Raw genomic sequence first — 56,619 nt, 5'->3', positions numbered from 1 at the left:
AACTGGGTAACCAGCAGCCAGGGCCGCAAGCTTCAAAAGGCCGTGCAGCTCCGCGCCCAGGGCACCCAGCTACATATCGTCTCCGAGCAGCATTTTCGGCGCTACCTGCCCTAGCCCGAAAAGCCCCGCTTTTACGCTACCTCCTATTTCTGTTCAGTATGCCCACTGCCGTTCTAACCAAAGGCAAAGCCCTCGTTCCATTCCTGGGTGACAAACTATCCTTCATTCGCGGCCTGGACCTACTTGGCCTCCAAATCACGTCCGAAGCCACCTACACTATTCTGCTACCTGGGCTCACCAACGTCACCAACCGTATCCGTTACTATGGCTTCAATTGTTGGTTACTCCAGGAGTACGCCCTGCGGGTTGGTGAAGTCGACCCCGAAAGCCAGCAAGATTTCGTCCGCCGTGCCGAGCTCCTAGTCGCCATCCTCGTTCGGCACATCGACCGTTCGGCCATCAATATTCCCGGCAGCGAGTTTGCCGATAAGCTGATTGACCAGAATACCGGCGCTCCTTACCGCCTTGATGAGGGTGCCGATACCCGGGCTAACGGTAACGCCGGCACCTACTGGAAAGCTCGGCTGGGTGCTTTAGGTCAGTACTACGCCGGCTCCCTGCGCGCCCTGGGTCTGATCGGTACCAGCGCACACCACGAAAAACTCCTGGTGCGCACCTCACGCCAAGTTGGGCGGCTGACGGGCGAAGAATTAGCCAACGAGTTTGCGCACGACATTCCGGCCGATATCCAGGAGCTCTTTCTCTCCAGCGTGAAGCGCGGCCGCCTGAACCCCAACGATATCAAGACCCTGGCCGCGTATTTCGACCTGTCCCGCCTCCGCCGCAACGGGGCCGAGCAAGTCGCTTATCTCAGCATGCTTACGGGGGCCGACTACCCCGCCCTGCACACCGAAACCCCTTCCTACCATCGCCTTACTTCGCTGCGCTTGCTGCTCGCCCATATGCAGCAGCACCAGCCCGAATATCCCTGGGTGAGCTTTCTTATTAATAACTACGACTCGCAAGGAGATGGCACCGACGAGCCTACCCGCCGGGGCTGGTACTACTACCAACTCAACGAGTACTGGCAGTTTGCCAGCAGTTCTGTCCTAGAGGCCCTACTACGCCGCCTCGAAGCTGTACCCGGCGGCTATGCCTACCTACCTAACTTCCTCACGCAATTCACTCAGGAGGTGCTGGAGCAGATGGCCCCCGACCTCCCCTCCCAGCCCACGCTGGACGACTTGCTCACCACTATCCATCAGACGGGATCCGAAGAAGAAGATTTCGTCGACGAGTGTCTTGCAGCTCAAACCGACCAAGACCCTCCTCTGCAGGCCGCCGCGGCCTTCGGGTTGCTGGGTAGCATCTACCAGCGTAATCTTCCCCACTTGCCCCAATTGCGGGAGTATGCCCAGCCCCTCGGGCTACTCCGCGAAGGCAATTTCCTGGCCTATGCCGAGTTACTCACGCAGTACCGAGACTGGCCTTTGGGGCAGTTTATCCAGCACTTCATCTACCACGATGTGATTGTTCGCCACCAGTACGTGGCCATGCGCAAAATGGGCGGCGGGCACCAATCTACGCTCAAATTCGAGATAGAGGGCGAGTGGGTCCGCTGCCTCGACACTATCCAAGCCCGCTTCTCCACCCCCCGCCTAAACATCCTGTTGCAAATGGCCATCGACCTAGGCCTGCTCAACGACGACCACATCCTTACCGCCCGCGGCCGAAACTTCCTAGCCTAAGCTTATTCCGTCATGCGTATTCCCCGGCAGAACTACCTGGAGGCCTTGGGCAAGGGCCACTACCACTCCTGCATCCTCACCTGCTACACCTTCGACTTCCAGTTCTTCGAGCTGCGGGTCATGCGCCAGCTGCGCGCCGCGGGTATCCAGAACATCCTGGTGCTAACCGATGGCCCCCTGCTCGAATACGTATCGGCCAGCGCCTCGGGCCGCGAGTTTCAGGAGTCATCGGGCTTTACCATCTATCCAATCTACCGCCCCCAAGGCGTATTCCACCCCAAACTCGCGCTGTTCTTCGGGGCCAAGGAAGGCCTGCTGGCTTTGGGCTCCGGCAACCTCACCGCGTCGGGCCTGGGCGGCAACGACGAAGCCTGGGGCTGCTTCCACGTGGCCAACCCCACGGCCCCCAATGCCGCCCTTTTTGCCGATGCCTGGCACTACACCCAACAACTGACCGCCACCGTGCAGGGCATGGCCGCCACCAAGCTGGCCTGGATTCGGCAATTCACCCCGTGGCTGGCCCAGCTCCCTCCGGTGGCGCCCGGCACCCTGCGCACGCTCGACCACGACGTTTCCGTGGCCCTGCTCACCAACACCGACTCCGGCATCCTGTCCCAAACCCTTGACCACCTCGCCAGCGCCACCGTGGAGCGCATCGTCACGGTGTCGCCCTACTACGACCAGGCGGGCCAGGTCCTCTCCTACTTGCTCCGGCAGTTTCCCCGCGCCACGGTGCAGTGCGTTGTCGAAGACCGGCTGGGCCTACTACCGACCGATTTTCCCGCCCCCCAGCCCGAGCGCCTGACCTTTCACTACTGGAGCGAGTGCGGTCCGGACGAGGCCGGTACGCCCAGCCGCCTCCACGCCAAGCTCCTGCACTTTACCACCGATGAGGGCGAGTTCCTGCTCCTCGGCAGCGCCAACGTCACCACGGCCGGCATGGGTGCAGGCCCGCAGCTGGCCCGCAATGCCGAGGCCAGCCTTCTGCTTCACCATCCTTCCGCGCGCTACCTGACCGGCTTGGGCATCAAGCCCTCCAAACAAAACGCCGTAAAACTGGCCGCCATCCAACGCCAGACCCGGCCCGCGGGGCTTACCGAGGAAGGGGGCTCCGATGAAGCCCTGTCTCTGCCCGTGCGTATCGTCCTGGCTGAAATGGAGCCCCGTCAACTCACCATCCACCTGGCCTACCAGCCTGCTCCGACCCTTAGCGCCGTCCACATCCGTCTATTTTCCCCGCGGGGTGTGGAGCACGAATCCCCGCTTCGCCCCCTGACGCACCCCCTCGTAACCGAGCTACCCGAGCAGTTGCCCGTGTCCATCAACCGCGTGGAGCTGGTTGCGCCCGACGGTACAGTGGTCGGCCGCCAGTTTGTGCAGCACCCCGCCCGCCAGGAGCAGTACTGCCCCGACCCCACCCGGCGGAAGCTACAGGAAGGTTTTGATGCCCTGCTCCAGTCCGGTTTCGAAGGATTCGCCAATCTGGTGCTCGATTTGGTCGAAATCGACGCCGACGATACGCCCACCCCTGGCAAAGGCACTGCTGCCGCCCAAAAACCCAGTTCGTCGGCTACCACCGTGCTGCACCTCTCCCCCGAAGAGTTCAACCAGCAGAAAGCCGATGACCACCTGCGCCAGCAGGGCCTGCTCAGCTCCAGCAGCGTGCAAATCGGCACCTTCCTCAACGAGGTCAGCAAGCGGCTGTACACGCCGGGTGGGCCAAGCCCTGCCTCGTCTTCCGAATCCGATTTCGCGGTCGGTTCTGAAGAGGAAGAAGACGGCCAAAGCATCGACCTGGAACTGGCGCTCCAACGGGAACGAACCAAGCAGGCCGTACGGGAGCTAAAAAGCCTGGACCGCTTCCTGCGGCGCTACCTCCAGCAGCAGCAACGCGCCCTTGTTTCCGTGGAACAGGCCATTGTCCCGCCTGCTATTAAGCTGCCCCCGCTTTCCGTGCGCGACCTTGCTGTCTTCAATATCGCCCTGCATACCGCCCTGTACTACACCGGCCGGAGCTTCACCACCGAGCACCAGGGCACACCCCAGCAGGAATGGTTTATGTTCAAAGGCGGTGAACTTCACGAGTACGATACCCACAAAGGATTCTGCGCGCAGTTCATCGGCAACTTCTTGCTCCAGTACACCGCCGGCCTCCAACACTACCAGCACCCCCTGCCCCACTTCGAGGCCCGCGTGGCCGAGCTGCGCCAAAGCTGCTTACTCAACGCTTTGCTCCTGGTTCTCACCGCTCCCTGGCGTAAACCAGAATACCTAACTCGCGACCTGCTGCTGGCCAACCTCCTGCACTACCTCCGCCCCACCAGCTGGAATCTGGCCGAGGTTCCCCAACACCTGGAAAGCCACCTAACCGAGCTGGCCGGCAAACTACTGTTCCCCACCGCCACCGCCTTACCCTTGCTCCGGCAACTACTACCCACGCTGGCCCCCCGCCTTCAGGCCCACCACAAAAATCTGAAACGCGCCCCCGCCCACCGCCACACCGTCCCAGCGAACAAGGTAAAAACCGGCGACTGGCTGTTCCTGGGCAAGCTGGGCATCTGCGCCGTTATGCACCAGCGCCCCACTCCCCAGGGCCTCACCTTCACCCTCCACCGCCCCGGCCTGCCTGAGCTCAGCGAGGAATACGGCCCCTGCTTCCGCTACCAGCAGCTCCAACCCAACACAGGCCTACTCACGCTCTAGGCAGCAACTACCACCAGGCTCCCCCCTCCCCGAGGAGAGGGGGCCGGGGGGTGAGGTCCCATTTCCAAACCTCCCCCGCATCCCCTACTTTTGGTAACGTGCCCTTACCGGCCCCTTGCCAAAACCGCTTTCATGGCTCAATTACCGCTTTTTGCCGGTGCCCCCGCGCCGGCTCCGCCATCTTCTACCAAGCCCGTGTCCAAACTCGACCTGCCAACCCTCGAATCCTGGCTCTGGGATTCGGCCAATATCCTGCGGGGCTCTATCGATAGCTCCGATTTCAAAAACTACATCTTCGGCCTGCTCTTCCTCAAGCGCGCCAACGACGTGTTCGACGAGGAAGTGGACGCCATCATGGCCCGCGACGGCCTCAGCCGCGCCGACGCCGAGGAGGAAACCTACTTCCGAGTACCCGCCGAAGCCCGCTGGGCCGAGGTAAAGAAAGCCACCGAGAACATCGGCGTGGTGCTCGATAAAGCCTTTGCCGCCATTGAGCGCGAAAACACCCAGCTAGAGGGCGTGATGACGGCCACCAAGTTCGGCGACAAGGAAAAGCTCTCCGACGACACGCTTCAGCGCCTGCTGCGTCACTTCAACCAGTACTCCCTGCGCAACCAGGACCTCTACACCCCCGACCTGCTCGGCGACGCCTACGAATACCTCATCAAGCAATTTGCCGACGACGCCGGCAAGAAGGGCGGCGAGTTTTACACCCCCCGCGGCGTGGTAAAGCTCATCGTGGGCCTGCTCCGGCCCGAGCCCAAAAACAAGGTGTACGACCCCACCTGCGGCTCGGGCGGTATGCTCATCGAGAGTGCCCGCCACATTGCCCAGCAGCCCGGCGGCCGCGTGGGCAACAACGTCAACGTGTCGCTCTACGGGCAGGAGAAGAACCTGGGCACCTGGGCCATTGCAAAGCTCAATATGCTGCTCCACAACTTCGACAGCGCCGACCTGCGCAAGGGCGACACCCTGGTGAACCCCCAGCACAAAAACGAGCACAACGAGCTCATGCTCTTCGACCGGGTAATTGCCAACCCGCCCTTCTCCCAGGACCGTTGGTGGACGCCTGCCGAAGTCAATCAGGAGAAAAAGCTCGACCGCAAGGGCCAGGAAAAGGAAGTGGCCCCCAACTACGCCAAGGTGGTGGTCGATAAGTTCGGGCGCCTGCACTACGGCATTCCGCCCCGCGGCTACGCCGACCTGGCCTTCTTGCAGCACATGCTGGCCGTGCTCAAGCAGGATGGCCGCATGGGCGTGGTGCTGCCCCACGGCACCCTGTTCCGGGGCGGCGCCGAAGGCACCATCCGGGAGAAGCTGCTCGAAGCCGACTTGGTGGAAGGCATCGTGGGCCTGCCCTCGGCCCTGTTCTACAACACCGGCATTCCGGCCGCCATTTGGGTGCTGGCCAAAACCAAGCCCGAGGTGCTGAAAAAGCGCGTGCTCATCCTCGATGCCAGCCAGGAGTTCAAAGAAGGCAAAAACCAGAATGAACTGGAAGACCGCCACGTGAAGCGCATTCTGGCAGCTTATGCAGCGGCCCAGGACGAGGACAAGTTCATGCGAGCGGTAGAGCTGGCCGAAATCAAAGCCAACGACTACAACCTAAACATCTCCCGCTACATCGACCGCAGCGAAGCCGCCGCCGCTATTGACTTGCCCACTGTGCACGCTGCCTTGCGCGAACTGGAAGCTAAGGAAGCCGAAATTGGTGAGAAACTGGAACGCTTGCTGGAAGAAATCGGGATATGAAGATTGGAATGAAGCAAACAGTAATTGGAGAAATACCAGAAGATTGGTCTGTAGATAAAATAGGCACCCTAGCTTCCTTCCAAAAAGGGAAAAAAGTTGACACTATTAAGGGACCAATTGAAGGTAGTACGCCAGTAATTGGAGCAAGTGGGTTTAGTGGCAAGTATGACACCTTCACAATTTCAGAGGCGGGTATCTCTTGTAATAAAGAAGATATTCTAATGCTCTGGGACGGAGAAAGGTCAGGCCTTTGCTCAATTGGGCACAATGGAATTATCGGCTCCACTGTTTCCAAGATTACTCCCAAACATGGTGTAAATGCGAAATATCTTTTCTATCACCTACAAAAGGATTTCGACTGGATACAACGGAATAGAACAGGCTCTGGAATACCGCATGTTCCAAGTTCACTACCTTCTATGCTCGTTGTTGCTCTCCCCCCGCTTGCCGAGCAGCAGAAGATAGCCGAAATCCTGTCCACGGTGGATGAGAAGATAGCCGTGATTGACGAACAGCTGGTGCAAACCCAGGAGCTGAAAAAGGGCCTGATGCAGCGCCTGCTCACCCGCGGCATCGGCCACACCACGTTCAAGGATTCGTCCCTGGGGCAGATACCGGAGAGTTGGGATACAGTAACAATTGGAGAAGTAGCAGATGTCAAGGGAGGCAAAAGGCTTCCCAAAGGCTACACTCTCACACAAGAAACCACTCCTTACCCTTACATAAGAGTGTCAGATATGTATATGGGCGGAATAGATACTAGCAGTATTCTTTACGTGCCAGTAGAAATTCAACATACCATTGCACGATATACTATTAGCAAGGATGACCTTTTTATTTCGGTAGCGGGAACACTAGGTTTAGTAGGCGAGATTCCACCTATTTTAAATGGGGCTAACTTAACTGAGAATGCGGATAAGTTAACAAAAATTACATGCGAAAAGAAATTCTTACTATATGTAATGAAATCTCCATTAATTCAAGATGCTATTGAACGTGAAAGAACAAACAATGCTCAACCTAAGCTGGCGCTAGCTAAAATTAGAGACTTTGTCATTCCCCTACCAAACAAAAAAGAACAACGTCGAATAGCTGAAATCCTGACCACAGTCGACGACAAGCTGCAAGTCCTCACCGACAAGAAAACCCAATATCAAGAACTCAAGCGCGGGCTGATGCAGCAGCTCCTCACCGGCCAACGCCGGGTGAAGGTGGCGGAGCCGGCTATGGCTTGATTTTCAATCCTATCAGGGCCTATCCGCCTGTTATGAGTTACCCCGATTTCGCTATTGAGGCCCGGTCGTGTACGCTGCTTTCCTCCGGCCAAAAGCCGGGGCTGTTGGACGGCACGCGCTTCGTGATTCCTATCTACCAGCGGCCCTACTCCTGGGGCCACGCGGAAGTCACCCGGCTGTTCAAAACCATGGTGGCGGCATACCAGAACGGCGGGGAACCGTCGTTTCTGGGCACCGCCCAGCTGATGCCCCACCCCGACCAGCCCGCGCCGGCCAAGCACTTCGATATCATCGATGGGCAGCAGCGCCTCACCACCTTGGCCTTGTTCTTCCAGGTACTGGAGCTGTGCTTCCCGATCGTGGCGGTGCCGGCCGCCCTGCGCGGCGGGCAGTGGCTGCGTACCACCGTCAACAACGGCGAGCAGCAGCGCTGGTTTGCCGAGGCCCTGGCTCTTTCCGAGCTGCCCGCCGAGGCCGCCCAGCACCCCAACCCCTACGTGGCCAACGCGGCCCACATCCGCGCCGCCCTGCTGGCCGCCGAGGAAGCCGAGGAAGAAGGCCGCCCGCCCTTCCGCGTCGGCCCGGCGTTTCTGGAGTACGTGCTGCACGGCCTGCACGTGGTCGTCATCGAAACCCGCGCCGGCCTGGCCAAAACCCTCGACATCTTCAACACCATCAACACCGCCGGCCTCGACCTCAACGGCGGCGACGTGTTCAAAATCCAGCTCTACGACTACCTGGCCCGCCGGCCCAACGTCACCGACGCCGAAGCATCCGACCGCATCTTCCGGCAGATAGACGAGCTGTACGGCCGCATCAATGCCAACAAAGACGAAGACGGCAGCCCCATCACTTCCATCGGCGAGGTGCTGGAAGTCTACAAATACATCCTCATCGAGGAAGCCGAAGCCAACCGCGCCCTGCATGGCCTGGCCACCGACACCTTCTTCGAGCAGCTGTTTGCCTACTTGCTCCTGAACGAGAAGCGCCCCGAGTTCGGCAAGCTCAAAGACGCCCTCAACCACAATCCCCTCCAGCAGCTCAACCACATTCTGGATGCCCGCCTGGCCTGGCAGGCGTATTTTCAGGGCAGCTACCACCTGTGGTACACCCTCCAGTGGTGGACGCGCTACGGCGAGTTCTGGCTCCTCGACGTGGTGTACCTCTACCAGTTTGGCCGCCGCCCCGACTACCACCCCGCCCAACTGCGGGAGTGGAAAACCCTGCTGGTGCGGTACTACCTCATCCAGTCGTTCCGCTACTTCCGCAAGGTATACGCGGCCCGCAACTTCACCTTCGACGTTATCCGCCACCTGCTGGCCCCGGATGCCACCCCGGCCAGCGTCAACGCCCTGCTCCGGGAACGAATTGCCGCGGAAGGCCCCGAGTGGCTGCGCGACCAGCTCGTGCGCGAAACCATCTTCGACAACGCCTCCCGCTGCCAGCTCCTGATGCGCGTAAGTGCCCTACTCGAACACCCCGACTGGGACGAGCCGGGCCTCCGGGCCAAGTACTTCGAGCAGGAATACGACGTGGAGCACATCCACCCCTGCAACCCCGACCAGCCCGATGCCGCCGACGAGGACTGGGACGCCGACCAGCACAAGCTGGGCAACCTGGTGCTGCTGGAGCGCAGCCTGAACCGCTCCGGCGCCGTGCGCAACTACGACTTCCACTTCAAGTGTACCAACGGCTACGTCGATAGCGAAGTCAACAGCGTAGCGCGCCTGCTCCAGGAAACCGCCGAACCCACCGACGCCACCCCGCGCACCTGGACGCCCGCCAAGGCCCAGGCCCGTACCGCCCGCGAAGTCGAGCGCCTGGTGCGCTTCCTGTTTGCCGGCAGCGTGCCCCCCGCCACCCTGGACGAGCTGTGGCCCACCCCGGCCGCTTTGGCTGTCTAATTCCCTCCCACTACACTGTATCCCTCGTGTATGTCTGCTAACCCCGAATTCCTGACCTCCGAGCAGCCCGCCATTGCCCTGCTCGAAAAACTGGGCTATACCCACCTCACCGGCAGTGCCCTGGCCGCCGAGCGCCCCGCCATTACCGATGTGGTGCTAGCCCCGCGCCTGCGCGCCGCCATTGCCCGCCTTAACCCTCAGCTCGACGCGGCCAACCAGCAGCGCGCCTTCGACCAGCTCACCGGCCAGGTGGGCACCTCCCTCCTGGAAATCAACCAGCGCATCTGGGAGCTGCTGCGCGGCGACACCGCCACCCTCAAGCAAGTGCTGCCCACCGGCGAGGAAGTATTCCTGCCCGTGCGCTACCTCGATTATCACACCCCCGCCCACAACAACTGGCTGGTGGTGAGCCAGCTCAAGTTCCACGGCCTCACCGGCAACTCCATCCCCGACCTGGTGGTCTTCGTCAACGGCCTGCCCCTGGCTGTGCTCGAGTGCAAAGCCAGCGGCGCCCCCAACGCCTGGGACAGCGCCTTCAGCGACCTGGCCTTCTACCAGAAAAACTCCCCCCGTCTCTTCCACTACAACCAGATTTGCGCCGGCATCTGGGGCGTGGGCGGCCGGTACGGCGCCATTGCCTCCCCCCAGCCGTTCTTCTCCCACTACCGCGTCGGCCCCGAGCCCGCCCTGGTAGCGCTGTTGGACGGGGCCACGCCCACAGCTCAGGACACCCTGCTCTACCACCTGCTCCAGCCCGCGCGCCTGCTCGACATCGTGCGCCACTTCGTGCTGTTCGAGCTCGACGAGGGCCGTGTCATCAAGAAGCTGCCCCGCTACCAGCAGGTGCGCGCCGTCAACAAAACCGTGGCCAAGCTCCAGCAGCACCAGCAGGGCGGCGTGGTGTGGCACACCCAGGGCAGCGGCAAGTCGCTCACCATGGCCTACCTGGCCCGCAAGCTCCGCGCCCCCGAGTACGGCTTCGACAACCCCACCATCCTCGTCCTCACCGACCGCACCGACCTCGACCAGCAAATCACTACCACGTTCCAGAACGTGGGCTTCAAGAACGTGCAACAGGCGTCCTCGGTGCGCCACCTGCGCCGCCTTCTGCTCAACGACTACGGCGGCCTCATCACCACCACCCTCCAGAAGTTCCAGCAGCCCGACGAAGACGCTCCCGCCGACGCGGCCGCTGCCCCCGACGAGGAAGCCACCACTGGCTCCGAGCACGAACAAATCGAAAAGCGCATCGAGCAAAACCTGCTCGTCACCATCACCCGCGCCCTGCGCGAGGGCAAGTGGGAGGAAGCCAGCCGTACCGCCGTGCCCTTGCAGGCCCTCAGCCACAAAAATAACCTCTACGTACTCGTCGATGAAGCCCACCGCAGCCACTACGGTTTCCTGGCGGCGTTCATGCGCACCGTGCTGCCCCACGCCAAGTTCGTAGCCTTCACCGGCACGCCCATTTCCAAGGAAGACAAATCTACCCTGGCCGAGTTCTACGGCGACCAGTACCTGGATATCTATACCATCGTCGAGTCCGTGGCCGACGGCGCCACCGTGCCCCTGCTCTACGATGCCGGCATTGCCCGCCTCGACGTGAAGAAGGCCGAGCTCGATGCCGAGTTCGAGGAGAAGTTCGGCCACGAGTCGGAGGAGAAAAAGAGCAAGCTCAAGGACACCGCCCTGCTCAAATACCAGCTGTCCACCGAGCGGCTTACCGAAATAGCCAAGCACCTGCTCACCCACTACCGCACCAAAATTTACCCCGACGGCCACAAGGCCCTGCTGGTGTGCTCCGGCCGCCGCGCCGCCATCGAGTACCAGCAAATCATCGAGCAGCTCCGCCAGGCCGGCTTCCACGACTTCACCACCAGAGTGGTGGTCAGCCTGGGTTCCCCCAAGTCCGACGCACTGGCCGCCGAGCAGCAAGAACATATCAACTGGAACAAGGCCAACCCTCACGCTCCCAAGCCCCTACTGGCCACCCCGTCCGACGACATCAAAACCGTCACCGAAGATTTCAAACTCCCCTTCGGCGATGAGTCGGAGCTCGACCAGTCGGGCACCCGCAAGAAGTACGACAACACGGCCATCCTCATCGTGTCCGATATGTTGCTCACCGGCTACGACGCCCCCATTGCCGGTTGTCTCTACCTCGACAAGCCCCTTAAGGAGCACAACCTGCTCCAGGCCATTGCCCGCGTCAACCGTACCTACAAAAGCAAGGCCGCCGGCTACATCGTAGACTACAACGGCATCACCCGCCACCTCATCCAGGCCCTGGAAATCTTCAGCGGCGACGTGCGCCCCGACGACCTGCTGCGCAACCTCAGCGAGGAAATTCCCCAGCTTGAGCTCAACCACGCCAAGCTCCTGGCTTTCTGCAAGCCCTTGAAAGCCGACCGCCATTACCAGCGCGAGGCCTTTATCGAGGAGTGCATCCGCTATATCGAGCCCCACTTCCAGCGCGACGAGTTCAAGACCATGCTCAAAGCCTTCAACAAGTCCATCAACATCGTGCTGCCCAACCAGGCCGCCCTCAAGTACCAGCCCGATTTCAAGCTCTTCAACGAAATCAAAGTCCGGGCCCGCAACACCTACCCCGACGACGACGAGCTAAAAATCAGCCCCGACGAAAGCCGCATGCTCCAGCAGCTCATCAATGAGCACCTCACCGCCCAGGGCGTGCAGAACCTGCTGGCCGAGCCTGTCAGCATCATCGACCGGGAGAAGTTCAAGCAGGAAATCCTGAACGCCTCGCCCGCTACCAAGATGCTCAAGATGCGCAACCAGCTCAAGCACGTCATCAAGCTGGGCATGGAACGCAACCCCGACTTCTATAAACCCCTGGCCCAGCGCCTCGAGGAACTGCTCAAGGAGTACGAAGCCCAGCGCCTCGACCAAACCCAGCTGCTGCTGGCCTTTGCCGAGCTGGCCGAAGAAGTACGCAACGAAAACCAGGAAGGCCACGCCGAAGGCTTCCTCTCCAAGGGCCAGATTGCCGTTTTCAATTCTATGAAGACTATTTTTGCCCAGGAAGCCGCCCAGGCCACCGTCCAGCTCTTTGAGTTGGTGGCTGGCGAGCTGGAAATTATTGGCTGGCGTGAGAAAGGCGAAGTGAAGAAGGATATGGAGAACAAGATTCACCGCCTGCTCAAAAACCAGCTCGAGCCCACTGAAGCCCGCCAGAAAGCCCGCGAGCTGGTGGAAATCCTGCGTAAAAACTAAGCATGCCCAGCGTCCAGTACGGTCCCCACACCATCCACTACCGTATCCAAGAGGCCGCTCACCTCAAGGCCCATTACCTCAGCGTCGACCAGGCCGAGGGGGTGGTCCTCAAAGGCCGCCCCCTACCCGCCGCCCAGGCCGATACTCTGGTACTGCGCAAAGCACGCTGGGTCCTGGAAAAACTTCAGCAAGTCCGCGCCCTTCCCTCTGACGATATTGTCACCGGCTCCCGTATTTCCTATCTGGGCCGCAGCTACTACACGGAGGTTCGTTTCCTCTCCGGCCTCCCCACCCCCCAGGTTGAGTTCAACCACTCTCGCTTTCTCGTTACCCTCTGCCCCAACAGCGGCGAGGTGCAGCCAGCCATTCAGGCTGCCATCCAGGAATTCTACCGCCGCAAAGCCCAGGAAAAGATTCCTCCCCGGGTGCGCAAGTGGGCTGCCCAAACCGGCCTCTCCTACCAAGAGCTCAAATTCCGCCGTATGGCCAAACGCTGGGGCAGCTGTACCAGCACTAACACCATCCTGCTCAACCCCGACGTCATCCGCCTCCCCTTCACGCTTATTGATTACGTCATCGTCCACGAGCTCTGCCACACCAAAGTCAAGGACCACTCCAAGTCCTTCTGGGCCGAGCTAGCCAACCACCTCCCCAACTGGCGCGAGCTGGATAGGGCGGTGATGGATTTTCAGTAGTAAAGCAAGACAGCTAGTGTGGTACGAACTGTACTCACACTAGCTGTTCTGTATGCTTACCTACCACTACGCTGTAGTATTTTGCGGAGTGGTTATAGGGGAAGGAGGCAGTTCTGCTGCCGGCGCAGGCTTTAGCTTTTCCACCTCTTTTTCATACCACTGCTTTACCAGTTCGTCAGCTAGGCTCAACTGCTTCTCCGCAATCAGACGCAGTAATTGCTCATTGTTGGCCAGCTCCAGCTCCTGTTTCTTTTCCAGACTTTTGGTGCTGGTTTCAAACATGCTTTGCTGCCGTGCCTCCACCGTGCGCTTAATTCGCTCATCCGTCTGGTTAATAGCTTCCAGCTTCCGGTTGATTTTAGAGTTGATATCCGATTTCTCGTACTGCATCCGCACCCAGGCCAGGTGCTCGGCCAGTTCCAGCTCATCATCGTAAGGCCCGCGCTTGGAAAATAATTTTACTAATAAGGGCGCCGTTTCAATAGACAGGAATAGCAGGGTAATAAGCCAACTGGCATATTTCAACGCTTCATCTCCGGTAGCCTTCTTTTCAATGACCTTACCGGTCTTGTCCTTTATTTCCAATTCATTGGCAGCAGTGAGCTTACCCAAAGCAGAAATTTGGGTCATCAACGGATAATTACCGTTAGCCAGTGTATCATAAGACTGGCGCAATATTTTATCGTTTTTTGCCTGACGTGCGGAAGTTGCCGAATCTGCTGCCTCAGCGGCTTTGCTGCGCTTCAATTTTGCTTTCATCGCATCCCCGCGCCGCACTGCCAACTCACTCTCATAATCAGTCCGAATCCGCTTCATTTCTCGGTCAGTGACTTCCACAGCCGAGCGTTTTTCCGCAATAGCATTCTTCAATTGTTTGTTTTTGCGGGTCAGGTCGCCAATAATTCTTTTACCTGCAGCGGTTAATTCATAACCGAGTATGCTGCCATTTGCATCCTTTACAGCACGCGTTTGGCGATTTTTTGTTGTGCGAATCTTCGACTCATTGTTGGCAATTTGCTTGCTATTATCGCGGGATATTATATTAAATGCGTCTACCTGAGTTACTCTACCACTTTTTAGTGCTTGGTAGTCTTGACGCGGAGGCTCTTCTTTACTGGTTTCCTCAAGCTGTTTTAATTCTTCGTTGGCTAGCTGAACGGCTTGTTTCTGCTCTTCTACTCCATTTATTTCACTGATAGCGTCCTTTGCTAAGAGCTCTTCCTCAAGCTTATCCTTGCTAATCTGGGCTGCAATGCGTTTTTCGAAAATCTTCACCTCTAGCGGTTTGCTTATTGTGAAGGCAATAACGATGGCCACGGCAAAGCGCACTACCACAAACGGAATTTCGCTCCACGTCTCAAAGCTCCAGAACTTGGCATCCCGTGAAGGTTTGCGCATGCTTGTCACAATGGAGCGGTCAATTAGAAAAATGGCTCCTGCCCAGACGAGTCCCATCGCTACTGCTATCCAGGTTGCCTCAAACACGGCGTGCAAGGCGTAGGTCATAGAGATACCAGCCATGAAGGAAGTCATCACGACCGTAGCACCGATGTTGCCATATTTGATGTGGTCAGTCGGTGACTTCTCCAAAAAGGCTTGGTTAGCCCCGGCACACCACCAAAAAAACCGCATGAACCTTGATACAGGTGCCGGTGGGGGTGTGTAGGCAGCCAACGTGGCCGCTAGTGATGTAGAGTGAGTAGAGGTAGACATTGGGCGAGTTAATGGATAAGGCTGTGAATCCAGCTGCGCAGGCGCAGGCGCAAAGTGCGATGCACAGGAGCCCCATCGGGCAATTGTGGCAGAGCCTCCCCGTGCAAGTCAATTAGGTTGTCGTAGTCAAAAGGCACGCCCAATTCAATGGTCGGAAGCCGGGTGAGCACCGCGCTGGGTGCCACGTTAATAGTGAAATTAGGACTGGGCACCGTCAGCTTTATTTCCGGCACCGCCACTACATGTACCAGCTGGGTGCTGGCTTGGCTAGTTCCAAAAGCATTGCTGGCCTCCAGCTGAAATTCCTGTGCCCACTCCACCGGTAGTTTCAGCGAGCCAGTAGCTGCTTGCTCCTGCCGGTTCACCATCACTTTCGTAGCCGATTGTACCGCCCAGGTCAATGTAACCGATTGCCCTTTCACCACCACGGGCGGCGACACGGCAAAGTATTCTACTTCAGGTGGCAGCTGAGCGGCCCGCAATACGGATTGCCACTGCTCGTAAGATGGCCGCCGGTGTTTCTCCGTAAACCCCCGGTTGATAAGTGCCCCAAACTTGTCCCGGATAAGTTCCGGTAAGGTTTCGTAATAGCGCCGAATCAGGGGATACGTATCGGCGTGAGCTGAGTCAAAATAGGTAAAGGCAGGATCCACTTCCGGCCAAGTGTACTGCTTCAAGTAAGTCCGCAGGCTCCGCACGCTTACTTCCTGGAGGAAGTACAGCGGATGCACCGTGTGTAACAAGTAGAAAATGCCAATGCCCACCGACCAGGTATCAGAGGCGAAGTCCACCTGAATGGTGCGGGTCTGATTGGTAGGCTCTGCCAGCTGTTGGATAATTTCTGGCGCCAGCCAATCCTGCATTTCCCCGAAAGTGGTTGGCCGGTCATCCTTATGGTGCAGCACGGCACCACTATCGTAATCGATGAGGGCACATTGCAGCGTATCCGGGTTCACGAATAAGGCCCCTGCCTTGAAGTCGGCGTGCACGTACAGGTTACGCCGTAGCAAGCCGAATGCCGAGGCCAACTGGTATGCCAGCAGCAGCTTCTGGTCGGCCGATATGCGCTGATAGCGCTCCAATGTACCAGCTGGCTCGTCCTCCAATATATCCTTGAACTCCAGAAAGCCCAGTTCGTGGAGGTTATTAGCCGCGTAGCCGCTCACGGCCTGGCCCTGCATAATCCCTTGGAAGCTGAACTGCGGTGCCCCAGCCAGGGCCGGGTATTCTACCAACAGCTCCTTGCCTTCTTTCTGTAGTTGCGCATGTTCCAGTCGCAGCCGCTCCTGCAACCGCTCAATGGTGTTCAGACCTTTCTGGGCTGAGCCCTGACCATTGTCGCGAAACAGCTTGATTACTTGAGCCGGCCGGACGGGCTGCCCGTTGACCGACCGGCACCGGTACACTGCACCGAACCCTCCTTCTCCCAAGGGTTTGTCGTCAACGTCCAGAAACTTGAGCACTTCAAACTCGGGCACTAGGCCCGTGCTGTGGTGCAGGGTAATGTCAATCTGCGGCATAGGCGGTTGGAGCGGCGTATAGAGTAGTGCGTAGCCGCTGAAAATGCTTTAGCGCCTGGTTGGTAATCAGCACGGCCACTGTGCAGTCATCACTAATCATCTGTGCTTGCTCCAGCTCTTCGAGATAGTGCTCCAATAGCCGCTGTAAGCCTTCCGAAGTTGGTTCGGCTTCCAGCAGGTAAGTACCCAAAGCTTTGTACAACCGCTTGAGTGCCTGTTCTCCGCTAATCCACAAATTCCCTTCTTCATCCCTCCCCACCGGTACCTGGTCATTGGAGTGAATACCGTCTGTGCACAGAATCAGAATATCTCCCGTATCAGTCACATCTTGCTGCAGCTGCAAAACCGTCGGCTGGATTTGTGCCTCGTTGCTATGGGGCGAGATGAAACGCACCAGCATATTGCGGCCGTCGTGGGCAATAGTATGCGGATTAAGGTAGTTCAGCGCGTTCCAGGGCAGCAGCACATTCGCTGGAAACTCATTGAAGCCTCCGCGCAGGTGCAAAACGGCCCCATTGCCCACGTAGGCCACGGTCAGCCGGTTTCCTTCGGCCTTGGCACACAGCAGCGTAGTGCCCAGCACGTCCGTGGCCGGATGACTATCGGGCACAACTATTTTTCTGGCTGCCTCCGACTGGCCCAGCGCGATTTGCACCTTCCTAAAGGCCAAAGTGTAATCTTCCGCACTGGCGTTGTGCAGCAGCTTATCCAACTGCTTGGTCATCTCCTGAGTAACCAGTTGGGCGGCCACCTCCGCTTGATAAAAAGAGCCGATGCCATCGGCCACAACAATCCCATCCGACGTGGCCATGCACGCATCCTGATTGGTGGGCTTCACACTACGGGTAGCGGCGGCAGTTAATACAGGCATGACAACTAACCGATAGTGATTCCGCCCGAGGCCCGGGACATTGATTTTTCAAAGAAGCTACGCAAGGTTTCTGCGTCGTACACGTCCTTGAAATCGAGTACCGGGTTTGTTACAACACTGCGCAGTATTTGACGACCGGCTACATCATTTTCACCTAGCTTGTTCAGTAGAGCAGCCGATATTGTTATCTGTGGGTTACTCTTCAGTTGCTCTACCAGTTGTAAAGTCTGTTGGGCATACTGACATTCACCGTCCGACATTATTAACAGTACAGCACTATGTTTTACACCATCTGCTGGGGCACTTTTGATAAACGACTCCGCCACCCGCCATCCTTCTTGCAAGGCAGCTCCGATGTTAGTACCACCGCCGTGACCGGGTAGAGGGTTATAGTCTTCGTTGTCATCTACGGTACCAGCACTGGTCACTGGCGTATGCAGTTTTGCCTGAGTGTCGAAAGTGACCACGGCAAACGAGAAGTTATTTTTCACCCGGCTGATCTTGAAGCGGGTGAGCAGATCACGCACGGCAATGTTTACTTCGTCAGCTTTGGTCAGATTACCATTGCCAAGATTGCCCATCGAGCCGCTACCGTCCAGAATCAGAACGCCTAATTGATGGAAATTGCGCGGTACGCTGACCTTGCCGATAACGGGAGGTTGTTCAAACATAGTGATAGGTGAAAAGAGTGGAGATTTTCGGAGTGTGAAAGTGGATCAGGTTAGTAACAACGACAGCAATACGGAACCGGAGCCTCCTAGAAGCGCTAATACAAACCAAGTCCAAACTTTATGATTGGCCTCTTGGAGTCGGCTGTTCTCGGCTTCCAATTTTTGCCGGAGCCGTTCTTGTCGTTGGAGCTGACGTGCCTGGGCTGTTACGGCTTCTTGCTCGGCCACCAGCTGCTGCTGATGCCCGCTACGTTCCTGGGTAAGCTGCCGCTGTAGCTGCCAGAACTCGTCCTGCCAGTCAACCAGCTCCTGATCGGGCTTGGCCGCCAGCTGTACAGCCGGCATGAGCCGTCGATCATCTTGCAGCCGCATCTGGTAAAGCTGTCGTTGCAGGTCAGCTATAGTCAACAGCTGTTGCTGCTCCAGTTCGTCAAGTTGCTCACGGTGGCGTTGCTGCTGAGCCAACAGGCGGGTACGGGCCGCGCCCAGTTGCTGCTTTACGTTGGCTAACTCTGCCTCCAGTTGCTGTACTAAGTCCACGTTGACTGGAGTACTGGCTGCTACCACTGGCAGACTGACGGGGGCAGGCGTCACTGGCTGGGGCACCACAGGCACCGGCGTGGCAGGAATAGGCTTTGGCGTGAGAGGTACTGCTGGCGGCGGAGCTGGCTGGGATGAGCTGGTCTGCTTTTTCTGCGCTTGTCTATGAAACGCTAGTACCTCCGCACTGACAATAACGTCCTGCCGTCGAATGGCCGTGTGCAAGCTCAGCCCCTGAAAAGAACGGCAGCGGCTGAGAGCTACATAGAGCTGACCCGCCGCAAAAAAGCCTTTGCCTGGTTGTATATCAACCTGATCAAACGTCAGTCCTTGGCTTTTATGAATAGTGATGGCCCAGGCTAGTTTCAGAGGTAACTGGGTAAAACTGCCTGTTACACTGGTTGTGATTCGCTTGTTCTTTTCGTCCCAGTTATACTCCAGCTTCTCCCACGTTTCGCAATCAACTGTGTGTGTGGCACCATTCTCTAGTTCCACTACCGCCGACTGGTCGGATAGGCTGATGATTTTTCCAATAGAGCCATTCACCCACCGGTTGAGGCGGTCATTGCGCACAAGCATAACCTGGGCGTTCGGCTTTAGCTCCAGGTCACGCTGGGTCGGGTAGTCGCCCTCTGGAAAATTACCCGTCACCGTAGCTTGATAAGATCGAGCGGGCTGAGTGAGCTTGCCTAATTCGCTTCCGTTGTAATTCTCCGCGTCTTGGTTGCGAGTACAGAGCGTAATACGCTTACCTAATGCTGAACCGCCGGACTGCGCTACCCGCTGATTGAGTAAGTTTAGGTCAGCTGGGGTAACAGTCTGCAAGCGGATATTGTCCAGTAGATCCACAAACTGCTGGTCTTGCTGCCGATACGATTTTTGCAGTTCCACCATCGTAAGTGGGGCCTGTTGGAATACTTTCGCTCCGAAGAAGTAAGGTTGCTGATAGTACCGCTCAAACAGCAACTTCTCTGTATCCTTCAGAATGGGAGGCAGCTGAAATGCATCCCCTACCAACAGCACCTGTTTGCCCCCAAAAGCCTCCTTGAGCCGGCCCGTATGCTTGCGCAGGGAGTAGTCGATGCCATCTAACAGATCTGCCCGCACCATGGATACCTCATCGATGATGAGTAACTCCATTTCTTGCAGGAGGCGCTGCTTGCTCTGGTCAAGTGCTGATGCACCACCAGGGCGGGGGCCGTAATAGGGAATTTGCGGATCATTCGGCTGCAATACCCGCAACGGAAAGCCAAACAAGCGGTGAATTGTAGTACCCCCTACATTTAGTGCCGCCACCCCAGTCGGGGCTACCACCACTGTCTTTTTGTGGGTATTCTCAATGATGTAGCGTAGGAGCGTCGATTTACCCGTTCCAGCCTTACCAGTCAGAAACAGACTTTGGTTGGTGTGCTCGATAAGGTTCAGTGCACGCTGAAACTCCGCATTACTGACATCAAGGGATACCAAGGAGCTCACTAAATAACTAATGTCTTATAGGTTATACCTGATCAAATCAAGAACTAGAGATAGTTCTAGCTCTTGTTCTGTAATTCAAGCATCCAAACTAACTAGATAAGTTGGTTAAACATCCAAAATATAATATTCAAAATTTACAATACAAAACATAGAACCACACACCATTTTTGCAATAAACTACTATATATCAAATGTTTACAATCAAAATTGCATATAAAAACATGTTGCAACATTATATCTGATTCATTTCAAAAGCAACAAGATTCAGCCTTGAAGTGGGGACTACCTACACCCGCACCCGCCACAACTCCCCCCAGCTAGTCGTATAAGCCGGACTCTTCTGCTCCCGGTTCATCGCCCAAGCCGCCCCCGCACCCCTACGCACACTGGCCGAGCCCACCAGCACCGCCCCTTTCCCATACCGCCGGTTCAGCGCGTCCAGCGTCCCCATCAACTCCACCCGCTTTTCATTCACCGCCACCGGTGCCTCGAATAGTCCCAACTGCTGCTCCCCCGCCCGCTCCAGCCCGTCCAGCATCACGCCGGCCTTCTTATACAGGGTGCCTGGCCGCCACACCTTCCGCAGCAACAGCCGCGCCTGCGCCGCCAGCTCCAGTGTATCATCCGTGGCCACCGGCAGCGTCACCAGCGCCGACCGGGTAAACGGTGGCGGTTCATTCCCAAACCGGTTCGTACTCACAAACACCGTCAGTACCCGCGCCGCTGAGCCCTGCCGCCGCAGCTTCTCCGCTGCCCTCGACACGAATGTGGCCACCGCCCCCATCACGTCCTCAAACTCCGATACCGGCTTACCAAACGACCGGGTGCAGGCAATGGACTTCCGCGCCGTACCCATACCCTCACCTACCTCCATGCTCAAGCACGGGTAGCCCTGCAGCTCCCGCACCAGCCGCATCCCCACCACCCCGCCCAGGTTCTTCCGGGCCCAGGGTAACGGGCAAACCGCCAAGTCGGCCGCCGTGCGGTAACCCGCCGCGTACAGTTTCGCCGCGTACTGGTGCCCCACGCCCCACACATCCTCCACCCCCACCTGCGCTAAGGCCTCCTGCCGCTTGTCGGGCGTATCTAGGCACAGCACCCCACTACCACCGGCCGTCGTTACCGCCGCCTTGCTCCGGGCCTTCGCCACCCGGTTAGCCAACTTTGCCAGCGTCTTGGTCGGCGCCATTCCCACGCACACCGGAATACCCGTGCGCTGCAGCACCTCCGCCCGCACCCGCGTCCCATACGCCGTCAGGTCGCCCAGGTGCCGCGTCATACCCGCCAGGTTCAGAAACGCCTCGTCAATGGAGTATACCTCCACCTCTGGCGCTACCTGACCCAGATACCACATTACCCGCCGGCTCATGTCGCCGTACAGCTCGTAGTTCGACGAGCACACGGCCACATCATGCTGCCGCAGCAGTTCCTTCACCTGAAAGTACGGGTCCCCCATTTTCAGCCCCAGCGCCTTCGCCTCGTTCGACCGCGCTATGATGCACCCGTCATTATTTGACAGCACCACTACGGGCCGCCCCTCCAGCTCCGGCCGGAATACCCGCTCACACGAGGCATAGAAGTTATTGCAATCAACAAGGGCGAACATAGCTCAATCCTAATCGGCTTTCGTGCACCAGCGTGTGCAGCACCACAATCACCACGCCCCAAATCCGTACCTCCTCCGGGCACTTAATATCTACCGGCTCAAATGCCGGATTCGCCGGCAGCAGCCGCACCCTGTCCGGCCGCTTTGATAGGGTTTTCACCGTGTAGGCCCCATCCACCCAAGCCACCACCACGTCTCCATCCCGCGGCGTCACACTTCGGTCAATACCCAGTAGGTCCCCATCCTGGATAAACGCCCCCGTCATGCTCTCCCCCGTCGCTCGGGCCAGAAAGCTCGAATCCGGATTCCGAAAGAAAATCCGGTTCAGGTCAATCAACTCCACCTGGTAGTCATCGGCCGGCGAAGGAAAGCCGCAGGGTAGTTTAAAGTCAATTACAGGCACCCACAGCGGCTCCGGCGGCAGGTTTCCAACTACAAATTCAAGCTCAGTCATAGCACTACGTTGCGTCAAGTGTGTAGGCAAGTATAGTGCTTGCTAATCAATTTAGTTTCATATACTAATAAATTTAGTGTATTTCAGTATGCCTATTCGGGACAATATGATGTATCAAAGTCCACTCAGTAGCCTGAAATAGCTACATTTGAGTAAGTCTCAACCATTCCCCAAATCCTACCGCAAGCGTTTATTTACACACATCCTTGCTTATGCTCAGAACCCTACTCTTAGCTAGCATTTTACTCCTCACCACCCTCTCGGCTTCAACCCTCCCGGCTAGCCCAGCCATGCACCGTTCTACCGCAGCGGCCGTCTTCGTGTGCATGAGCAAGTCTTCCGTGGCCTACCATTCCTCCAGCAGCTGCGCCGGCCTCAACCGCTGCACCCACGAAGTGCGCAGCATGTCCGCCAGCGCCGCCCAGGAACTTGGCAAACGGGCTTGCCACAAGTGCTACTAGCCTCCTTCTTTTCTAACAGCCGCCCAATTCAAGTTCAGCGCTGAATTACCACCCTGCGCAGGGCGTTCCTGCCATCTGGCCCATTATGAAGATTATTCAGTCCCACGACGTTCAAAGCAAGCTGATGAACGTCATTCTGACCGCCAAAAAGGAATTGGTCATTGTTTCTCCTTACGTCAACCTAACCTACACCAAGCAGGTATCCGCCGCCCTAATAGCGGCCCGCAACAAGGGTATCAAAATCGACTTTTACATCCGCGACGAGCCCAGCAACGCCGTCAGCAAGGAGCAGGTACTCAGCATGGGCATCACCCCTCGCCTGATTCCCAACCTTCACGCCAAGCTCTACTTCAACGAAACCACTGGCCTCATTGCCTCGCTAAACCTGCTCAGCAGCTCCATTGGCAATTCCATCGAAATAGGCGGCCAGCTGGAAACCCCCGAAGAACTCGACGAGCTTCGCCTCTTCGTAGCGCAGTTCATCACTCCCCATGAAGTTGGTGCCCCAGCACCAAAGCCTCAACCCACACCCGCAGCTGCTCCATCCCAACTCAGCAAAGAAGAGCGGCATTTTCAAGACCATGAGTTCGGCCAAATACTGGCTGATTACATTGAGGAAAAGGTTGACCGCAACAGCTACGTGGAGGGCAACCATTCCGGTATGACAATACGAGCAGTGGGCAACACCTTCACCATAGCCATTGAAGGCAGCTACAATGCGCCCCAGTTGGTCATGTACGGCATCGTATCCGGCAGTGAAGCCGACCGTTTCCCCGCCAAATCTGCCAAGCACTACAAGTCCAACGACTACCGCCACTCCATCCAAAGAGGCGGACGAGGCATCTACGACCAGGTCCGCGCAGCGCGCAAAGCGAACCTGTCTGCCAAATCTTTCAACAAACTAACCTTCGCCGAGAAGAAGCAGCTCTTATCCGAAGTGTCAGAATTTCTACTGGCCACCCAATCATTCAAAGCCGACTACCGCAACTAACCGGTGCTTATGCCTCCCATATCCGGCGAGCAAGCCATTGCCACTATCCTCAAGCACGATAAGAAAACCAACAGCTACAAAATAGCCCTGCTCCGGGCCATCAACGACCTCGTACTCCTCTACCCCGACCTCGTGCGAGAGGGCCAGCCCGTAGCCGTGCCCCTCCCGCGCCTGGCCGAGTTGTGGACTGCCTACTACTGGCCCTTCGCCGACACCACCCAGCCCATCTACCAGGGCGCCCGCGCCATCGTCGACGGCCAGCTCCGCAACGACGTTTCCTTTCGTCCCGCCCTTACCCAGCTCCGCCAGCAGTGGCAAGCCACCGTGCAGCTCCCGGCCCAAACCGCCGACGGCTTCTTCCTGCTCACCGAGATGCGCACCCCGCGCCGCCGGGCCACCTACGCCCCCGCCCTGCAGCAGGCCTACACCCAAGCCGTAACCGCCGCGGCCAAGGCCTTGCTCATGCCTATCCGCTACGCCGGCCCCGGCGAGTGGTCCGTCTTCGACAAACCCGCCCGCCTCGATCAACTTCCGCCACACACGCTAACCCTCCCCGGCACCCGCCCCCAAGACGTTTGCCTGGTTGTACCCGCCTCGTTGTGGGAAGCCTTCCACCGCCTCTCGCTCTACGTCGAAGCCCTTTGCCTGCACGAGTGGAGCCTCTTCACCGAAACCGTCACCCAGGACGCCGGCCAGCTCGTCACTCGCGGCCAGGTCTACACCCTGCTCACCGCCCGCCCCGACAACCGCCGCCCCCTCACGTGGGAGCGCAACCAAGTGGACATTTTGCTCCACGAAAACGTCCGCTTCGTCTGCCCCTGGACCCAAAAGCCCCTCACCCACCCCGAGCATTACGACCTCGACCACTTACTTCCCCTCACCATCTACCCCGTCAACGAGCTATGGAACCTGCTGCCCGTTGACCGCCAGTTCAACCAGCACACCAAGCGCGACCGTCTGCCCAGCTCGCAGCGCCTGGTCACCGCCGAGCCCCTGCTAGCCCAAGCCTACGCCACCTACCAGCAGTCTGCCACGCTCCGCCAGGTCATGCACGAAGACGCCGCCCTCCGCTTCACCGGCCTCACACCCGGCCCTACCTTCCCCACCGAGCTGGCTCACCGCACCATTCACTTCATCGACGACGTGGCCGCCGCCCGCTATGTCCAGCGCTTCTAACCCATGCAGTACCCCAAGCTCATCCGCGACCATATCCCCGCCATCATTGCCCAGTCCGGCCGCCAGTGCCGCACGGAAACCATGAACGACGAGGAGTACCGCCAGGCTTTGCGCGCCAAACTCGTCGAAGAAGCCCTAGAAGTACAAGCCGCCTCTCCCCAGGAGCTACCCACCGAGCTAGCCGACGTGCTGGAAGTCTTCGACGCGCTGCTGGCCGCCCACAACCTGAACGAAGCCGATGTACGCGCCATCCAACACACCCGCCGCCAAGAGCGCGGCGGTTTCTCCCAGCAGCTCAAATTGCTAGAGATTCAACCCTAGCCTACTCACTGCTCTTCCGCGGGGAGGTACCTCAGAGTTGATTAGTTAAAGTTGATGAATCTATCATAATACCTGCTTCATCCAAGCGGCATAAGCCACTTTCCGGCATTCGGTTTCTAAGCCCCGAACCACCATTACTGACGCGTCTATCTAGCAGCTTAGCTTCGCCTTCAGTAATTAGCACTACTTCACCTTCCTTCAAAATTTTGTAAATGGATTCATAGCTCCTGTCAGAATCTAAGAGTCTGCGTATGATAACCGAGACAGGGATTCTATGCTCACCATATAACTTGTCAGCAGTAAGTCCGCTAGTCTTTGCTGCCACCGACATCTTATAATGATTGCTTCCTCTTTTATTCCGATAGAGCGGCTTACCATCGGCCGTAAATTCGTCAAAGCTTCTGATCAATTTATCAAACGGATTACCTCGCCTGAATTCAGTGACTATTTCCTCGTCAAGAGCTAAAATGGCCGTGACACATTTGGCAATTGCCTCTTGATGCGTAACGCTCATATTGAAAAAACGAATGGCTTGTTAAAGCTTTGGGAACTGTCAACCTAAGCTGAGCAGCAACTGGTTTTACCTACTTCTCACGCAACACAAAGGGCAGGCACTCCCCGGCGCGAACTTCAATTGTCCCGTTCCAAGTTAACTTGTCGCAGGACGCTTGATAGGTATGAAGCCCGGGAGGTAGCAGAACTTTGACGGTAGCATCTTGCCCGCATTCTGGAGTACCCGATGCAAAATACCGATCCAACTTACCCCACCACTGGCCATCAACATACACGTCGATAGGCCCACGTAGCTTGGTATAGTTAGTATAGAAGTTGACAGAACCAGATTTTGGTTCTTCGGAGTGCGAAGTTGGATCCAGAATAGCATTCAGAAAGTAGCACTGCAGCATCCTCCCGTTCACCTTGGCAACTGCCCTGCCTTTATCAATAAGTGAAGCAGCCTCTACAGAAAATTCATTAACACCATCGTACAGGCGTGTAATCCGGCTGTTAAGCACATAAACGGTGTTTTCCCTGCACCATGTAAGTTCATCTGTAGATGTAATCGTATGCCATCCATCATTAATGGTTGGTGGGTAAGCATTGAAGGTTGCGTAAATGTTCTTGGTATGCTCAGAACACATGGCCGTTTGTTGGCGGAGTTCTGCGTCTACCTCTGCTCTGATTCGTTGTGCGTCGGCACTCGTAAACGGTCGAGCCTTCTGAACAGGTATATAAGGAACTTGCACAGGAGGAATCCAGGATTGTGCTTGAGCAACGTAGGAAATAGCTGCGAAAGCAAGAGTTACCAATAAACGCATTGCAATACTTGTTAGAGTTTAGAGCGCAATATAGACAGCATCATACTGACACCATTACACGGTCAAAGCAAATAAAAACGGCCACCCCATAGGTGGCCGTTACCGTTTACGAAGCCCGCTTCCTTCGCTCCTTCCTCACCCCCTTGAACGGCTTACCGTCCTCCTTTACATCCATAAAGCGCCCCGTCTCCGCGTCCCGCTTTACATACTGTCCGGTGGTTGGGTTAAAAGTCTGAGAGCGTTTGCGCACGGCTCCTTTGCGGGCGTTGTCGCCGGTAGGTGGGTTAGTTGCCATTGGGTAAACAGGTAAAAAGAGTTCTACAACGAAGCCGCGTCCCCGCGCTCCACCATGTCGCGCACCTCGGCCGCCGTGCGCCCATCGTCCCGCACCGGCGCCGCCTCCGGGTCCACCGCCACCGACGACACCGCCGCGGCCACTGTCCCCGCCAGCACCAGGTAGCCACCAATGGTGACCACCACCGCCGGCAGCGCCACCGGCGCCGTCGCAATAATGCCACCCACAGCCGCCAGGGCCGCCCCAATCGTGCGCACCTTCCGAAAAAACCGGGGCGTCGGCAAGGTCACCCGGTCCAGCACTGTCACTTTCTTGTCCATGATTTGTATGTGTTTGGTGAGTTGAAAAACCATCTTAAAACCGGCCGCCAGCACCGGTGCGCCGGCCAAGCGCCTATTCCTCCGGCCCGTCCCGACTCCGCGCCCACAGCACCCTGTCTACCCGCTCGTTGCGGGCCTCCTGCCGCCTTGAGGCGTCCAGCAGCTGATTCTGCCGCTCCACCATCACCGTCAGCAGCTTGTCGAGCGCATCCACTTTCTCGTTGAGGCGCAACACCGCGTCGGCCCCTTCCTTGCGCACCACGCCCAGCTCCCGCAACACCTCCGAGCGGTGCTCCTGCAGCTTCAATTCGTAGGCCTGCTGATGCTTAGCCTCCCGCGCCACGGCCGCCGTGTGGTAGTTGTCCACCTTCTCCGTCAGCACCGATGTCTGCGTTTCCTGTTTGCGCCGGTGCTCCTTCAGCTCCTCCACGTCGCGCCAACTCTTCACGAAGTACAGCAGCACCGCCACCCCGCCGCCCACCACCGACGTCACCACGCCCCAGTTGTCCAGCACCACGTTAGCCAAGGCCCACCCCTCCCTTCTGCCCGGTCAGTACCTCGAAGTGCGGCCGGTCCTTGAACGTGGCCCAGTCCCCGCCCCACACCACCCGCGCATCGGCCGCCTTCATCAACCGCGCAAACTTGCTCAGCAGCAGCCCCGACCACGACACCGACCCATCAGCCAGCCGAAATGCCACGTCCAGGGCCGGCGTCGGCGGCCCCACGTTATGCTTCGACTGCCCGCCGCGCTTGTACGTCACAATCGGCCCCGGCTTACTCCGCCCCTGCGCATACAGCTCATTCTGCCGTTCCGGGCTCCGGTAGCACTCCGTCACAAACGGGAGTCCCACCAGCCGCAGCACCGGGTCCCCCTGCCAACGGCTCAACGCCTGCGCAAACGCCGCGGCTAAATGCGGCACCGCCTGCGCCAGCCTTGTTTTCTGCTGTAGCCGTTGCGCCTCGCTCAGCGAAGGAACCACCCGTTTGTTTACCAAAGTATTATTGCCAGCTGCCATAAGCGTAGAGTTAGTGTTAGTTTTGTTTATCAAAGTAAACAAAAGCAACTGAGATTATCAGACCAGAACAATCCACTATCGAAGCCAATAATTGTATTTTTTTGGCGCATCCCTTCGGGTCAGGCTGTCCAGGGCTGCGCTTCGCTCCGGTGCTGACGCACTGGCTCCTGCGTCGCCACCCTTCCCATCCTTTGCGCACCCTGCCGACTCACCCCACCTCTCCTGCTTCAATCGTCCTACGCCCGCAGCCCAGGCCCTGAAAAACGGGCCCCAGCTGCCGGCTACCGCCCCACGCCAGGCACCGGGCCGCGCCCCCCAAAAAGCGCCGCCCGGCGCCTGGCTCACCGCTCGTTCCACGCTCCGGCCCACCACCGAGCCCCCGCACCACCTCCCCGCCGGCGGCCGGCCTCCGCTACCGAAATCCTCCGCCCGCGCCGGCCAGTCCTCCACTCCCTTTGCTCATTCCGCCCCGCTGCGTTACGCTCGTTCGTCGCTCCGCTACGCTGCGCTCCTCACTCCCTGCACTTGCTCTGCTCCACTCACGCCGGCCCTTGCAGCCTGCCCCGCGCTCCACCACCCCGCCTCCTCCCGCTACTGCTGCCCCTGCCGACCGCCCTACGCTCCGGCCCGGCACTGCTTGCCCCACTTCACCCCCCGCACCAGTGCCCAGCCTCCGCTACCAACTACCCACTGCCTCGGCCGGCCTCCCGCTGGTCGCCCCGCCTTGCCCCACACGATTCGGTGCCTGCGGCGAGTACCCATTGGGGGCGTCCCCCCAAGCCCCCCGTACCATGCTCCGCCCTGCTCTGCATTGCCTCGGGCTCCGCAGCCTAAAACGGCCGCTACCCCCTCATAAGGTGCCCTTCGGGCCGGCACATTGGGGGCGCTCAGGCCGCCCCCCAAGCCCCCCGGCCGAGGCTTCCAGCTGTTCGGTATGTCGGCCGCCCGCCGGTGCCGCAGGGCCAGTCGGCTAGTTGCCGCGGGGTGGCGGGGCGGCCAGCCACTCACAGCGCCGCCCCAGGCGGGTTGCAGCGCGGGCGGCGCTCAGCGTCCCCCGGCTTAGCCCATCCCAGCACACCAGCACCAGCCCTGCCCGGTGCACTATTTCCGTGTTGCGCACGTGGGGCGCGCCGGCTCCGTGGGCCGCGTAGTTGGGCCGCAGTTCCAGCAGGGGCACCCCGTTAGCCCGGCACCAGGCCGCCGCCAGGGCGTCCACCCCGGCCGCGCCCCCACTCACCACCAGGCCCAGCTGCCCAGCCGCGTGCAGGGCTTCCAGCCGGCCCACCAGGGCAGGGCACGTAGCCAGGCTCCGGCTGCCTACCACCGCCACCGTCCACACGCTGCGGCCAGCCTCGCCAAATAAATCAATTTGCATATTTTCCATATCTAAAGATACCACATTTTATGTATTTTAGTGCTATTATCAAGCAAAATATTCACTACTTTGATACACTACTTAAAGAAATAAATTGTATATTTGAGTAGAAAGTTCGGGAGAGGCCCGGACGCCCGCCCTACCCGGAGGCCTACGGCAGGGGCACCCCCACGGCTAACACCTACAGCCATGCTACCTACTCAGTTATTGCAGCTTGCCGCTGCCGCCTGGAAAGGCCCCGCCTTGTGCCCCTTCTCCGGTATTTGGGTTTCTCAGTCCGCCGCCACCTTTAACCAGGGCGGTACCCGCTGGTACGTCATGCTCAAGCTGGCGGAGCATCCCGCCGAAGGGCCCGCCCGCCCGGATTTTGTCGGCAACCACCAGTGCCCGTTTCAGGCCCTGCGCGAGGCCTTCCGTGCCTTGCGTGCCGTGGCCCCTGCCCATGCCTTCGCGGCCGTGTGGGAGGTTATGAAGGCCGAGGATGAATACGCCGGGTTGCCCGCTCATGCCTAGCGTTGCCCTAGTGGCCGCCCCCGCCGCACCGGTGGGGGTGGCTCCGGCTCCGGCTCCGGCGCCCACCATGCGCCAGCAGCTGGCCCGCACGCAGTCGGTCCTGTTCGATGCCCGGCACGCGCTATACGCTTTGCGCGACGAGTACCCCCGCCAGCCCGCCCGCTTTGCCCGCATCCGCGCCGCCATCCAGCGCCTGCGCCAGGCCCGCGCCGCCTACAAGGCCGCCTGCGAAGCATTCCACGCCAGCCCGGAAGGCGAGCAGCTGCAACGCTTGCGCCAACAGTATGCTCGCTGGTAGCACCCCACAGGCAGGCCGTTGGCACACGGCCTGCCTGTACGCCGGCAACAAGGGCTGGGCCGTGGTGCGCGACGTGGCCCAACCCGGCACCCAGCCCGGTGGCCCCGGCCACTACCAGCAAGAGGCCGCCCCCGGCGCCTACGCCACCCACGAGCAGGCCCAAGCCGCCGCTGATGCCCTGAACGCGCCGCCCGTCCTGCGCCTGCGCCCGGCCGACCGCTACGGCGAGTTGCCCACGCCGGCCGACGACTACCACCCCCACCCCTGGGACCTCAAATAATCCTTTCACCGGCCCGCGCCGCGTCCGGCGCGGGCCCTACTCTCCCCGCATCATGCCCGCAACCGCTACGACTTACCAGCCCCACCTGCTCGACCCGCACAGCGCCGAGCCCCAACCCATCCAACCCCGCAACGGCCGCAGCTTCAAGCTGCCCGAGTTGTACGAACTGCTCAACTGTCAATTAGTCGACGTGGTGCGCCTGACGGATGAGTTAATACTCATCATCGACGACGAAGGCAAGTTCCGCAACCCCTGCTACCTCAACCTGCTGGCTACTTACCTCTGGTACCAATACCAGCCCCAGGCCCGCGGCGTCGATAGCATCGTCGGCCGCGCCATCCTCTGCCACGACAAGCAATTCCGCTAACCCCTGCAATTGTGCAAGCGCCGCTTGCCCAATTACCCCCCTGTCTTCTCGCATTCGGCGAAGGGGCCGGCCGTCAACGGGCCCCACCTTTTTTACTCCCTTTTACTATGGCAACCGCCTCCAAAGCCCCCAAAACCTCCACCGCTCAACTCCCGGCCGCTCCCATCACCGAAGCCGCGCCGGCTTACCTGGTCGAAAAAGTAGACGAAACTACCGGCGAAGTGCAGCAGGTGCCACGCTTCCGCTACCTCCCCGGCCACCCGCGCCAAATCCGCTTCGACGCCAAAGCCGGCCAGTTTAACATCAACGGCACCATGCCGCTAGGCCCGTCCTTGTCCTTTATCCCCCTGGCCTGGCGCATCTTCCAGGACGACATCCTGAACATGGGTCGCAAGCTATGGGCCGAGCTGTTCTACGCCGACGAAAAGGGCGCCATCTGCGCCGTCCTCTTTCACGGCTACAGCGTCGAAAACCTCTACCGCCTCATCGAGCCGCTGTTCTATGATGATTTGACCCTGGCCGACGTGGTAGTCAAGGTGCAGGCTAGCAGGAAGGAAACCACCAAGGACGGCAAGAAGGCCACCTACTACATAGCCGAGTTCAGCTACGAACCCGCCGACTCAGCCGAGGTGCAGGCCCGCCGCGACTTTGCCCGTGACTTTCCCATCTGGCGCGAGGAAACCACTACTGCCACCGCCGACGTGCGCACCAGCCACGGCTACCGCCTCCCTTCCGAGCCCGAACAACCCGTCCAAATCGAGGCCGCCCTCACCGCCGCCCTGGCCGAGTAACGCTAACGGCCCCCGACCCTACCGGGCCGGGGGCCGCCTGCGCCTTCCCATCCTTTTTCAGCTCCCATTCTCCCATGCTCGCATCCGAAGCCGCGCAACTGCGCATTGAGTTGCCCCCACTCTCCGACGCCGAAGCCCGGCAGCTGGAGCAGCTGGCCCACCTGTTGGCCACCACCGACACGCCCCCCGACCTGCGCGACCTGGCCCCGGCCGTGCGCCACCTGTTTCCCACCCCGGCCTACCAGGTCGGGTGCGGCGGCGCCCACATCTGGCTGCACCGCACGGCCGACCACCAACGCCTGGCCATCATCTGCTAAGTAGCACCAAAGTAGCAACCACTTTCTCAAGCCCTACCCCCCATGTTTCATAACCTTACCGTTCACTTCGGCCTCACCCAGGACCAGCACCGCGCCCTGCCCCACGTCAGCAACACCGACCTCTCCGCCCTGAAGGCGCAGGCGCTCGGCCAGCTCCGCACCCCCAACCCCGTCGCCCTGGCCTACGGCACCGCCTTCCACGCCGCCACCCTGGAGCCCGCCACCTACGCCCGCACCCCCGACAAGTGCCCGTGGGAGCAGCTGGAGCAACTGGCCCGCCACGTGCGCCGCCAACGCTACTGCCGCGACCTGCTTTACCGGGGCACGCCCGAGCTGACGCACACGGCCACCCATACCGCCACCGGCGTGCAAGTGAAGGTCCGCCCCGACCTGCTCGTGCGCAGCCCCGCCGGCCGCCGCCTCACCCTCATCGACTTCAAAACCACCAGCTGCCGCGACCGGGCCCACTTCCTGACCACCATCGAGCAGTACGACTACGACCGCCAAGCCGCGTTCTACCTCGACGCCCTCCAGGCCGACCGTTTCCTCATTATCGGCGTGCAGAAAAAAGCCCCTCACGCGCTTTGGACGGTGGAAGTCAGTGCCAACCTCATCCTCATGGAGCAGGGCCGCAAGAAGTACCAGCGGCTGTTGCGGGCCCACGCGCAGCAAAGCATATCAACCGCTGCCTAGCGCGAAAAAGGCCAGCCCCATAAGGAGGCTGGCCTTTTGCTTTGTGTAAGTAGATGAACGGCTTAGCCATCCACCTGCTCCCGCTCAATTATCTGCGGCGGCGACTCGATAACGGCCTGCGCCATATCCGGCTGCCCGCCCACAACCGGCGGAGTTGCCACTACTTCCCCAAACAGCGCATTGCCCGGCATTACTTGCCCGCCGTTGCCGTCCGGAATCTGGTTGAAAATCACCAGTTCCTCTCCGGGTGTACTGGCGGCCAACGCATCCGTAAGCTGCGCCGGCGTCACCAGTTGCTGCAGGTCGTGCACCAGTATCGTTTGCGTACTCACGTCCACGTTGTAGAGTTGATTCAGCGCGTTCATCTGCGCCGCCGCGTCCTCGGCTACGCCCAGCGCATCTGCCAATTTCTGCGCGTAGCGGCGCGCCTTCGTGTCGGCCGAGGCCCGCATCCGCATAGCACGCTTCATGCGGGCGCGGAATTGTCGTTGATAAGCAGTTATGGTTGCCATCTTGAGTTAGAAGTTTGAAGTGAGAGGATAGAAACTAAAGACGGTGAGCAGCAGGAGGCCAGAACGACCACCCCACTTCTCACCGTCTCAGGTTTTTACTAACCTACCGCCACCACGCTCAGGGCGTTGTAGGCGTTGCTGTTGAGCGGGTAGAACTTGCCGTTAAGCTGCTGGAAGAAGTCCACGCCCACGGCCACGATCAGCGACTCATCGGCCGCAGCGGCGCGAACCAGCTGCAGCGCCTCAGCCGGCCGCACGGCGTTGCTCAGCGGCAACTCCTCGGTGCTGGCTTCGGCACTGGCCACCGTGCCCGTTTCGAAGTTGATGCTACCCACGGCCGCCGTGATGCGGTAGTGCGTCGCCCCCTGCGGGGCGGCCACGTCCCGCGACGGATTCAATTCGCCCAGGTTCACTGCGTGGTTGCCGGTGGCGCGGTCCAGCGTGGCCTGCACCCCGCCGTAGTAGGTGCCCGAAAAGGCCGAGCCCGCGTTGAAGTCGAAGCCCAGCAGCGCCGGCAGGTTTTCCGGCAGAATCTGCCGCCCGCCCCGGTCACTGTCCTCATCCAGGTTGAGGATTTCCTTCATCTTCTGCGCCAGGCGCGACACCATCAGGCGGTCGGAGGCCAGCACCACCACGCGGCGCAAGGCGTCGCGCACCAGCTTACCGGCCTTGGCCGCCGTGCTGAACTCGCTGGCATTTTCCCGCACGCGCTGCATCGAGGCGGACGAGTTGAATTGGCTCTTGTTCGAGCCCTGTTTTTGGCGCACCGTGCCGTCCTTCGCAAAAACGACGCCGCCCACGGTGCCACTGATTTGGATTACGCCGGTCTGACGTGCCATAGTGGTAGGGGTAAGAGTGAAAAATGATTGTCCGACTGCTTTCACGTCGCGCTCCTACCGGGTGCAGTCCCCCAACCAGGCCGCCTGATATTGTGCCAATTGGGTCCGTCCGTCAGGTCAACCCATCAGCTGACCCAAATATCTACAAAATTTATTTAAGTGCTAAATAATAGCACCAAAGTAAACATTAGTAAGTACACGTATTTCCCAGCCTATAGTATGGCTGAAGTATGCTTCCAGTATGGCTTAGGTATGAAACAGGTATGGAATGCTGCCCTTTTGCGCGCTACGCTACTCCCTCAATCCGGCACATTCCACCGTGTTATATTTCCAGCAGCAACACCTCCTCCGGCCGCCGGTCATGGCAATCGGTGAATAGTACGCCCGTCTGCGTCACCTCATCTACCTCCTTCACAATGCCCGGCATCGGCGTATGCCCCACTACCTGAATAATACCCGGCAGCAGCCCCCGCCGCAGATGCACCGGCCGCACCCACAACGGACCATCCACCCGGTCGCGCCCCCCATTGTAGCCTGACACCTGCCACAGCCGCTGCCGGCCTTCCTCACTCGTCAACAGCTGATTGAGCACGGCTGCCACGTTCTCCGTCGTCGCGTACCGGCCGCACAGCACCCGAATAGCCAACCGGTTCACGTCCAGCCACATTTCCGATACGCCGGCGTGCGTAAACAGGTAAGCCCCCGCCTGGTAGGCAATCTGGAAAAACCCGCTATGCTGCTTGAACAGCAAATGCAGCGCCGGCGCCAGCGTCGGCCGAAAACCCGAGCACTGAAACTGCGGCCAGAACAGGTAGGGAAAACAGTGGTTGCCCAGCAATACTACCACGCGCTCCGGCTCTCGCTCTTTCAGTAGCAGCACATCAATAAAATTATCCAGCATCACCCCGTCCGGCACCGTGAAGCTGTCGTTGTAGTCACCCAGAAATACCACCCGATCCGCAGCCTGAGCAGTGGACAGGAAATCAGCCACCAGCGCCACCCAGTTCGTGCGGCCGTGAATATCAGGGATAACTAAAACGCGCATCAGCAACTGGCTATTTAACCGCCGAAAACCCACTAGCTTCCGGCCATGATGTCGCAATTTGCTCAGCTCTATCCTTACGGCCTAATCCGCTACACCCAAAGCACCTTCCTCGAACTCGTCACCGATACCGAAGTCCACCGCATCGACTTCATAGGCAAACTCAGCAGCCACTTGCAGCGCGGCACCCACGATTCCTCAAAAAAACCTATCTAACTGAGTACGCTACCAATACTGCTACCAAAGCGTTTTTCAACTATCTTTACATCACACGCAACAAACAGTTTTTCAACCACTTGTAGCGTCATTTTCAGGCTTCTATCGGACCCCGGCTCTGGGTACTTTTAGGCACTAAAACTGCCACACTAGCCGTAAAAGCGGCCTTTCTGAGCAATCAGAAAGGCCGCTTTTATTGTTTTCAGCTACTGAGCGGATTTTTACTACCAAGAACTCAGTAGATTCCGGGCATGATAATGCAATTTGCTCAGCTCTATCCTTACGGCCTAATCCGCTACACACAAACCTCCTTTCTAGAGCTGGTTACCGCTACCGAAGTTCACCGCATCGACTTTATAGGTAAAATCAGTTGGCACTTGCAACGTGGTACTCATGGCCCCGTTTCCGTCCACTACGACCATCCATTACTGCAAGGTGTTCAAGGCCCGGCTACAACCCTTATGGCTCGTGCTACTACGCGTTACATAACAGATGCTTCAACTCTGGTAGCTGACTTGCAGGAGAATATTCGAGTACAGGCGGGAGAGTGGTACGGCTTCGCTCCCGGCACTTGGGCCATGTGGTGGCATCGGCTGCAAGTCCACAACATCGTACCCGACCTAACGCGCACCGGAGGTATTATACTCAATAGCGCACCGTTCGCCGTTGCGGAGGCTGCCGCCGCAATCTGTGCTCGTCATAAGGTTGAAACCTACTTTGCTCCGCCCAGAGAAAAGTGGTCGGCGCTTCCCTCTGCAGCTTCCTACCAGCTCCCGCTCATCGGTCAGAACTACGTCGTGGCCCGCAAGTTCTTCGTCAGCACGTTGTACGGTAATCCATCCGCGAAGCCTTCCCCACGATTCCTAAAAAAATCCTAGGTAGAAGTTTCCGCTATGCGTTTGAATTGCAGCAGCTTCTCAGAGTAAATCTGCTCTTCTCTACTATTCCACCCCTACCCCCTCGGTGCCTCCGGAGCCGGCAGGTCGGGGAATCTGTTCTTCAGTAGCTCCTCAAAGGTTTGGGAACGGTCGTTTAGGAAGATGTCGTGGTGGAAGGTATCGAGCTTGAGCAGCAGGTAGAGGAGTTGCTTGCGCTCGGCAGGTTCCAGGGTACCGGCTACCATGTGCGCTACCTGCCCCATGCGGCCAAACAACCGGAAAAGCACCTGGCGGCCGGCGTCGGTGATGGTGAGTAGCTTGCTGCGGCGGTCGGTTTCGTGGGCTTGCTCCACCAGCAGGCCTTGGCGGAGCAGGCGCTTGAGAATCTCGGTACCGGTAGGCTTTTCGTGGATGTTGCGCACGATTACCTCCGTTTTGGTTAGCGGCTGTTGCCCGTACACCGTCACCAGATAGCTAAAGTCATCATAAGAAAGTAGCGGAGAGCCTTCCAGGGCCAGGCGCATGTAGCCGCGGGCGTAGCGGTACATAAACGTGATGAGCTTACTGATGCGCGACTCGTCGAACTCGGCCGGATGGGCCTGGGTGCGCGTAACGGGGGTAGCATCGGGCGGTGCGACGGTGCGCGTGTGCAACCAGGTAGCAAACGCCGCCATATCGTCGGGGCCTTGCCCAGTAGGATGCTGCGCCTCAAAAGCCTCGGCCAGATCTACCAGCTGGCGAAAAAAGGCGTAGTTCATGCGGCAAAGATAACGGGGCGAAAAGAAGGATAGAAAAATCTGATTTATCATGAAAACATACTAACTCGATATAAGTTGATGGGTTTACACACATTTCAACCCATCGACTTAGGATGAGAATCTTCTACCTCCTGCTTTTTCTTGTGAGTGCTACCAGCGCCTGGGCGCAATCCACGGGCGTTCTGACGGGCACCGTGCGCGACCGGAAAACCCAGGAGGTGGTACCGGGCGTGACGGTGGTGCTGGAAGGCACTACGCTGGGCACCTCTTCCGACGAGGAAGGCCGCTACCGCCTGACGGATATTCCAACGGGCAGCTACAACGTGCGGGCGTCGTTTGTGGGCTACGAGCCCCTGCTGCGGGCCAACGTGGTGATTACCTCCGGCAACGCCTCCATCATCAACCTGGAGCTGAACAGCAGCAGCCAGCAGCTCAGCGAGGTGCAAGTAGTCGGAAACCGGGCAATTCGGGTGGCTACGGCCGAAACGCCGCTGTCGGTGCAGCGCATCAACACCGAGGAAATCAAGAGCAACCCCGGCGGCAACTTCGATATTTCGAAGGTGATTCAGACCCTGCCGGGGGTAGGCGGGGGCGGCACGGGCGGCACCGCCGGCTTCCGCAACGACATTATTATCCGGGGCGGGGCGCCCAATGAAAACGTGTACTACCTCGATGGCATTGAGGTGCCCGTCATCAACCACTTCCAGACCCAGGGCTCCTCGGGCGGCCCCACGGGCATTCTGAATGTGTCGTTTATTGAGGATGTGACGCTAAGCTCCTCGGCGTTTGAGGCCCGCTACGATAACGTGCTGTCCTCGGTGCTGCAGTTCCGGCAGCGCGACGGCAACCCCGACCGGGTGCAGGGCAACGTGCGCCTCAGCGGCACTGAGGTGGCGGCCACGCTGGAGGGCCCCCTGGCAAAGAATACCACCTTCTTGGCCTCGGCCCGGCGCTCCTACCTGCAGTTTCTGTTCAAAGCCATCGACCTGCCCATCCGGCCCAACTACTGGGATTTCCAGTACAAAGTCACCACCAAACTCTCGCCCAAAACCACCCTTACCTCCCTGGGCCTGGGCGCCATCGACCATTTTGAGCTGGCCGTGCCCCGCAAAACCTCGCCCGATAAAGAATACACCCTGCGCTCTACCCCTACCATCGACCAGTGGAACTACACGGTAGGCCTGGCCCTGCGCCAGCTGCTGGAAAACGGCTACCTCAACGTGGCCCTCAGCCGCACCCAACTCAATAACAAGCTCGACCAGTTCGAGGACCGCACCACCACCGAGGAATCCCGGAGGGTGCTGCTGACCCGCTCCGGCGAAACCGAGAATAAGCTGCGCATTGATGTGAATAAGGCCGTGGGGCGCTGGCAGTACGCCTACGGGCTGGTGGGCCAGTTTGTGCAGTACGACAGCCGCTTCTTCAACCGCATCCGCAACGAAGTGCGCGACGCCCAGGGCAACCTGGTGTCGCCGCGGGTGGACGTGAACTTCCGGACCGATATTGACTTCGCACGCTTCGGGGCGTTTGGGCAGGTAACGCGCACGTTGCTGCCCGACGACCGGCTGACCGTTTCGGCGGGCCTGCGCACCGATGGCAACTCATTCACGGAAGACGGGGGCAACCTGCTGCGCACCCTGTCGCCGCGCGTGTCGGCCTCCTACGCCCTGGCTTCGCGCTGGAACCTGAACGGCTCCATTGGCCGCTACTACAAGATTCCGCCTTCTACCATCCTGGGTTTTCGGGACGAGAACGGCAACCCGGTCAACAAAGGCAGCCGCTACATCCGCTCCGACCACTACGTAGCCGGGCTGGAGTTCCTGCCCACGGCCGCCACCCGCTTCACGCTGGAAGGCTTCTATAAGAAATACAGCCACTACCCCGTTTCGGTGCGCGACGGTATCTCGCTGGCCAACCTGGGCGGCGACTTCTCGGCCTTGGGCAACGAGGCGGTGAGCAGCACGGGCAAGGGCAGGGCCTTCGGGGCCGAGCTGTTTTTCCAACAGAAGCTCGCCAAGAAAATCTTCGCGGTGGCTTCCCTCACGGCCTTCCGCTCGGAGTTTTCGGGGGCGAACGGGCAGTACCGGCCCTCGGCCTGGGATTCGCGCTTTCTGACCTCGGCTCTGCTGGGGCGCAAGTTCACAAAGGGCTGGGAAATGGGCTTCAAGTACCGCTTCGCCGGCGGCTCGCCCTACACCCCCTTCGACCTCGAAGCCTCCCAGGCCAGCTACCTGGCCGTGGGCCGGGGCGTGCTGGACTACTCGCGTCTGAACACCATCCGTTTAGGCAGCTTTCAGCAGTTCGATTTCCGCCTCGACAAGAAGTTTAACTGGCGCCGCACCAGCATCGATTTGTTTCTGGACGTGCAGAACGCCTTCCTGCTGAAAAACCCCAGCCTGCCCAGCTACACCTTCCAGCGCACCGCCGATAACGCCGGCTTCGTTTCTACCGACGGCCAGCCCATCCGCCCCGACGGTTCCAACGCCGTGCCTACCCTGCTGCAGGACGACGACCCCACGGTAACGCCCACCATCGGGTTTATTCTGGAGTTTTAGGCCCGCACCGACGGTTCTTGCGTTATGGTACTTGCAGTTGCTTATCGAGCAGATCTGCGTAGTGTAGCAGCCTCTGCTGCAGCTCTTTATTCTGAGGAGCCAGGGCTACTTCCTTTAAATCGGTGACAATGCCGGTGAGCAGGGCCATTGTGCTGCCCGCTGCCGGCGACCAGGTTTCCCCCGCCCGCTCGCCTACTCCAGCCTGAAAAGCCATGAACACAAAGCTGACGCCATCGGAGCGCATGCTCACCAGGGGTTCAGGGTAGCGCACCTGCTGAATGGCCCTGTTCCACAGGCGGGCCAGGGCGGTGGCCAATTCCGGGCTTATCTCCGCTCGCCGAGTGTGTAGCACTGCTTTTTCAGCCTTCTCATCCCGGAAGGAGCTGTGTAGGTTGCGCTGCACCGTGTTATACAGAAGTAGGTAGCGCCCGTTCTGTTTTTCCACCGACACTATATATTCCGGCTCGAAAGAAGGCAGCACCACTACTTGCGCCAGGGCATTACTGGACAGACCAGCGCCCAACACCTTTCTTACCTCAGCGTAATACTCCGTGCCATGCGCCCAGGTAGATAGCGCTGCCCGGGCTGGCACTAAATGGGAATCTTGGTGCTGGGCATAGCTTGTGTAGCTCAAAAGGCCGAATAGAACTGCACTTGCCAGGCGCCGCGTGAAACGACAATACTCGTTCGTCATATTGCTTACATAGTGGGGTACTTGGTGGGCAGATACGTCAGATGGTCCCCTACCCCCCTCGCGCCTCAGGAAAGCAGACCGGCCTGCTTAGCGGCCCCAATGAGGGTGGGCGCGTTTTTGAGGGTAGCCAGCACGAAGCGCTTGGCCGATTCCTTAACTTCGTCCTTGCTGACTTCGCGGGTTTCGGCCAGCACAAACTCGCTGAGGTTGTGGAAAGCTTCCGTGAGAGCCTGGCGCTTGGGCTGCTCGGAGCGCAGCAGCTCGTAGGCCAAGGCAATCTGGGCGTCAATCTTGTGGCGGCGGGTGCTGAACACGGTGCTGTGCCCTACGTGCGGCCGGATGCGGTCCAGAAGCTCTACCAGCGGCACCAGCCGGGTGGCGGTAGCATCCAGCAGCCTGTCGCGCTTGCCGGTCGGGTTGGGGGTAGGGGCGGCGGGGTCAGGCGGGCAGGGAGCGGGCGACAGTGGGTTCGGGGGCAGCTTCATAGCCATGAAACAAACAGATAGCACACCAGGGGGCACAGCCAATATAAAGAGATTCGGAGCTACACCACGCCCGAACGCATCGGGCCCGGCGCGGTGCCGGGGCCCGATGGTGGTTTCGCTTCGGCGGGGCGCTCAGCCTACGCCCAATGGTCCTCAATGAAGCGGGCGTGGTGCTCAAACTGCCGGCGCCAGTGCGGCTCGGCGTAAAAGTTGGCCCATATGCGCTTGTACGGCACTGCCGCCAGGGGCACGTCCTGGGCATTGCGCAGTACGAATCCCCGAGCCGGGTCAAAAAACACGTAGGCAAAATACGAGGGGCCAGTGGCGCCCGGCTGCCAAAACACCTGCACCACATCGGTTTCGTAGATTTCCTGCCCCGTCATATCCTGCGTGCCGCTGGCCAGCATCAGGCAGTGCACCTGCTTGAACGCTGTGCTTTTAAGGTCCGGGAGGGTCACGGCCTGCTGCCCGTTGGCGGTAGCTATAGTATCCCCTACTTTCAAATCACTGATCATCTGGCCTTTAGTACCGTGCTTATGCCATTGTCGGAAACGAGTAGGATGCTTCATACGTGGGAAAAAAGGATGGGGAGCTGAACGAGTTTCAAAAGAAGGGCCCGATAAGACGCAGAATTCTTCTGAAAGCTGCTTTCCAGCGTACTATTGCTGCCTCACCGGATAAAATCGGGCCGGATCAGGTTCTCGAACGTGAAGATTTCGTCCCACTTTTCCTGGCTCAGCAGCTGGCGTTCGGTCACGGCAATGTCGTGCACGGTTTTGCCGGTTTTCAGGGCCTCCTTGGCAATTTCGGCTGAGGTTTCGTAGCCCAACACGGGGTTCAGCTGGGTCACAATGCCGATGCTGTTGCGCACCATGTTTTCGGCGTGCTGGGCGTTGGCCGTGATGCCCACCACGCACTTCTCGCGCAGGGTATGGCAGGCGTTGGTCATGTAGGAAATGGAAGTGAACAGGGCGAAGGAAATTACCGGCTCCATCACGTTCAGTTGCAGCTGGCCGGCTTCGGCCGCCATGGTCACGGTCAAATCGGCCCCGATAACGTAGAACGCCGTTTGGTTGACCACCTCCGGCACCACCGGGTTTACCTTGCCGGGCATGATGCTGGAGCCGGGCTGCAGGGGCGGCAGGTTGATTTCGAACAGGCCCGTGCGCGGCCCCGACGACAGCAGGCGCAAATCGTTGCAGATTTTGGAGAGTTTCACGGCCGTGCGCTTCAGCACTCCGGACAGCTGCACGTAGGCGCCCGTGTCGTAGGTAGCTTCAATCAGGTCACCGGCCAGGCTCAGGTCGAGGCCGGTTACCTCGCGTAGGTGCTTGGTTACCAGGTCAGCGTAGCCGTGGGGGGCGTTTACGCCGGTACCAATGGCCGTAGCCCCCATGTTGATTTCGCTGATGAGGCGGCGGCTGTCTTCAATGCGCAGCAGCTCCTCGCGCAGGTTGGTGGCAAAGGCCCGGAATTCGTCGCCCATGCTCATGGGCACGGCGTCCTGGAGCTGGGTGCGGCCCATTTTCAGCACGTTCCGGAACTCCTCGCCCTTGGCGGCAAAGGCATCGGCCAGCTCGCCCAGGGCCTGGCTGTAGCCCACCAGCTTGTTGCTCAGGGCGATGCGAAACGCAGTGGGGTAGGCGTCGTTGGTGGACTGGGAGCAGTTGACATGGTTGTTGGGGTGGCAGAATGCGTACTCGCCCTTGCGCTTGCCCATGTATTCCAGGGCCACGTTGGCAATGACTTCGTTGGCATTCATGTTCACCGACGTACCGGCCCCGCCCTGAATCATGTCGGTCAGGAACTGGTCGTTCAATTCCCCGGAGGCCACCCGGTCGCAGGCCCGGATGATGCACTCGGCAATGGTGGGGTCCAGCACGCCCAGGTCGCGGTTGGCCATGGCGGCGGCCTTCTTCACGTAGGCCAGGGCCTGCACAAACAGCGGCTCCGATTTCAGCGGAATTCCCGTGATGTGAAAGTTTTCCAGGGCCCGCAGGGTCTGGATGCCATAATATACTTCGTCGGGAATGGCCCGTTCGCCAAGGAAATCGTGTTCAAGCCGGGTGGTTTGCATAATCAGGAGCTAGGATGGAAATCAAGAGGAAAGCGCGAAAAGCGGCCCTAATGCCCGCTACAGCCGGGCATTTGCCCCAACGCAAACACGAAGGTAGAAGGCCGGTTTCAAAGTTGAAGTCGGGGGGGGGTACTGAGGCAACTGCCCAGGCAAACTACTGTACTGCTTCTATCCCCCGGAAGTTGAGCTGGTTCCAGGCCAGGAAACATGGGCTACCCCGGTTTTCCTGCGCAACCCGCTCCCGGCAGCCCGCTTTATCTGCTTCTGCTTGCCCCGCCTACCCCCTGCCCTGCTCCGGAGGGCCTTGGCTTTGATACCAGCCGGGGCCTGCGTAGTATTGCTGATGGGCTGCCGTGAAGTAGGCGGCCCGCTGGTTATCTGATGCATTCTTACGCACCCGGCCTCCATATTCTGGCCACCTTCACGGCCCCACCGCCGGCCCTGCTCGATGCGCCGGCCTGCCGCGCCTTTTTTACGGCCCAGGTAGCGGCGCTGGGCCTTACCTGCGTGGGCGAAGCCTACCATGCCTTCCCCGAAGGCGGCTTTACGGCCGTGCTGGCCCTCACCGAGTCGCACCTGAGCATTCATACCTGGCCCGAGCACGGCCTGGCTACCTTCGACGTGTTCCTCTCCAACTTCCGCCGCGACAACGCCGACCGGGCCCGGGAGCTGTACGCCGCCACGCTGGCCTTCTTCGGGGGCGAGGAGCAGTCCAGAACAGAGGTTCGCCGATGAGCAGCGCCCTACCCCCACCCGCTGCGCCAGCCCAGGTGGAGTGCCCGAGTTGCTGGCAACAGCTTCCGTACTACGATGCCATCAACAGCGCCTTCTTTGGCTGCCCGAAGTGCCATACGTTTTTTGAGTATCCGGAAATAGGCAAGCCCAAGCAGCTCCAGAAGTTCAAGGCCAAGCCCTCCATGCAGCGCACCCTACCCCTCGGAGCTACGGGAACCCTGAAGGGCGTACCCTACCGGGTAACGGGCTATATGTGGCGGCGCGAAGTCAACTCCACGGCCCACTGGGAGGAATATCAGCTGCGGCACGAAGAAACGGGGGCTTATCATCAGCTGGCCGTGTATCAGGGCCACTGGATGCTGCTGGAGCCCACCGAGGAACAGTACCGCGTGCAGCAGGGCAACAGCCGCCGGGCCTTCGTGGAAACCACCGACGATACTTTTCGGCTCTACAACCGCTACTCGCCGCGTGTACTTTACGCCGAAGGCGAGTTCGACTGGAACGTGCTGGACGATGAAAGCCTCAGTATTTCCGAATACATTAGTCCGCCCCTGATGCTGGTGCGCGAGCGGACTGCTACCAAGCGGGTGCACTGGTTTCGGGCCCAACACCTCGATCCGCTCGAAATTCAGAACGGCTTCCGCGTTGTCAATAGCCACATTCCATTCCGCACGGGCACCGGGGCCATTGAGCCCGCGCCAAGCCAGGCTACCTGGCCTATTCTGCGCACCTTTTCGCTGGTGGCTGCTCTGCTGGTAGTAGTCACCCACCTTTTCCTGATGGCCTGGGGCAATGAAACGGTACTCGACACGGATTTTGTCAGCAACCCGCAAACCGTGCCGCTGGAGCAGCCCGTGGGCAGCGGCGGCGACCGGCCCATGCGTGTATCGCCCTCGTTTACGGTGCCCGGCACCGGCGCCCTCTCCATCAGGCTCAGCGCCAACGTGGATAACAGCTGGCTGGAGCTCCCCTTCACAGTGGTAAACGAGCAAACCGGCCAGCTGTTTGAGGCTACCCGCGGCATGGAGTATTACCACGGCGTAGAGGATGGGGAAAGCTGGAGCGAAGGCAGCACCGAAACCGATGCCTTACTCAACAGCGTACCGGCCGGCCGCTACCACCTCAATTTCTACCCGGCCGCCGACGCCAGCAACCAGAACCCTATTTCCTTCCACGCTACGGTGCAGGCCCGAGCTTCCTTTGGCTCCAATGCGTTTCTGGCGCTGGTGTTGCTGCTGCTCTACCCGGCTATTCAGTTTGTTCGGCGCCACTACCACGAGCAGCAGCGCTGGGAAAACAGCGACTATGGCCCTGGCGCCGCCTCTTAACGCCTGCTACCCCTACCCCGCATGGATTGGCTTCGCTCCCTCTGGAAAATTAAGTTCTACGCCCTGTTTGCCCTGCTTATTTACGGCGGCTTTCTGTGGGCGGGGCTACACGGCAGCCGCTGGCTGGGCTCCGACGATGAAAACACCGAAAACCTGAACGGCAACAGCCACACTACCGGTACCGGTGGCCGCAGCAGCTTCTACCACAAGTAGTGAAATGGTGAGATAGTGAATCGGTGAGTTTGAGGTTCTATTTGCGCCACTTACGCATACTGCGCCCGCGGAACGTCAAACTCACCAGTTCACCATCTCACTATCTCACCAATTCATCATTTGATTCTATGGAATACCTCAACTTCAAGCTTATTGCCGCCTCGGTTATTTACTCCGTAATAGGCATTACCATTTTGGTTATCAGCTTCGTGATTTTTGAAAAGCTGACGCCACGTACGCTCTGGCGCGAAATTATGGAGGAGCACAACACGGCCCTGGCCATTGTGGCGGCGGCCTTCATGATTGCCGTAGCCCTGATTATCAGTTCTGCCATTCATGGATAAAGTGCCCGTGCGCCGGGCGCGGCGGGCTGCTCTGGCAGCGGCCCTACCCCCCGCCCCGGCCGATTACCACCCGGCTCTGCTGCTGGGCTCGGTGTTTGTTATTGCCACCTGCGGACTGATTTACGAGCTGATTGCGGGCACGCTGGCTTCCTACCTGCTTGGCGACTCCGTAACGCAGTTTTCCACCATCATCGGGGCCTACCTGTTCTCGATGGGTATTGGCTCCTGGCTGTCGCGCTACCTGGGCGGGTCGTTACTGCGGTGGTTTATCCGGCTGGAAATTATGGTGGGGATAGTGGGCGGTTTCTCGGCGCCGCTGCTATTTGTGCTGTTTGAGTACGTCACTTCCTTCCGGCTGATTCTCTACGCCCTGGTAAGCCTGACGGGCGTGCTGGTGGGGCTGGAAATTCCGCTGCTGATGCGGATTCTGGAAAACCGCTTCGAGTTTAAGGACCTGGTTTCCCGGGTGTTCACCTTCGATTATATCGGGGCCCTGCTGGCTTCGCTGATTTTTCCGCTGGTGCTGGTGCCGCAGCTCGGCCTTATCCGGACATCTCTGCTCTTTGGGGCCCTGAATGTGGTAGTGGCCGGCGTGGCCCTGTACCGCTTCCCCGAAACCCGTCCGTTTCGGCGCAGCTTGGCGGGTGGCCTGGTGGTTTCCTTGCTGGCTCTCGGGGTTTGCTTTGGCTATGCCGAGCGCATCCAGACCTACACCGAGGGCATGGCGTTCCAGGACCAGGTTATCTACTCTAAGAGCACTACCTACCAGCGCATTGTGCTTACCAAAAACCAGCGCGAGCTGCGGCTTTTCCTGAACGGCAACCTGCAGTTCAGCTCCCTGGATGAGTACCGCTACCACGAGGCCCTGGTGCACCCGGCCATGCAGGCCCTACCCCAGGCCCGGCGCGCACTGGTGCTGGGCGGCGGCGACGGCCTGGCCGTGCGCGAGCTGCTCAAGTACCCTCAATTGCAAAGCATCCGCCTCGTGGACTTGGATGCGGGCATGACCCGGCTGTTTCGACAGAATGAAATGCTGCTGGGCCTAAACAAGCGTGCACTGCTTCACCCCAAAGTAGAGGTCATCAACGGCGACGCTTACCAGTGGGTACGACAGGATACAGCTCGCTACGACTGCATTGTGGTCGATTTTCCCGACCCGGGCAACTACTCTATCGGTAAGCTATACTCGGTAGCGTTCTACCGAGAGCTGGAAAAACGGTTGGCGCCCGGCGGCTGGGTAGTGGTACAGAGCACTTCGCCCTACGTAGCCCGGCAGTCGTTTTGGTGCGTGAGCCACACCCTGCAGGCCGCCGGCTTTACAACCCTGCCTTACCATTGCTACGTGCCCTCGTTCGGGGAATGGGGCTTCGTGCTGGCCGGCCGCAACGCGCACTGGCGCCCCGATGCCGGCCCCCTACCCCCTGGCCTGCGCTACATCACACCCGCCACCATCCGCGACATGCGCTTCTTCCCGCCCGATATGAGCGAGATTCCCACTGAAGTCAACCAGCTCAATAACCAGGCTTTGGTGCGCTACTTTGAGGAAGACTGGGGCCCGTATGTGCACTAGAGTGCAGGTCGGATGGTTACGCGCTATCTGACCACTTAACTTCTTACGCACACCTGCTGAGGGTTTGGCCAAGTGCAGGGGGTAGGCGCCTGTTATGAGTGGCGCAAGCGTCAGATTGGTCGAGTGCCTACTCCCTACTCTTGGCCTAGGCAGAAAGCCTTTCTGAACCTCGAAATCAACATTTTTCAATTTCACTACCTTTTCACTCATGCCTACCCGGCGCAACTTTCTGAAGCAGGCCGCGGCGGGCGGCGCGGGGCTGCTACTGGCGCCGCTGGCCGGCCTGCACTCCTGCGCGCCTGGAACCAGCCGCAGCCACATTCGGGGCAGCCTGCACGGGGCCAACCACACTACGGGGCATTTGCTGCGAGATGCCTCCCGACTACCGGTCCCTACCCATACCCGGCAGGTGGAAGTGCTGATTGTGGGTGGCGGGGTAGCCGGACTCACGGCACGGCGCGAATTGGAGCGCCGCGGCTTCAGTCCCGAGCAGGTGCTGCTGGTAGAGTTGGATGAGCAGACCGGCGGCAACTCCCGCGCTGGCCGCAGCGAGGTAGCCGCTTACCCCTGGGGTGCCCACTACCTGCCCATCCCCGACCCACGCAACCACGAGCTACTAGGGTTCCTGCAGGAAGCCGGCGTTATTACAGGCACTGATGCGGCTTCGGGCCTACCCCTCTACAATGAATACTACCTCTGCCACGACCCCGAGGAGCGCCTTTACCTGCACGGTCACTGGCAAAATGGGCTAGTGCCGGAGTTAGGCGTGCCCCCGGAGGAGAAACAGCAGATTGCCCGGTTTTTCAAGCTGATTGACTTGCTGCGCTTCGCTACCGGCTCTGATGGTCGCGACGCCTTCCGGATTCCGGTAGCCGAATCGTCGGCCGATGAGCGGTTTCGGAAGCTGGACCAGGTTTCGTTTGCCGAGTATCTGGATCAGGCAGGATTCAGCAGCCCCCACCTGCGCTGGTACCTCGACTACAGCTGCAAGGACGACTACGGCGCCACTACCGCCCAGGTATCGGCGTGGGCCGGGCTGCACTACTTTGCCTCCCGCAAGGGCCGCGCCCGCAATGCAGCCGCCTCCGATGTGCTGACCTGGCCCGAAGGCAACGGTTTTCTGGCCGAGCAGCTTCGCCAACAGGCCACCTCTCCCATTCTGACCAACACCATAGCCTACGCCCTGCAGGAAACCTCTACTGGCTTGGCCGCGAACTGCTACAACGTGGCTACCCGGCAAAGTACCCGCGTAGAGGCTCAACGGGTAATACTGGCTACCCCTCTGTTCATTACAGAACGGTTGCTGAATTCCTTGCCCACCACCGCCCACCGCGCCTTACCCTGCCACCGGGCCCCGTGGGCCGTTATCAACGTTACCCTGGATGGCCTGCCTCAGGGCCCCGGCGCGCCGTTGAGTTGGGACAATGTACTCTACGGCACGGCTTCTGTGGGCTACGTAAATGCCAGCCACCAAAGCTTGAGCCTGAACGCGGCGGGCTCCAAAGTCATTACCTGCTACCTCCCCCTGCCGGCTGATAACCCCACTGAGGCACGCCAGCAAGCCCATCAAACCCCCTACGATGAGTGGGTACGCCGGATTCTGGCTGAGCTGGAAACTGCCCACCCCGGCCTGACGCCCCACGTACAGCGCGCCGATGTGTGGGTGTGGGGCCACGGCATGGTGGCGCCTACCCCCGGCTTTGTGTGGAGCGAAGCCCGCCAGCAAGCCGCCCAGTCCTGGCAGGGCAAGCTGTTTTTCGCCCACACCGACCTAAGCGGTATTTCCATTTTCGAGGAGGGATTCTACCAGGGGTTGCGCGCCGCTGCAGAGGTAGCGGCTTCTACTACTTAGGAATACATCCATTTTATCCAGTGACTAGGATTACAAGATTCACTTATAGCAAACCTAATCCTGGGCAGCGGTTTTGAGTGGCTGGACATTGTGGCTTACGTGGCAGGGAGTAGCATTATCTTATTGCTTGAAAAACAAAAGCCAATAGGATTCCCAAGTTAATCGGTTGACTTCCTTATCTGATTCAGGGCCTTTTGTCAAGTGGCTAGGCAATTACCCAATGGAAGGTTGCGTTCAACCTTAGCATCTCTGGTAAGCTAGGTTACTTCTGAGTAGCATCGTAAAAATAAGCCTGATCATTGTGCATGAGAACAATTGCGCTCAATCACTTACCACCTATTCAAGACCTCCAATTTATATCAGACTCTTCTGGCTTTGTGCTGACGCACACCGGGCGGCTTTACCGCTTTTCTGGAAACAAGACGTTCCTAATGGAAACGCCGCGTGACTTTATTATCTCTCATTTCCATTTCATTGATGCCACCCACGGTGCTATTGCTGGCAATGCCCAGACCGTAAAAGCGGCTCCACAACAGGGCTCCTTCGGCGTAGTAGGCCTTCTTCTCCTTTTGTGTTGGGTATGGCAAAACCGACGAGGGCCCATTAGGCTCTTGGCTGCGTACGCGAGTTGTCTGATAGTAGGTTGCGGCCTGTTGGTTTCCTGTGCTGCCTCTTGGCAGCAATACCGTACGGCCGATCCTACCTCTTCCTACACGCATTTCTTGAGCCATAATCCTCTCAGCCATTCAGCTTTCCATCACTACGTAGGCAATAAGGGCCAAAAGTCCTTCATTGCCATAACGCAGGATGAAGGCAGCCACTGGCAGACTCATGAGGTGCCCAGCAACTTCTTCGTGACGGCTTTAACGGCGCTAGGACAAAACTTCTTCGTAGGCACGTACGCCCGGGAAGAAGCCGGTGTTATCCCAATGCATGCCGATGGCGACGTATGGATTTACGGCTCCGATCCAACTTTAACCCCGCAGTTGGCTGCTAATCTGGCAGAACACCCATATGGCCTGAGAGCGAGTCGTGGCATCAAGGGATTTTTCATTTCCCAACGGGACTCAGCGCTCTACATGTATGGCAGTGACCGAATGCCTACTATCCCAAGCTCAGTTCTTAGCGCTACAAATGGGAATATTTATGCTCTTCCAATCACGCTAAAGCCTAAGGGTAAGCTCATTGATGTACCCGACACAGTGGACGTACACTCGCTGGCGCAATCGGAAACCGGAGAGCTTTGGGTCAGCTTAGACAACCGAAAGCCGTATCTGAGCAAGGGTGCGTTAAAGCATACCATCCTACCTACCAAACGCTTACTGCGCTTCCATGCTGGTCGTTGGGTGCCCGTATCAGTAGCTCCAGGGGCAAGTGTAAGGCAAGTGGCATTCGTGCCGAACACGCCAATGGGCTACGCCCTGACAGAAAGCGGCAACGTGTTTGAAACGCGTGACCATGGCGAAACCTGGCATGACTCAGGACAGCAGGGCGTCCGTCGTATGCAGCCGCGGCCCCATGTTATTACGTGGCTGCAGGCCGATAACCAACTGGTAGTTTATCAGCCAGAAATCAAAAAGTAAGCACACTAGGAAAGCGGCCTTGAGAATACAGCACAACCGCCAAAGCGCTACTTTCGGCTACTTCTTCTACCCATCAACGCATGCCCACTACTGTCCTTTTTCGCCAGCCCTGGATTCGCTCGGCAGGATTTGATGGGCTCTGGGTGCTGGGTCCGCCGTTTCTGGCGCTGCTGGTGGTAGCTGGGCTGCCGCCGGCCTACCGCACCTCGGGCCAGATGCCGGTGCTAGCCTGGGTGGGCTTGGTCGTGCTCATTGATGTGGCCCACGTGTACAGCACCTTGTTTCGCACGTACCTTGACCCAGTGCGGCGGCGGCGGTTCCGGACGCTGCTGTGGGTAGTGCCCCTGGGCTGCTACGCGGCCGGAGTGGCGCTGCACTACGCGGGTAGCCTGTGGTTTTGGCGGGTGCTGGCCTACGCGGCCGTGTTTCATTTTATTCGGCAGCAATACGGGTTTCTGCGTTTGTACGGCCGCCAGGAAACCATCCCGGCCGCCCACCGCCTGCTAGACCAGATAGTGATTTACGCCGCTACCCTCTACCCGTTGCTCTGGTGGCATCTGGCCCCGCCCCGCAACTTCAACTGGTTTGTGGATGGCGACTTTGTGCAGCACGACTGGCCGCTGGGCCGCCTGCTGCTGACGGTTCTCTACGTGGGTGTATTGAGCTTGTATCTGCTCAAAGAAACGCGCCAATGGCACCGCACGCGCCACCTGAACCTGCCGCGCAACCTGCTGGTGCTGGGTACGGCGGCTTCGTGGTACGTGGGCATTGTGCTGTTCAACGGCGACCTGGCCTTTACGCTGCTCAACGTGGTAGCCCACGGCATTCCCTACCTGGCCCTGATCTGGACGACCAGCCAGCCTACCCCCACCCCGTCGTCGGAGCCTTCCGGCCGCGCTTGGTGGCAGGGCCGCTACGGGGTAGGCTTGTTTCTGGGGCTGCTGGCCGGGCTGGCCTACCTGGAGGAAGGCATCTGGGATGGGCTCGTGTGGCGGGAGCACGCCCCGGTGTTCGGGTGGTTTCAGCAGCTGCCCGCCGTCACGGACTCTTTGGGGCTGAGTTTGCTGGTGCCGCTGCTGGCCCTGCCCCAGGCCACGCACTACGTGCTGGATGGCTTTATCTGGCGACGCGGCGTCTGATGTGGAAGCCACACAAAAACGCCCGGCTGAGCTGAGCCGGGCGTTTTTGCATATTTCAGGCGCAGGAAAGGATAGGGCCCTGTTAGGCAGCCTTGGCCAGCGGCTGTACTACTTCAGCGTCCAGAATTTCGACCACGAAGCCGTTTTCGGGTGAGTAGGTTTTGCGGTAGTGCACCACCAGCTCCCGGCCGCGGGGCGAGGTAACCTGCGTGGTGCAGACGTCGCCGTAGGCCTTTTCCTTTTCCAGGAAGGGCTGCAACAGCTGAATGGTTTGCAGAAACTCGGCGGGTAGCAGCCCCTGCTGCTCCTGCAGTTTCACGGCACTGACGGGGTAGAGAAAACGGGTGTGGAACAAGATCATGAGGCAGGAAAATCAAACCAATACAGTCTGCCTCCCGAACACTTTTCTGCCGCGCTTGATTCCTGACAACCTGGCCTTTACTCAACTTTATTCGGGTGCGGAAAGCAGACGAGGCAAGAAGCAACAGCCTCATGCAAAGGCGGCGCCGAACTACAACAGGCGCAATTTTCAGGAAGAAATCATAAAAACCGGTCATTCCGACGCAGGAAGAATCTGGGGTCACTATTCAGCAGATAAACCCAGATTTCTCCTGCGCCAGGAGGGCACTCTGGCTACCCCCCGTACTGCTGCAGCACACCGGCCAGCTGGTGGGCGCGGGCGGTGTCGTTGGTGTCGGTGGCGGCCAGGTACAGGTGCTGGAGCGTGAAGAGCTGCAGGGCAATTTCCCGCTCGAAGAGGGCGGCATCGGGGCGGGCGGCGTAGTAGGCCAGGTGCCGGGTAGTGCGGGTAGTGAGCGTGTCCATGATTTCGCGGGCCCGCCGGGTTTCGCCTACTGCCACCAGGGAAGGCACCAGGTCGGGGGTGTAGGCATCGTAGGGCAGGGCCGTATCGGGCAGCACGGCAAGGCATTTGCGCAGCACCTGGCGGGCGCGGGCCGGGTTGCCGGCCTCCACGTAGGCGCGGGCCAGGCGGGCAAACTGCTGGCGGTAGGCGGCCAGGGTGAAGCGCTGGTTTTCATCGTAGTACACCCGCGGGTTGTTGAGGTTGCGGTAGCTGTACTTGCGCATCAGGGAATCATAGAGGAGGTCTTGGGCTACTACGCCTTCTTCGGGCAGGCGCACCTCCGGCTGGCGCACGGCGGGGGCCCGGCAGGGCAGCACCCGACACGCCAACCCCTCCAGCTGCAGGTAGGGCTCCAGGCCCAGGCGGCTGGCCGGGCTGGTGGTATTGGCAAAGTACAGGGGCCGCTGCCAGTTGTTGGAGGTCAAGACATCCAGCAGGGCCAGGTCTTTTTTCTCCAGGACCCCTCCTTTCACTTCCCACTCCATGCGGGGCACCACCTGCCCCAGCCGCTCGGTGGGTACCATGCCGCTGCGGCGTACGGTGGCCGTATCAATGGGTAGTACAAGGCGGTTGGTGGGGTAGGAAAGCAGGGTTTTGGAGCCGCCGGCGTAGCTAACCTGCAGCAGGGGGCTGTTCTGCTCCACCAGCTGCACAAACTCGCGCACGTTCAGCTCCCGCACGGCCGGATTTTCCACCAAGGGCAGATAATCATTGGTGCCCTGGCGGTAGCGGGCGGGGCTGAGGGACAAAGGCAGCGGCGCCGACTGGTAGCTGCGCTGGCGCAGCTGCTCCACGTACCAGTCGGTGTTGAGGTAGCCGGCTACCAGCACCCGCACATCGGGCCGTACGCCCTCCACTTCCTGGGCGTACCAGAGCGGAAAGGTGTCGTTGTCGCCTTCGGTGATGAGAATGGCATTCGGGGCCAGCGTATTCAGCACGTTTTTGGCGTAATCCACGGAGCTGAAGCGACCGGTGCGGTTGTGGTCGTCCCAGCCTTCCGCGGCCATCAGGGCCGGCACCGCCAGCCCCAGAGCCGTGGCCAGGGCTACCCGGAGCCGCGCGGCGGAAAGCAGCCGGCTGAGGGCCGCGTGCAAGGCCGGCACGCCCAGGCCAATCCAGATGCAGAAGGCCAGCGTGGCCCCGGCAAAGGTGTAGTCCCGCTCGCGGGGCTCCTGGGGCGGCTGGTTGAGGTAGAACACAATGGCCAGACCCGTCAGCACAAACAGCAGCCCTACTACCAAGGCCTGCCGCCGGCTTCGGCGCAGCTGCCAGATCAGGCCCCCTACCCCCAACAGAAACGGCAGGGCCAGCAGAGCGTTACGGCCGCGGTTTTCGGCCACGCTGGCGGGCACGGCCTGGGTAGCGTCCCAGGGCCACAGCACGCCGGCGTGCTGCACGTCGCTTTCCCGCCCGATAAAATTCCAGCCGAAATAGCGCCAGAACATATGGCCCAGCTGATACGTGAACAGAAAGCTCAGGTTCTGGCTCATGGTGGGCTTGCGGCCTTCCTGCAAATCCGTCACCCACTTGCGGTACTGGCGCACCAGCTCCGGGGTAGTGCCGGCGGGCCCGCCGTACAGGCGGGGCAGCAGCACGTTGTCGGCCGAGGGGTAGCGCAGCTCGGGGCGGTGGTCGGTGATGACGTAGCGGCCCTGCTGGCGGGTATAGCGCGGGGCACCCTCTTCCTGGGCCGTGGGCTGGGCAAACAGGTGAGGGCCGTAGAGCAGGGGCCGGTTGCCATACTGCTCGCGCCGCAGGTAGCTCACAAAAGACAGCACCTCGTTGGGCGCGTTTTCATTGATGGTGGGGTTGAAGGAGCTGCGGATGGGCACGATCAGGTAGCAGGAGTAACCCATCAGCACGAACACCAGGGCCAGCAGGGTCGTGTGCAGCCCGGCTCGGCCGGTGCGGTAGGCAAACCGGAAGCCCAGCAGCAACAGCCCGCCAAACCCCACCAGAAACAGTACCAGCCCGGTATTATAGGGCAGCCCAAACGTATTCACGAAGAATACTTCACTGGCCCCGGCCAGGGTAGGCAGGCCCGGAATAATGCCTTCCAGCACCACCAGCACCAGCCCGCTGCCACCCAGCAGAGCCAGCAGAACACCGCGCCCGGTGGGCTGACCGGAGCAGCGGAAATACCACACCAGGCACAGCACCGGAATGGCCAGCAGGTTGAGCAGGTGCACCCCAATGCCCAGCCCAATTACGTAGGCAATCAGAATCAGCCACCGGTCGGCGCCCGGGGTAGTGGCCCGCTTTTCCCACTGCAGCATCAGCCACACTACCAGCGCCGTACCCAGGGTGGACAGGGCATAGACCTCGGCCTCTACGGCGTTAAACCAGAACGAATCGGAGAAGGCAAAGGCCAGGGCGCCCACTACCCCACTGCCCAGCACCAACCCCGCCGCAGCTCCTTGCGGCAGCCCGGCTTCCGGGGCGGGCGGCACCAGCTTTTCGGCCAGGTGGGTAATGATGCCGAACAACAGCGCTACCGTAGCGGCACTGGCCACCGCCGACACCAGGTTCACCAGCACCGCTACCCGCGTCACGTCGCCGAAGGACAGCAGGGACGCCAAGCGGGCGATAAGCAAGTAGAGCGGAGCACCCGGCGGGTGGGGCACCAGCAGCTTGTAGGCGCTGGCCGTAAACTCGCCGCAGTCCCAGAACGAGGCCGTGGGCTCCAGAGTAGCCCCATACACGCCCAGGGACAGCAGAAACAGGGCTCCGCCCAGTAGTTGTTTCAATCGGGAAAACGGCATACAGCACGAGGGTAAGGGTGAATAAAAACGCATCCGGCCACCCGGAATGACTTCCAAGATGGCCGGATGCGTTTTTATTCGTACCGGTTGCCTACCCCCTAAAAACTGTACAACAAGCAGTTACCCGCTGCTTATAGCTGAAGCGCTACTGTTACGGCCGTGGAGCCGCCGGCATCATCGTCGGTCACCAGCAGCAGCTCGTAGCCTTTGGGCCCCGATTTGCGGCGCACGGCCACGCTTTCTACTTTGCCCCGGTAGGGCTTGCCGCCGGGCAGCTCCAACCGGGCCAGCCGCACTGGCAGCACTTTATCGGAGGGTTTCGCCAGTTCCAGCACACCCACAAACGAGCCCAGCACGGCCCCATCCAGCACCGCATCCTGGGTATCTTCCACCGAAGCCGTCACGAAAAGGGTGTCATCAAACCAGGTGGCTCCGGAAAAGCCGGCGGGCTTGCCATCAATAATCGGCAGCTCAAAGAGTTGCTGCTGCACGGGCGGTACTTGGGAGGTGCGGTGGTGCAGGTAGTCGAGGGTAGCGGCTAGGGGCAGGCGAAACAGCAGGTTACCGGTAGCGGCGCCTACCGTGCGCTGAAACAGCAGCAGCTCGGTAGCCGTGGCCGCAGCAGCCTCCAGGTTCAGGACGATGCCGGGGGGTAGCAAAGCGCGCAGGGCCGCGTACACCCCGCTCAGCGACACGGGGTACACCGCCCCTACCCCCGGGCTGCCCTTGGGCAAGGGCACCCAAAAGCCCTGTTCCCGCGCCGCCGTAGCGCCCGAGCCCAGCACGAGCAGGCCGGTTTCACCGGTGGCCATGGTGAGGGCCGTCAGGCATTCCAGATCCAGCTTAAGCTCCTTCGGAATGCGGCCGCTGCTGAAATGGGCCGTTTCGAAGAGACGGGTGGGCTCCCCGGCGGCCAGGGTGGCCGCATCCAGCTGGTAGAGGTAGGGCGCATCATCCCCGATGACGTAGGCCACGGTGCCCACTACCTCTACCCCGGAGGCCGAAGGCAGGTTGGGTAATACAGCTTCGTGTTGAATAAGAGCGCGCATCATAACCTTAAGTGCAATAGGCTGTTCAGACGGTTTTAGCCCGCAGGGGGCGCAGAGGTTTCGGCTAACGCCTTCCTTCGGTTCGCAGAGGAGCGCAGAGCTGTTCGGCTGCTACCAGGCTCTTTGCACACACCAGGCCGGCTACCCTACTTTACAATCGTAAACTCTACGCGCCGATTCAGCTTGCGGGTTTCCTCCTTGTCGTTGGCGGCGCGCGGCTTGCTGCCGCCGTAGCCCACGGTGCTGATGCGGTTTTCCGGTACCCCGCGCTTTACCAGGTAGCGCTTCACCTCGGCCACCCGCTCCTCCGAGAGCTTCACGTTCAGGTCGGCGCGGCCCTGGTTGTCGGTGTGGCCTTCCAGACGGATGTTCACGGTGGGGTTGTCCTGCAGGGTGCGGGCCAGGCGGTTCAGCTCGGTGTAAGAGGCTGGCAGCAGCGTGTATTTGCCCTGGGCGAAGATGAGGGTCGGCAGC

Annotated in this window: 55 protein-coding genes (2 of these 55 running past the window's edge); 30 read left to right on the top strand and 25 right to left on the bottom strand. The window is 59.6% G+C overall.

The window, feature by feature from the left end:
• From GGU46_RS07690 to GGU46_RS07655, 8 genes are all read left to right on the top strand, one after another.
• Positions 1–114, top strand: the final stretch of a protein-coding gene (locus tag GGU46_RS07690) for an exonuclease domain-containing protein (RefSeq protein WP_183402971.1). The gene continues 1,155 nt to the left of window position 1, outside the view; 114 of the gene's 1,269 nt are visible here — the last part of the coding sequence; the start codon falls outside the window, past its left edge; it ends in the stop codon at positions 112–114.
• Between the two features lie 44 nt (positions 115–158).
• The gene (locus GGU46_RS07685) at positions 159–1,748 is read left to right on the top strand and encodes a hypothetical protein (RefSeq protein WP_183402970.1); all 1,590 of its coding nucleotides are present in this window, start codon (positions 159–161) and stop codon (positions 1,746–1,748) included.
• Between the two features lie 12 nt (positions 1,749–1,760).
• Positions 1,761–4,451 (top strand): phospholipase D-like domain-containing protein, encoded by a 2,691-nt coding sequence (locus GGU46_RS07680; protein ID WP_183402969.1) that lies wholly within the window; start codon positions 1,761–1,763, stop codon positions 4,449–4,451.
• A gap of 195 nt (positions 4,452–4,646) precedes the next feature.
• Positions 4,647–6,203 carry a type I restriction-modification system subunit M gene (locus GGU46_RS07675; protein ID WP_317171875.1) on the top strand — a complete coding sequence of 519 codons (1,557 nt, stop codon included), beginning with the start codon at positions 4,647–4,649 and terminating at the stop codon, positions 6,201–6,203.
• Complete coding sequence (locus GGU46_RS07670; RefSeq protein ID WP_183402967.1) at positions 6,200–7,438, top strand: restriction endonuclease subunit S; 1,239 nt, start codon at positions 6,200–6,202, stop codon at positions 7,436–7,438. The genes GGU46_RS07675 and GGU46_RS07670 overlap by 4 nt, the downstream gene beginning before the upstream one ends.
• Positions 7,439–7,470: 32 nt before the next feature.
• Complete coding sequence (locus GGU46_RS07665) at positions 7,471–9,342, top strand: DUF262 domain-containing protein (RefSeq protein WP_183402966.1); 1,872 nt, start codon at positions 7,471–7,473, stop codon at positions 9,340–9,342.
• Positions 9,343–9,372: 30 nt separating this feature from the next.
• On the top strand, positions 9,373–12,573 hold the full coding sequence (locus GGU46_RS07660; RefSeq protein ID WP_183402965.1) for a type I restriction endonuclease subunit R: 3,201 nt from the start codon (positions 9,373–9,375) through the stop codon (positions 12,571–12,573).
• A gap of 2 nt (positions 12,574–12,575) precedes the next feature.
• Complete coding sequence (locus tag GGU46_RS07655) at positions 12,576–13,268, top strand: M48 family metallopeptidase (RefSeq protein ID WP_183402964.1); 693 nt, start codon at positions 12,576–12,578, stop codon at positions 13,266–13,268.
• Between the two features lie 66 nt (positions 13,269–13,334).
• Here the strand turns inward: GGU46_RS07655 and GGU46_RS07650 are convergent, their stop codons facing one another.
• The 7 genes from GGU46_RS07650 to GGU46_RS07620 all read right to left on the bottom strand — a co-directional run bounded on the left by GGU46_RS07650 (position 13,335) and on the right by GGU46_RS07620 (position 22,119).
• Positions 13,335–14,981, bottom strand: coding sequence for a DUF4407 domain-containing protein (locus tag GGU46_RS07650; protein ID WP_183402963.1), 1,647 nt, complete (start codon positions 14,979–14,981; stop codon positions 13,335–13,337).
• Between the two features lie 8 nt (positions 14,982–14,989).
• The gene (locus tag GGU46_RS07645) at positions 14,990–16,501 is read right to left on the bottom strand and encodes a protein kinase domain-containing protein (RefSeq protein ID WP_183402962.1); all 1,512 of its coding nucleotides are present in this window, start codon (positions 16,499–16,501) and stop codon (positions 14,990–14,992) included.
• Entirely contained in the window at positions 16,488–17,372 is an 885-nt protein-coding gene (locus GGU46_RS07640) for a PP2C family protein-serine/threonine phosphatase (protein WP_183402961.1), read from the bottom strand. Before GGU46_RS07640 ends, GGU46_RS07645 begins: the two co-directional genes overlap by 14 nt.
• A gap of 5 nt (positions 17,373–17,377) precedes the next feature.
• Positions 17,378–18,043, bottom strand: coding sequence for a vWA domain-containing protein (locus GGU46_RS07635; protein ID WP_183402960.1), 666 nt, complete (start codon positions 18,041–18,043; stop codon positions 17,378–17,380).
• Between the two features lie 45 nt (positions 18,044–18,088).
• Positions 18,089–20,050 (bottom strand): ATP-dependent DNA helicase, encoded by a 1,962-nt coding sequence (locus tag GGU46_RS07630; RefSeq protein ID WP_183402959.1) that lies wholly within the window; start codon positions 20,048–20,050, stop codon positions 18,089–18,091.
• Positions 20,051–20,345: 295 nt separating this feature from the next.
• Positions 20,346–21,665, bottom strand: a complete 1,320-nt coding sequence (locus tag GGU46_RS07625; protein ID WP_183402958.1) for a Y-family DNA polymerase — start codon at positions 21,663–21,665, stop codon at positions 20,346–20,348.
• Positions 21,649–22,119, bottom strand: a complete 471-nt coding sequence (locus GGU46_RS07620) for a LexA family protein (RefSeq protein ID WP_183402957.1) — start codon at positions 22,117–22,119, stop codon at positions 21,649–21,651. The genes GGU46_RS07625 and GGU46_RS07620 overlap by 17 nt, the downstream gene beginning before the upstream one ends.
• A 290-nt stretch (positions 22,120–22,409) precedes the next feature.
• Here GGU46_RS07620 and GGU46_RS07615 point away from each other — a divergent pair, with 290 nt between their 5' ends.
• The 4 genes from GGU46_RS07615 (at position 22,410) to GGU46_RS07600 (ending at position 25,068) form a co-directional block, all read left to right on the top strand.
• Positions 22,410–22,580, top strand: coding sequence for a hypothetical protein (locus tag GGU46_RS07615; RefSeq protein WP_183402956.1), 171 nt, complete (start codon positions 22,410–22,412; stop codon positions 22,578–22,580).
• Between the two features lie 85 nt (positions 22,581–22,665).
• Positions 22,666–23,571 (top strand): phospholipase D-like domain-containing protein, encoded by a 906-nt coding sequence (locus tag GGU46_RS07610; protein WP_183402955.1) that lies wholly within the window; start codon positions 22,666–22,668, stop codon positions 23,569–23,571.
• A 9-nt stretch (positions 23,572–23,580) separates the two neighbouring features.
• A complete protein-coding gene (locus GGU46_RS07605; RefSeq protein ID WP_183402954.1) occupies positions 23,581–24,747 on the top strand; it encodes an HNH endonuclease domain-containing protein in 1,167 nt (388 codons plus the stop codon).
• 3 nt (positions 24,748–24,750) lie between these two features.
• Positions 24,751–25,068 (top strand): nucleoside triphosphate pyrophosphohydrolase, encoded by a 318-nt coding sequence (locus GGU46_RS07600; protein ID WP_183402953.1) that lies wholly within the window; start codon positions 24,751–24,753, stop codon positions 25,066–25,068.
• A gap of 31 nt (positions 25,069–25,099) precedes the next feature.
• Here the strand turns inward: GGU46_RS07600 and GGU46_RS07595 are convergent, their stop codons facing one another.
• The 6 genes from GGU46_RS07595 to GGU46_RS07570 form a co-directional block, all read right to left on the bottom strand.
• A complete protein-coding gene (locus GGU46_RS07595; protein ID WP_183402952.1) occupies positions 25,100–25,582 on the bottom strand; it encodes a hypothetical protein in 483 nt (160 codons plus the stop codon).
• Positions 25,583–25,652: 70 nt separating this feature from the next.
• Positions 25,653–26,384 carry a hypothetical protein gene (locus GGU46_RS07590; protein WP_183402951.1) on the bottom strand — a complete coding sequence of 244 codons (732 nt, stop codon included), beginning with the start codon at positions 26,382–26,384 and terminating at the stop codon, positions 25,653–25,655.
• Between the two features lie 318 nt (positions 26,385–26,702).
• Positions 26,703–26,999 carry a hypothetical protein gene (locus GGU46_RS07585; protein WP_183402950.1) on the bottom strand — a complete coding sequence of 99 codons (297 nt, stop codon included), beginning with the start codon at positions 26,997–26,999 and terminating at the stop codon, positions 26,703–26,705.
• A gap of 73 nt (positions 27,000–27,072) precedes the next feature.
• On the bottom strand, positions 27,073–27,516 hold the full coding sequence (locus tag GGU46_RS07580) for a hypothetical protein (protein WP_317171873.1): 444 nt from the start codon (positions 27,514–27,516) through the stop codon (positions 27,073–27,075).
• Between the two features lies 1 nt (position 27,517).
• Positions 27,518–28,015 carry a M15 family metallopeptidase gene (locus GGU46_RS07575; RefSeq protein WP_183402948.1) on the bottom strand — a complete coding sequence of 166 codons (498 nt, stop codon included), beginning with the start codon at positions 28,013–28,015 and terminating at the stop codon, positions 27,518–27,520.
• A 970-nt stretch (positions 28,016–28,985) separates the two neighbouring features.
• A complete protein-coding gene (locus GGU46_RS07570) occupies positions 28,986–29,399 on the bottom strand; it encodes an SLOG family protein (RefSeq protein ID WP_246398862.1) in 414 nt (137 codons plus the stop codon).
• A 180-nt stretch (positions 29,400–29,579) separates the two neighbouring features.
• Between GGU46_RS07570 and GGU46_RS07565 the strand changes: the two genes are divergently transcribed.
• The 7 genes from GGU46_RS07565 to GGU46_RS07535 all read left to right on the top strand — a co-directional run bounded on the left by GGU46_RS07565 (position 29,580) and on the right by GGU46_RS07535 (position 32,649).
• Positions 29,580–29,903, top strand: coding sequence for a hypothetical protein (locus GGU46_RS07565; RefSeq protein ID WP_183402947.1), 324 nt, complete (start codon positions 29,580–29,582; stop codon positions 29,901–29,903).
• A complete protein-coding gene (locus GGU46_RS07560; RefSeq protein WP_183402946.1) occupies positions 29,896–30,201 on the top strand; it encodes a hypothetical protein in 306 nt (101 codons plus the stop codon). The genes GGU46_RS07565 and GGU46_RS07560 overlap by 8 nt, the downstream gene beginning before the upstream one ends.
• A complete protein-coding gene (locus tag GGU46_RS07555) occupies positions 30,188–30,481 on the top strand; it encodes a hypothetical protein (protein WP_183402945.1) in 294 nt (97 codons plus the stop codon). The genes GGU46_RS07560 and GGU46_RS07555 overlap by 14 nt, the downstream gene beginning before the upstream one ends.
• A gap of 52 nt (positions 30,482–30,533) precedes the next feature.
• The gene (locus GGU46_RS07550; protein ID WP_183402944.1) at positions 30,534–30,848 is read left to right on the top strand and encodes a DUF3846 domain-containing protein; all 315 of its coding nucleotides are present in this window, start codon (positions 30,534–30,536) and stop codon (positions 30,846–30,848) included.
• 107 nt (positions 30,849–30,955) lie between these two features.
• The gene (locus GGU46_RS07545) at positions 30,956–31,639 is read left to right on the top strand and encodes a hypothetical protein (RefSeq protein WP_183402943.1); all 684 of its coding nucleotides are present in this window, start codon (positions 30,956–30,958) and stop codon (positions 31,637–31,639) included.
• A 74-nt stretch (positions 31,640–31,713) separates the two neighbouring features.
• A complete protein-coding gene (locus GGU46_RS07540; protein WP_183402942.1) occupies positions 31,714–31,956 on the top strand; it encodes a hypothetical protein in 243 nt (80 codons plus the stop codon).
• Positions 31,957–31,998: 42 nt separating this feature from the next.
• Positions 31,999–32,649 carry a PD-(D/E)XK nuclease-like domain-containing protein gene (locus GGU46_RS07535; RefSeq protein ID WP_183402941.1) on the top strand — a complete coding sequence of 217 codons (651 nt, stop codon included), beginning with the start codon at positions 31,999–32,001 and terminating at the stop codon, positions 32,647–32,649.
• Between the two features lie 62 nt (positions 32,650–32,711).
• Here GGU46_RS07535 and GGU46_RS07530 read toward each other — a convergent pair whose 3' ends face one another.
• The 3 genes from GGU46_RS07530 to GGU46_RS07520 all read right to left on the bottom strand — a co-directional run bounded on the left by GGU46_RS07530 (position 32,712) and on the right by GGU46_RS07520 (position 35,045).
• Positions 32,712–33,161 (bottom strand): hypothetical protein, encoded by a 450-nt coding sequence (locus GGU46_RS07530; protein ID WP_246398864.1) that lies wholly within the window; start codon positions 33,159–33,161, stop codon positions 32,712–32,714.
• A 98-nt stretch (positions 33,162–33,259) separates the two neighbouring features.
• Positions 33,260–34,000, bottom strand: coding sequence for a hypothetical protein (locus GGU46_RS07525; RefSeq protein WP_183402940.1), 741 nt, complete (start codon positions 33,998–34,000; stop codon positions 33,260–33,262).
• Positions 34,001–34,322: 322 nt separating this feature from the next.
• Entirely contained in the window at positions 34,323–35,045 is a 723-nt protein-coding gene (locus GGU46_RS07520) for a metallophosphoesterase (RefSeq protein ID WP_183402939.1), read from the bottom strand.
• Positions 35,046–35,093: 48 nt separating this feature from the next.
• Between GGU46_RS07520 and GGU46_RS07515 the strand changes: the two genes are divergently transcribed.
• Together GGU46_RS07515 and GGU46_RS07510 are read left to right on the top strand one after the other, a co-directional pair.
• Positions 35,094–35,258 carry a hypothetical protein gene (locus tag GGU46_RS07515; protein WP_183402938.1) on the top strand — a complete coding sequence of 55 codons (165 nt, stop codon included), beginning with the start codon at positions 35,094–35,096 and terminating at the stop codon, positions 35,256–35,258.
• Between the two features lie 257 nt (positions 35,259–35,515).
• Positions 35,516–36,136 (top strand): hypothetical protein, encoded by a 621-nt coding sequence (locus tag GGU46_RS07510; protein ID WP_183402937.1) that lies wholly within the window; start codon positions 35,516–35,518, stop codon positions 36,134–36,136.
• A 74-nt stretch (positions 36,137–36,210) separates the two neighbouring features.
• On the opposite strand, the gene GGU46_RS07505 is transcribed toward GGU46_RS07510, so the two are convergent.
• Positions 36,211–36,894, bottom strand: a complete 684-nt coding sequence (locus GGU46_RS07505) for a MarR family winged helix-turn-helix transcriptional regulator (protein ID WP_183402936.1) — start codon at positions 36,892–36,894, stop codon at positions 36,211–36,213.
• A gap of 143 nt (positions 36,895–37,037) precedes the next feature.
• Between GGU46_RS07505 and GGU46_RS07500 the strand changes: the two genes are divergently transcribed.
• Entirely contained in the window at positions 37,038–39,449 is a 2,412-nt protein-coding gene (locus GGU46_RS07500) for a TonB-dependent receptor (protein ID WP_317171872.1), read from the top strand.
• Between the two features lie 22 nt (positions 39,450–39,471).
• Here GGU46_RS07500 and GGU46_RS07495 read toward each other — a convergent pair whose 3' ends face one another.
• From GGU46_RS07495 to aspA, 4 genes are all read right to left on the bottom strand, one after another.
• Positions 39,472–40,083: a hypothetical protein gene (locus tag GGU46_RS07495; RefSeq protein ID WP_215906284.1), complete on the bottom strand. Its 612-nt coding sequence runs from the start codon at positions 40,081–40,083 to the stop codon at positions 39,472–39,474.
• A gap of 125 nt (positions 40,084–40,208) precedes the next feature.
• A complete protein-coding gene (locus GGU46_RS07490; RefSeq protein WP_183402933.1) occupies positions 40,209–40,628 on the bottom strand; it encodes a hypothetical protein in 420 nt (139 codons plus the stop codon).
• Between the two features lie 137 nt (positions 40,629–40,765).
• A complete protein-coding gene (locus GGU46_RS07485; RefSeq protein WP_183402932.1) occupies positions 40,766–41,197 on the bottom strand; it encodes a hypothetical protein in 432 nt (143 codons plus the stop codon).
• 101 nt (positions 41,198–41,298) lie between these two features.
• A complete protein-coding gene (gene aspA, locus GGU46_RS07480) occupies positions 41,299–42,705 on the bottom strand; it encodes an aspartate ammonia-lyase (protein WP_183402931.1) in 1,407 nt (468 codons plus the stop codon).
• Between the two features lie 381 nt (positions 42,706–43,086).
• On the opposite strand from aspA, the gene GGU46_RS07475 reads away from it, so the two are divergent.
• The 8 genes from GGU46_RS07475 (at position 43,087) to GGU46_RS07435 (ending at position 51,469) form a co-directional block, all read left to right on the top strand.
• Positions 43,087–43,440, top strand: coding sequence for an S-adenosylmethionine decarboxylase family protein (locus GGU46_RS07475; RefSeq protein ID WP_183402930.1), 354 nt, complete (start codon positions 43,087–43,089; stop codon positions 43,438–43,440).
• Positions 43,437–44,768, top strand: coding sequence for a DUF4178 domain-containing protein (locus GGU46_RS07470; RefSeq protein ID WP_183402929.1), 1,332 nt, complete (start codon positions 43,437–43,439; stop codon positions 44,766–44,768). Before GGU46_RS07475 ends, GGU46_RS07470 begins: the two co-directional genes overlap by 4 nt.
• Positions 44,769–44,789: 21 nt before the next feature.
• Positions 44,790–44,981 (top strand): hypothetical protein, encoded by a 192-nt coding sequence (locus tag GGU46_RS07465; protein ID WP_183402928.1) that lies wholly within the window; start codon positions 44,790–44,792, stop codon positions 44,979–44,981.
• Positions 44,982–45,109: 128 nt separating this feature from the next.
• Positions 45,110–45,325 carry a DUF350 domain-containing protein gene (locus tag GGU46_RS07460; RefSeq protein WP_183402927.1) on the top strand — a complete coding sequence of 72 codons (216 nt, stop codon included), beginning with the start codon at positions 45,110–45,112 and terminating at the stop codon, positions 45,323–45,325.
• Positions 45,318–46,895, top strand: a complete 1,578-nt coding sequence (locus GGU46_RS07455; protein ID WP_183402926.1) for a polyamine aminopropyltransferase — start codon at positions 45,318–45,320, stop codon at positions 46,893–46,895. The genes GGU46_RS07460 and GGU46_RS07455 overlap by 8 nt, the downstream gene beginning before the upstream one ends.
• 208 nt (positions 46,896–47,103) lie before the next feature.
• Positions 47,104–48,747, top strand: a complete 1,644-nt coding sequence (locus tag GGU46_RS07450) for an FAD-dependent oxidoreductase (RefSeq protein ID WP_183402925.1) — start codon at positions 47,104–47,106, stop codon at positions 48,745–48,747.
• 305 nt (positions 48,748–49,052) lie between these two features.
• A complete protein-coding gene (locus GGU46_RS07440; RefSeq protein WP_183402924.1) occupies positions 49,053–50,330 on the top strand; it encodes a hypothetical protein in 1,278 nt (425 codons plus the stop codon).
• A gap of 80 nt (positions 50,331–50,410) precedes the next feature.
• The gene (locus tag GGU46_RS07435) at positions 50,411–51,469 is read left to right on the top strand and encodes a hypothetical protein (RefSeq protein WP_183402923.1); all 1,059 of its coding nucleotides are present in this window, start codon (positions 50,411–50,413) and stop codon (positions 51,467–51,469) included.
• 82 nt (positions 51,470–51,551) lie between these two features.
• Here GGU46_RS07435 and GGU46_RS07430 read toward each other — a convergent pair whose 3' ends face one another.
• The 4 genes from GGU46_RS07430 to GGU46_RS07415 form a co-directional block, all read right to left on the bottom strand.
• Positions 51,552–51,830 carry a hypothetical protein gene (locus GGU46_RS07430; protein ID WP_183402922.1) on the bottom strand — a complete coding sequence of 93 codons (279 nt, stop codon included), beginning with the start codon at positions 51,828–51,830 and terminating at the stop codon, positions 51,552–51,554.
• A gap of 272 nt (positions 51,831–52,102) precedes the next feature.
• Positions 52,103–55,096, bottom strand: a complete 2,994-nt coding sequence (locus GGU46_RS07425) for a glycosyltransferase family 117 protein (RefSeq protein ID WP_183402921.1) — start codon at positions 55,094–55,096, stop codon at positions 52,103–52,105.
• Between the two features lie 131 nt (positions 55,097–55,227).
• Positions 55,228–56,148, bottom strand: a complete 921-nt coding sequence (locus GGU46_RS07420; RefSeq protein WP_183402920.1) for a DUF6929 family protein — start codon at positions 56,146–56,148, stop codon at positions 55,228–55,230.
• Between the two features lie 143 nt (positions 56,149–56,291).
• Positions 56,292–56,619, bottom strand: the 3' portion of a protein-coding gene (locus GGU46_RS07415) for an RICIN domain-containing protein (RefSeq protein ID WP_183402919.1). The gene runs 1,724 nt beyond the window's last position; 328 of the gene's 2,052 nt are visible here — the last part of the coding sequence; its start codon lies off the right edge, out of view — the gene reads right to left on this strand; it ends in the stop codon at positions 56,292–56,294.

The sequence above is a fragment of the Hymenobacter latericoloratus genome (assembly GCF_014199535.1).
Lineage (GTDB): Bacteria > Bacteroidota > Bacteroidia > Cytophagales > Hymenobacteraceae > Hymenobacter > Hymenobacter latericoloratus.
The sequence above is the reverse complement of the archived record's forward strand: the minus strand, read 5'-3'. Positions and strand labels throughout refer to the sequence as shown.

What these genes read in the sequence shown, in the direction of transcription:
- GGU46_RS07685 (WP_183402970.1), top strand. Translation starts at nt 159, where the DNA reads ATGCCCACTGCCGTTCTAACCAAAGGCAAAGCCCTCGTTCCATTCCTG.
- GGU46_RS07680 (WP_183402969.1), top strand. Translation starts at nt 1,761, where the DNA reads ATGCGTATTCCCCGGCAGAACTACCTGGAGGCCTTGGGCAAGGGCCAC.
- GGU46_RS07670 (WP_183402967.1), top strand. Translation starts at nt 6,200, where the DNA reads ATGAAGATTGGAATGAAGCAAACAGTAATTGGAGAAATACCAGAAGAT.
- GGU46_RS07665 (WP_183402966.1), top strand. Translation starts at nt 7,471, where the DNA reads ATGAGTTACCCCGATTTCGCTATTGAGGCCCGGTCGTGTACGCTGCTT.
- GGU46_RS07660 (WP_183402965.1), top strand. Translation starts at nt 9,373, where the DNA reads ATGTCTGCTAACCCCGAATTCCTGACCTCCGAGCAGCCCGCCATTGCC.
- GGU46_RS07655 (WP_183402964.1), top strand. Translation starts at nt 12,576, where the DNA reads ATGCCCAGCGTCCAGTACGGTCCCCACACCATCCACTACCGTATCCAA.
- GGU46_RS07650 (WP_183402963.1), bottom strand. Translation starts at nt 14,981, where the DNA reads ATGTCTACCTCTACTCACTCTACATCACTAGCGGCCACGTTGGCTGCC.
- GGU46_RS07645 (WP_183402962.1), bottom strand. Translation starts at nt 16,501, where the DNA reads ATGCCGCAGATTGACATTACCCTGCACCACAGCACGGGCCTAGTGCCC.
- GGU46_RS07640 (WP_183402961.1), bottom strand. Translation starts at nt 17,372, where the DNA reads ATGCCTGTATTAACTGCCGCCGCTACCCGTAGTGTGAAGCCCACCAAT.
- GGU46_RS07635 (WP_183402960.1), bottom strand. Translation starts at nt 18,043, where the DNA reads ATGTTTGAACAACCTCCCGTTATCGGCAAGGTCAGCGTACCGCGCAAT.
- GGU46_RS07625 (WP_183402958.1), bottom strand. Translation starts at nt 21,665, where the DNA reads ATGTTCGCCCTTGTTGATTGCAATAACTTCTATGCCTCGTGTGAGCGG.
- GGU46_RS07620 (WP_183402957.1), bottom strand. Translation starts at nt 22,119, where the DNA reads ATGACTGAGCTTGAATTTGTAGTTGGAAACCTGCCGCCGGAGCCGCTG.
- GGU46_RS07615 (WP_183402956.1), top strand. Translation starts at nt 22,410, where the DNA reads ATGCACCGTTCTACCGCAGCGGCCGTCTTCGTGTGCATGAGCAAGTCT.
- GGU46_RS07610 (WP_183402955.1), top strand. Translation starts at nt 22,666, where the DNA reads ATGAAGATTATTCAGTCCCACGACGTTCAAAGCAAGCTGATGAACGTC.
- GGU46_RS07605 (WP_183402954.1), top strand. Translation starts at nt 23,581, where the DNA reads ATGCCTCCCATATCCGGCGAGCAAGCCATTGCCACTATCCTCAAGCAC.
- GGU46_RS07600 (WP_183402953.1), top strand. Translation starts at nt 24,751, where the DNA reads ATGCAGTACCCCAAGCTCATCCGCGACCATATCCCCGCCATCATTGCC.
- GGU46_RS07595 (WP_183402952.1), bottom strand. Translation starts at nt 25,582, where the DNA reads ATGAGCGTTACGCATCAAGAGGCAATTGCCAAATGTGTCACGGCCATT.
- GGU46_RS07590 (WP_183402951.1), bottom strand. Translation starts at nt 26,384, where the DNA reads ATGCGTTTATTGGTAACTCTTGCTTTCGCAGCTATTTCCTACGTTGCT.
- GGU46_RS07585 (WP_183402950.1), bottom strand. Translation starts at nt 26,999, where the DNA reads ATGGACAAGAAAGTGACAGTGCTGGACCGGGTGACCTTGCCGACGCCC.
- GGU46_RS07575 (WP_183402948.1), bottom strand. Translation starts at nt 28,015, where the DNA reads ATGGCAGCTGGCAATAATACTTTGGTAAACAAACGGGTGGTTCCTTCG.
- GGU46_RS07570 (WP_246398862.1), bottom strand. Translation starts at nt 29,399, where the DNA reads ATGGAAAATATGCAAATTGATTTATTTGGCGAGGCTGGCCGCAGCGTG.
- GGU46_RS07565 (WP_183402947.1), top strand. Translation starts at nt 29,580, where the DNA reads ATGCTACCTACTCAGTTATTGCAGCTTGCCGCTGCCGCCTGGAAAGGC.
- GGU46_RS07560 (WP_183402946.1), top strand. Translation starts at nt 29,896, where the DNA reads ATGCCTAGCGTTGCCCTAGTGGCCGCCCCCGCCGCACCGGTGGGGGTG.
- GGU46_RS07555 (WP_183402945.1), top strand. Translation starts at nt 30,188, where the DNA reads ATGCTCGCTGGTAGCACCCCACAGGCAGGCCGTTGGCACACGGCCTGC.
- GGU46_RS07550 (WP_183402944.1), top strand. Translation starts at nt 30,534, where the DNA reads ATGCCCGCAACCGCTACGACTTACCAGCCCCACCTGCTCGACCCGCAC.
- GGU46_RS07545 (WP_183402943.1), top strand. Translation starts at nt 30,956, where the DNA reads ATGGCAACCGCCTCCAAAGCCCCCAAAACCTCCACCGCTCAACTCCCG.
- GGU46_RS07540 (WP_183402942.1), top strand. Translation starts at nt 31,714, where the DNA reads ATGCTCGCATCCGAAGCCGCGCAACTGCGCATTGAGTTGCCCCCACTC.
- GGU46_RS07535 (WP_183402941.1), top strand. Translation starts at nt 31,999, where the DNA reads ATGTTTCATAACCTTACCGTTCACTTCGGCCTCACCCAGGACCAGCAC.
- GGU46_RS07530 (WP_246398864.1), bottom strand. Translation starts at nt 33,161, where the DNA reads ATGGCAACCATAACTGCTTATCAACGACAATTCCGCGCCCGCATGAAG.
- GGU46_RS07525 (WP_183402940.1), bottom strand. Translation starts at nt 34,000, where the DNA reads ATGGCACGTCAGACCGGCGTAATCCAAATCAGTGGCACCGTGGGCGGC.
- GGU46_RS07520 (WP_183402939.1), bottom strand. Translation starts at nt 35,045, where the DNA reads ATGCGCGTTTTAGTTATCCCTGATATTCACGGCCGCACGAACTGGGTG.
- GGU46_RS07515 (WP_183402938.1), top strand. Translation starts at nt 35,094, where the DNA reads ATGTCGCAATTTGCTCAGCTCTATCCTTACGGCCTAATCCGCTACACC.
- GGU46_RS07510 (WP_183402937.1), top strand. Translation starts at nt 35,516, where the DNA reads ATGCAATTTGCTCAGCTCTATCCTTACGGCCTAATCCGCTACACACAA.
- GGU46_RS07505 (WP_183402936.1), bottom strand. Translation starts at nt 36,894, where the DNA reads ATGAACTACGCCTTTTTTCGCCAGCTGGTAGATCTGGCCGAGGCTTTT.
- GGU46_RS07490 (WP_183402933.1), bottom strand. Translation starts at nt 40,628, where the DNA reads ATGAAGCTGCCCCCGAACCCACTGTCGCCCGCTCCCTGCCCGCCTGAC.
- GGU46_RS07485 (WP_183402932.1), bottom strand. Translation starts at nt 41,197, where the DNA reads ATGAAGCATCCTACTCGTTTCCGACAATGGCATAAGCACGGTACTAAA.
- aspA (WP_183402931.1), bottom strand. Translation starts at nt 42,705, where the DNA reads ATGCAAACCACCCGGCTTGAACACGATTTCCTTGGCGAACGGGCCATT.
- GGU46_RS07475 (WP_183402930.1), top strand. Translation starts at nt 43,087, where the DNA reads ATGCATTCTTACGCACCCGGCCTCCATATTCTGGCCACCTTCACGGCC.
- GGU46_RS07470 (WP_183402929.1), top strand. Translation starts at nt 43,437, where the DNA reads ATGAGCAGCGCCCTACCCCCACCCGCTGCGCCAGCCCAGGTGGAGTGC.
- GGU46_RS07465 (WP_183402928.1), top strand. Translation starts at nt 44,790, where the DNA reads ATGGATTGGCTTCGCTCCCTCTGGAAAATTAAGTTCTACGCCCTGTTT.
- GGU46_RS07460 (WP_183402927.1), top strand. Translation starts at nt 45,110, where the DNA reads ATGGAATACCTCAACTTCAAGCTTATTGCCGCCTCGGTTATTTACTCC.
- GGU46_RS07455 (WP_183402926.1), top strand. Translation starts at nt 45,318, where the DNA reads ATGGATAAAGTGCCCGTGCGCCGGGCGCGGCGGGCTGCTCTGGCAGCG.
- GGU46_RS07450 (WP_183402925.1), top strand. Translation starts at nt 47,104, where the DNA reads ATGCCTACCCGGCGCAACTTTCTGAAGCAGGCCGCGGCGGGCGGCGCG.
- GGU46_RS07440 (WP_183402924.1), top strand. Translation starts at nt 49,053, where the DNA reads ATGAGAACAATTGCGCTCAATCACTTACCACCTATTCAAGACCTCCAA.
- GGU46_RS07435 (WP_183402923.1), top strand. Translation starts at nt 50,411, where the DNA reads ATGCCCACTACTGTCCTTTTTCGCCAGCCCTGGATTCGCTCGGCAGGA.
- GGU46_RS07430 (WP_183402922.1), bottom strand. Translation starts at nt 51,830, where the DNA reads ATGATCTTGTTCCACACCCGTTTTCTCTACCCCGTCAGTGCCGTGAAA.
- GGU46_RS07425 (WP_183402921.1), bottom strand. Translation starts at nt 55,096, where the DNA reads ATGCCGTTTTCCCGATTGAAACAACTACTGGGCGGAGCCCTGTTTCTG.
- GGU46_RS07420 (WP_183402920.1), bottom strand. Translation starts at nt 56,148, where the DNA reads ATGATGCGCGCTCTTATTCAACACGAAGCTGTATTACCCAACCTGCCT.